Consider the following 57,671-nt stretch of genomic DNA (forward strand, 5'->3'; position numbering starts at 1 on the left):
AGCCCAGAGGTAAAGGCTACCTCGCCATGTCTTTCCTTTATCGTTGGAAGTAACATTTCATGGTAGAAGTCTTCCAGGTCTGAATCGGCGGATAATTCCCGGATTTGGTAATTTTTCGCTCGAATTGCTTTTACCTGCTGTTTGAAAGTCTGGCTACGAATCAAGTTTTCGGTAGTATCCGTTAAATCGAGAACACAACTGACATATAGGGGAATGATGTGCCATCCCATTTTGACAGAAATGGGCTCAGTTAAAGGGTTTACCGGAAATAGCGCCAGATCGTAATCGGGTATATTGCTCTTCCTGCGAACTGCGTCGATCCAGCGGAATTTTCCAACGTATGACGCATCGGTTCGCTCGGTAAAAAAATGGTGGCTCCACTGGTTGTATTGCGGCAAATCCCCGAAATAGAGCAAGGTTGCCCGGCCGCCATCGCCGCCCAATTCACCCTCTACCCGATACCCTGGGAGCCACCAATTTTCCAGTGTATTACTTAAACTTGCCCCCATAATTTCGACTTTGCGCCTTAGCTTATCTGGCAAGACCGCGAGAGCCGTCTTTAATATAGGCTTAATCAAATTTGCGTCCTCGCAGCCCGCCCGACATGACTCGCCGTAGAAGAGAGGCACCCAAATTCCCGGGTTCAAATGTTGCTGACTCGAGCTCGATTTCGGTCACCGATCCAAAGCCGGTCTTGAATTTCCTCAAACCGGATTCTGGATCAGGATCATCGGTTCCGCCCAGGTTGAATACTTCTTTTCCTTCATCGCGAAGCGCACAGGCGATTTCATGAATGAGAAAATGGGCGGCCCCATAACCCATCCCTTCCGGACTGGTACCCTGAGTATGATTGTAACCGGCCTTTTCTGCTATCAATATGACATTGGAAGAAATAACCTGCCCTGTCAGAACGGCTTGAAAAATCTCTCCTGCGCCTGATTCAATCAATCGTAACAGGTTATTTGTCTCTACTGACGTTGTCACGTTCTCCCCCCGATCTTTTCTCCGCTGCATGGAAACGCCGATCAATCGGGCGTGGGTCTCAACAGCCTCAAGATCACGCGTTCGCCGCATTTCTATCCCGATCTTTCGCGCGCGCTTGATACTATAAGAATGCCCTTTACGCATTTTCGTCAAGGTATCGGGATGCTTTAGATCCAGTACATACTCCCATCGAGGCTTGCGGCTTTTTTCATAATTCAATTGTGGAATCCCACCCCCTGGTGAGCAAAAACTGTTTACCGAGAGATCGGAGATGCCGTTCTGGTGACAGAAGTCCATCAACGCTTGCCAGAAGGGTTCATTTACCGAAACATCGGGCACGGAGGGTATCTCCAGTGAGCATCTCAGCCGCCCGGTTTTCATGAAGGCAGGACAGCATACTTTTGAGTGGGCGTTATCGCCGATCAGGATCCATGGCGTAAATCCTTGCCCATTGCGAAAGTCAGCATATTGGAGCGTATAAAACGGATTCCTTGGATTCAAGGCCGCGAGCTCGCTGGCTAGTAATGTTGTGCCTGGTTCTACCAAGAATGTTCCAGTCATTTCGCTTTGAAAACCGGAAAGAACCGATCAGGATTCTTTTAGGTTGGGGGATTTGAAATTTTTTAGGAATTGACCGGATTGCAGAATATGAAATATCAGAACACCAAACCAGTTCACAGTATAACGCGAGCGGTATAGTGTCAATGCGACTAAAGTACGGGGCGCATTGCGAAGAAGCCGTGCTATGATTTTACCTAGACACCTAGAAATGGGAAAGACAGGGTGAAATTTACTTCACTTGCGCGCATTGCGCGCGACAAATATTCCGGCGTGGGATTGCGTCAAAAGTACTGGGATGCCAGCGTTGTGGCGGGGGAGATTGCGCGGCTGCTCCAACCGGACAATCGAGTGTTCCGGCAGCACGTGCTGCGGGACTACTGGCGCTACCTGACGCTGACGACATGCCCGGAGCAAGGTGAAACAGCGCTCCGAGCTCGTGCGGCGATAAAATGGTTATTGCACGCGCAGCAGGCAGCGCGGGACGGAGGAGTGTCTCTCGGCTACTTTCCATGCCGCGGCGAGTCAGTTGCATGGATGCCATCCTATCCCGAAACGACAGGCTACATCATTACCTCGCTACTCGCGTATGCCGAATGTTTCGATGACCTCGTCGCGCGGGATGCGGCGTTGACGATGGCCCGCTGGGAGATCGCAATTCAAATGCCATCGGGGGCGGTTCAGGGCGGGCCGGTTTGCCCCCCGGCTCAGCAGACCGCCGCGACGTTCAATACCGGCATGGTGCTCGATGGCTGGTGTTCCGCATTTCGTGCGACGGGTGCTGGAGAGTTCCTGGAAGCGGGGCGGCGCGCTGCCGATTTCCTCGTAGGAGACTTGGACGAGAATAATTATTTTCGCACCAACGGCGCTTATGTCAGCGCTGGCGAGATTAAGACATATACCTGTTTGTGTGCCTGGTCGATGTATCGGTTCGGAGAAATCGTGGGAGAGCGTCTTTACCAGGACGCCGCGATCAAGGTGATCGAGGCGGCATTGCGCCAGCAGCGATCCAACGGCTGGTTTGCGCACAACTGTCTGACGCAGTCAGTTGCACCGCTCACCCACACAATAGGCTATACGCTGCAGGGCGTGCTGGAGGTGGGGGTATTAGCCCAACGTCCGGACTTCGTGGCTGCTGCAAGGATAGGCGTCGACCCGCTGGTTGCTCGCGTCGACCGGCATGGACTGCTGGCGGGACGCTACTATGCGGATTGGGAGCCAGGAGCATTATCGTCGTGCCTTACCGGTAATGCCCAAATTGCGATTGTCTGTTACCGGCTTTATGAGCTAACGCGTGCTCCTGAGTACAAACGAGCAGCGGATGCACTGGTCGCTGCATTGAAAGCCTTGCAGGCGTTGGACTCACCGGACCCTGCTCTCAATGGTGCAATCGCCGGTTCATTTCCGTTGTTTGGTGGATATATGCGGGGAGGCTTCCCGAACTGGGCAACCAAGTACTTTTTCGATGCGCTATTACTACAATATTGTCTTGAGATGCCTTCGACTAAGATCGAATGATGTAGCTCATCCGCATTCTGACGTTATAATTTTTGCTGATGAGAAAGTGATTTTACCGATGCTGCACCAATCGGATTTTAGGCCCTTTTTCTGGGAGTCTTCATCTTTTCTGTTTGTTTTTCTCTCTGTTAACGAATTATGTTTTAGATGAGAGCTCATTAGATTATCCATGAGAGATATCCTCGTTACCCTGATTATCTTGGGCTCCTTACCCTATATTTTCAAGAGGCCATACATAGGCGTATTGATGTGGGTGTGGGTCAGCGTCATGAATCCCCATACGCAAGGCTGGGGTTTCGCTAGCACTTTTCCCTTTGCCGCGATTGTGGCGGGAGTAACGATGGTTAGTCTTCTTTTCACTCGGGAGCCGAAAAACTTGCCTTACACTTCCGTTACTGGAGTTTTTCTTGCGTTCGTGCTCTGGATGAATGTAACGACGGTCTTTGCCTTTCATCCCGAAATTGTGTATGACCAGTGGAACAAAGTGATGAAAATAATGCTGATGACGGTTGTAACCCTCATGCTCATAAAATCAAAGCGCCACATACAGCTTCTTGTTGCGGTAGTGGTTATTTCTCTTAGTTACTATGGAATCAAGGGTGGGATCTTTACAATAAGTGGCGGAGGGGAGCATCGAGTGTGGGGACCCGAGGGTACTTTCATTGGAGGAAACAATGAGATCGCCTTGGCGCTCATTATGACTATTCCCCTTCTACACTATCTGCAAATGATTGTCCGGAACAAATGGGTACACTATGGGCTCATCGCGACCATGCTCCTTTGCGCGATTGCTGCGCTCGGGAGTCATTCACGTGGGGCGCTGCTGGCGATTACTGCCATGGGCGCATTTCTATGGCTTAAAAGCCGGCGAAAAGTCTCCCTTGGATTGCTAATGATGCTCGTCATTCCGCCGTTGTTAGCCTTTATGCCTGAGCACTGGACTGAAAGAATGGATACTATCAATAACTATGAGGAAGATGCTTCTGTCCAGGGACGTTTCAATGCTTGGTGGATGGCCTTCAATCTGGCCAAGGACCGGCCGTTGATTGGCGGTGGCTTCGAGGTCGCTACGCGCGAACTTTTTAATCTCTATGCCCCTAATGTTATGGATTTGCCGCGTGCTGCTCACAGCATCTATTTTCAGGCATTGGGTGAACACGGTTTTGTTGGCGCGGGTTTATATCTTTTACTTGGTTTACTGACTTGGAGAACTGGTACGTGGATTATTCGCAATACGAAAAACCTCGAAGAATATAAGTGGGCTTCTAACCTAGCTACCATGATCCAGGTATGCCTGATTGGTTTTGCCACGGGTGGTGCATTCCTCAGTCTACTCTATTTCGATGTGCCTTATTATCTGATGGCGGCTATGGTAGCAACCCGCATGCTGATAGAAAAGGAGCTTAAAGAAAAAGCCTCGTCAGTCATTATTGAAAAAAGCAAAGGCGCTCAACCTCAATTTGGAAACTTGAGCCCATCGCAATCGCAACGAATTGCCAGGGACTCGGGCTAGCGTATGCATATCGAATTGGGTTATTTCATGGTATGCCTGACAGTTGCGCGTCTGGATAGTGCGCATGCCGCCGCGTGAATCCGGTTACGTGGAAATGCGGGGTAAACCCATGCCGTCCTGGACTTTATTGCCGAGCCGAGCACTCCTGAACCTGTGTTCTCCCGGCGGATCGCGCGGCCGGTTGACAATACTTATCTATCACCGGGTACTGCCTCAACCCGATGCATTGTTTCCGGGAGAGAGCCACGCGGAAAATTTCGACCATCAGATGGGGCAGCTTGCAGGCTGCTTCAAAATAATACCCCTTCTTGATGCGGTGCGAGGCCTCCGTCAGGGGAAACTGCCGCCGCGCGCAGCTTGTATCACTTTCGATGACGGGTATGCGGATAATGCGGAAATCGCCCTGCCCATCCTGCAAAAACACGGTATTCCTGCCACATTCTTTGTGTCGACCGGTTTTCTTGACGGTGGGCGGATGTGGAACGACACGGTAATTGAATTAATCCGCCGCGCTCCCGGGGATGCGCTCGACCTCACCCCAATAGGCTTGGGACAACTCGAGATCGGAATGCTCCCGCAACGCCGGCGAGCCATCGATAACGTGCTGGATGCATTCAAGTACTTGCCGCTTGAATCAAGGCGATTGCGTGTAGAGGAGATGTGCGCCCTTATCCCCGTCATCCCCTCCAGGAATCTCATGATGACTTCTGATCAGGTCAGACTCCTGCATAACGCGGGAATGGAGATTGGCGGACATACCGTCAATCACCCTATCCTGGCGCGCATGGAAAACAATGCGGCTGCTTATGCGGAAATCGCTAATGGCAAGGACATACTGGAGAGTATAATTCATGCTCCCGTACGGCTTTTTGCATACCCGAACGGGAAGCCGGGACGGGACTATATGGCGGACCATGCAAGAATGGTCAGGGAAATTGGTTTTGACGCGGCGGTTTCCACGGCTCATGGTGCAGCCAGGGCAGGTAGCGACTTATATCAGTTGCCGCGATTTACGCCATGGGATCGGGGGGCGGCGCGCTTCATGCTTCGCATGGCTCAAAATATGCTCAAGCCCATCGATACGGTTTAATTCAGCCATCTATACGTCACAATGGATTTCTTCAACGATCTATTATTCTACCTATGGAACGAGCGATTACAGGATTTGACGTTGATGGTGAAGGCGATCCAATAGCCATTCTGAGTTGCGGCCATCCGCAGCATGTGCGGCATAACCCACCATTTATCAATCGTCCCTGGGTAGCCGATGAGCAAGGCCGCAATAGTATGTTGGGGCAGATTCTCAGCTGCGTTCGGTGCGAAAAATTCGAACTGCCGAACGATTTTATTGCTTACAAACGTACCCCTGAATTTACCGAAGAATCGGTCCCGGCCGCATTAAGGAAGGATCACTCGACAAAAGCCGGTGTATGGGCAAAAATAAATGTGATGGAAGGCAAGTTACGTTACCGTGTACCGGCCTTTGGGGTGGAAATGGAACTCTCTCAGGATAAGATTGGAATTGTTGTGCCGGAGGTCCTGCATAATGTGGAGCCTTTGGGCTCCGTTCGTTTCTTCGTCGAATTCTACAGGGCGCCGGATAAAGAGGAGTAACGATACGAGTCAGCGGGGCGGGTCAGGCGCCAGATAGTTTTCTGCGACGGGTTATCGCTCCTATCAGGGCAAGGCCCGCCAGCATCATGGCGTAGGTTTCGGATTCCGGGACAACGGATGTGGCAATAGCAACCGCGGAACCCGGCCTTAGGCTTGAGTCGACAATTGGTGTGTAGCCATCGATTGGCAGAAAAGTCGCGTGAAATGAATTATCCCAATCCGAAAGTCCTTGGGAAGTCAGTCCGGAATTGAAGGGATAACCGGCCTGTAAGGGATTAATGACCGGATTTTGGTCCGAGCCAGCATAATCTACATGTCCGGCAAGTTCATCACGCAGGAAGGAGTTTGCATTTGTCCACCAAAAAGAGCCTGGATGCTCGCCATCCAGGAATGAAACAATTCCAAGACCATTACCGCTTCCCGCCCAGTTGATCGCATTCACCGAATGCCCGGTAGCGCCATCCCAACAACTGGACGCGGTTAATGCGGGTGCGCATTTTCCGCCGCCGTCGGGAGCACTCGGGTCATCAGGAATATTGCCGGTATCGCCGCGTAGTGCATGAAAGTCGGAATCAGCGCCAGTGATGAAGGTTCGATCACCCCGGGCAGCTTCTATTGCCACTTTATTATCCAGGATGCCGCTGTAATTGGGTATTGCCAGTGGCCCGCCAGGCGTCGCTCCGGTCCGGAAGGACTCCCCGCTTTCGACTACCAGTACGTTATAGGCGGAAAAATCGGGTGCCGCGCTGGTGGCATCCCAGTACGTCAGATTCCAGCTTGAACCATCACTTTGAGGAAGCGTATGCACGACATTGGCCAATTGCGAGAATTTCTGGCGGTATTCCGAGGCAGGATCAGCATAGGTGTACCACAATACATTGATTGTGTTTGCTTGCGCCAGTGACGACAAGCTCAGGCCTGCGATCAGCGCTGCCGATAAAAGCGAGGGATACATTTTCATCGCTACCTCCGTCAAAACAGTCTGAGCACAATAACCGTAAAATTAAACTGAAGCAACAATTGTACCTCAATATAATACACATCATAATTAATAAGTTATAAATGGTGCCGGGTGATAATACCTATAAGTTGTAAAGATTTCCGACATTCTCGCTATGGTTTTTGACGTGCTTTTCTGACAGTGAAAAGGAAGATGAAAGGCCCATGAGATCCTCTGTTCACAAGCCGTAATCGGATGGTGTGGGAGCAATCATTCAGTCGGAATTTCATCATTTATCCATACCGCCTCAATTCCTGGACGTAACAATTTTTTTCCGATCTTTCGCGGTTCCCATCGTTAAACGCTATAAAAACGGCTGTTTTCAAAGATGGGTTGCCGTGGAATGGCCCCTGCCTGATACCTGTGGCAACCGTATCAATTTCGCGCGTAATGTGATGCTTTTAATAACTTTCGTAGTGACTCACGGATATACCGGGAAGACTTCCCATTGACTGGCGGGCGCAAGCAGATTAAAATCCGCGTGTTTTGAAATTCAGTCAGTGCCGGATCGTGGAGTTTTACCGTTTCGGCTGGCCCAAAGATGAACCCCGAGAGGGGCACCGGCTGGGGGAAATGAAAATTCAGATCTTGTGAAAAAAATTTCAACCCGCCCAGTGTCACGCCAAGCCGCTGTTTTCTGACAGACACCAACAATATGCCTTGGATACGAAACAAGCCGGTGCGCATTGTCATGCGTTGGCAAATGATCGTCACCGTGGCGATGGTGCTGATCCTTGGCCTGCTGTGGGGATTTCATGGCGCGGCTTCCGCGTTATTGGGAGGGGTGATCAGCATTATTTCCGCCGCCGCCTTTGCGACGGTGATCTCGCACTACCAGGGCGCCACTGCGGGGGGCGTGCTGATAACGGCACTGAAAGCGGAGGCGATAAAGATCATCACCATGATCATATTACTCTGGCTTGTTTTGACGCTTTATGAGGATGTGGTCGCGGTCGGTTTTATAGGAACGTTCGCGGTGACGGTACTGATTTTTGGCATGGCGCTGTTTGTAACGGATGAAACAAACGCTGCCGGGATTAAATAGTTTGAATAGACAATAAAAATGGCATCAGGCACAGAACTTACTCCAACTTCTTACATGTCGCATCACCTTACCAATCTGACGAGTTCATTGGGTGAGGGCGCATTCTGGACATTGCATGTGGATACGCTGGCGATGGCAGTACTGCTAGGCGTCATCAGCTTTGGTTTTCTGTGGTGGGTCGTGCGTGGTGCGACATCCGGTGTTCCCAGCAAGCGCCAGGCATTTGTCGAGCTATCCATTGAATTCATCGATGATCAAGTCAAAAGCACTTTCCACGGCGACCGTCACAAGTTTGTTGCACCCGCGGCCCTTACGGTATTTGTATGGGTGCTCATGATGAATGCGATGGATCTCCTGCCCATCGATATCATGGCCGCGGTTTATGAACTGCTGGGTCTGCACAACTGGCGCAGCGTGCCGACCACCGACATCAATACCACGTTTGCGCTGGCGCTATCGGTATGGTTACTGATGATTTTTTTCAACATAAAAGTAAAGGGACTGGGCGGCTGGATTCATGAACTGGTATGTACTCCATTTGGCAAGAATCCAATTCTGTGGCCGGTCAATATCTTATTCAATCTGGTCGAATACGTTTCCAAGCCGCTTTCCCACTCCTTGCGCCTTTACGGAAACATCTACGCCGGGGAAATTATTTTTCTGCTGATCGGTATGTGGGCCGCCACCGGCTTGGCCGGTACCGTGTTTGGCACCCTGCTGGGGGCGGGATGGGCCATTTTCCATATTTTAATCATTACACTGCAAGCGTTTATTTTCATGATGCTGACGGTGGTTTATCTTTCCATGGCGCACGAGTCGCACTGATTTAACTCCTATCTGCCACTACAAACTATTATTTATCACCACGACGAGAGGAAAACGAGATGGACAATTTGCAATACTTGGCGATGATTCAGGCCTACACAGGCATTGGTATCGGCCTGATGATCGGTCTCGGTGCCGCGGGCGCCTGTATCGGTATCGGTATCATGTGCAGCAGCTTCCTTGAGGGCGCCGCCCGCCAGCCGGAAATGATCCCGACGCTACAAGGCAAAGTGTTCCTGTTACTCGGATTGATCGACGCATCCTTCATTATCGGTGTGGGTCTGGCGATGCTCTTTGCATTCGGAAATCCATTGCTGGCTGTCATCAAGTAATAATGCCTGCCCCCGGTATCATAATCAGAGACTAGCCATGAATATCAATTTCACGCTTTTTTCTCAAGCGATGGCGTTCGCCATATTTATCTGGTTCACGGTCAAGTTTGTGTGGCCGCCGTTGATGCGCGCAATCGAAACCCGGCAGAAAACCATTGCCGACGGTCTGGCGGCGGGCGAGCGGGGCAAACAGGAATTGGAGCTGGCAAGCCACCGTTCCGCCGATGTGGTGAGAGAGGCCAAGCATCGGGCGGCCGATATCATCGCTCAGGCCGAAAAACGCGCGTCCGAGATTGTCGAGGAAGCGAAGAACGTCGCAAAGGATGAAGGTAGTCGTATCCTCGTCGGTGCCAAGGCAGAGATCGAACAGGAAGTCTTCCGTGCCAGGGAAGCATTACGGCAACACGTGGCCGACCTGGCTTTGGCAGGCGCTGCGAAGATCCTGCACCGTGAAGTCGATGCCAAAACGCACGCTGATCTGCTCGCCTCCATTAAAGCGGAGCTCTAGGCAATGGCTGAAGCCCGCACGATCGCACGACCTTACGCGGAAGCCGTCTTCAGGCTGGCCAAAGCGGCTGATACACTCCCTGCCTGGTCCGAGATGCTGCAACTGGCGGCCACCATCGCCGCAGACGGCAATATACGTGCGCTCATTGGTAATCCAAAAGTGCCGGCCAGGCGATTGGGCGAGTTGCTTCTCAGTATAGGCGGCGACAGCTTCAATGAAGCGGGCCGCAATTTCATCGTTCTACTGGCGGAAAATGGCCGGATCGCGATATTGCCCGAGGTGAGCGAGTTGTTTGAACAGCTGAAGACACAGCACGAAGGTGTGCTGGGCGCGAAGATCGCTTCCGCATTTGCCATGAGTGATGAGCAATTGAAAGAACTGGTGGTTAACCTTGAAGCCAAGTTCAAGCGCAAAATAGAGGCCAAGGTAAGTATTGATCCGGAATTGATAGGCGGGGTGAAGGTTGAAATCGGCGACGAAGTACTGGATACCTCCGTGCGCGGTAAACTGGAAGCCATGGCTGTTGCACTTAAAAGCTAGGAGTTATTTGAAATGCAGTTAAATCCATCCGAAATCAGTGAGCTGATTAGAAGCAGAATCGAGGGGCTGGCCGTCTCCGCGGAAGTCCGTACACAGGGCACGATTGTTTCAGTAACTGACGGTATCGTGCGTATTCATGGTCTCTCCGACGTGATGCAAGGTGAGATGCTGGAGTTCCCCGGCAATACGTTTGGTCTCGCACTCAATCTCGAGCGTGACTCCGTGGGTGCGGTAATCATGGGCTCATACGAGCATATTACCGAAGGCGATATCGTCAAGTGTACCGGCCGTATCCTGGAGGTGCCGGTAGGCGAGGAGTTGATGGGCCGCGTAGTCAATGCGCTTGGGCAACCGATCGACGGTAAAGGTCCGATAGCCACGAAGCACTCCGAGCCGATTGAAAAAATTGCACCGGGTGTGATATGGCGTCAATCGGTGAATCAACCGGTTCAGACCGGACTCAAGTCCATCGATGCCATGGTTCCCATCGGGCGTGGTCAGCGCGAATTGATTATCGGCGACCGTCAGACGGGCAAGACTGCCGTGGCGGTGGACGCGATCATCAATCAGAAGGGCGAAAAGATGGTCTGCATCTACGTCGCGATCGGACAGAAAGCATCATCCATCGCCAACGTCGTACGCAAACTGGAAGAGCATGGCGCGATGGAGTACACGATTGTGGTGGCTGCCACTGCATCCGAATCCGCGGCAATGCAGTTCATCGCACCTTATTCCGGCTGCACCATGGGCGAATACTTTCGCGATAAGGGTGAAGACGCTCTCATCATTTATGACGATCTAACCAAGCAGGCATGGGCTTACCGGCAGATCTCACTGCTGCTGCGGCGTCCACCCGGACGGGAAGCCTATCCCGGTGACGTATTTTATCTGCATTCGCGTTTGCTGGAACGCGCCGCGCGGGTGAGTGCGGCATACGTTGAAAAAGCCACCAATGGCGCGGTGAAAGGTAAAACGGGTTCGCTCACCGCACTTCCAGTGATTGAGACTCAGGCGGGTGACGTAACCGCTTTCGTTCCCACCAATGTCATCTCGATTACCGATGGCCAGATATTTCTGGAAACCGATTTATTCAACGCCGGTATCCGTCCCGCGATCAATGCGGGGGTTTCGGTGTCGCGCGTGGGTGGCGCGGCTCAGACTAAGGTTATCAAGAAATTGGGTGGCGGTGTACGTCTCGCATTGGCGCAATATCGCGAACTTGCGGCGTTTGCGCAGTTTGCATCGGATCTTGATGAAGCGACTCGCAAGCAATTGGAACGCGGAAAAATGGTGACTGAACTGATGAAGCAGCCGCAGTATGCCACCTTGAGCGTATCCGAAATGGCCATTACCTTGTTCGCTGTCAACAAGGGATATCTGGACGATGTGGAAGTCAAGCGCGGACTAGCATTCGAATCGGCACTCAAGGGCCATATCCGGAGACTATATAGCGCTATTATTGATAAAATCGAGAGCACCAAGGACCTCGATGCAGCAACCGAGAAAGAGCTCGATGCCGCAATTCAGGACTTCAAGAAGAACGGAACCTATTAAACGATGGCTGGCAGCAGAGAAATACGCAATAAGATCAAAAGCGTAAAAAATACGCAGAAGATCACGCGCGCCATGGAAATGGTGGCCGCCTCCAAAATGCGCAAAGCACAGGAGCGCATGAAAAAAGCGCGTCCCTACGGCGATAAGATTCGTAACGTTGCCGCGCATATGAGCCGTGCTTACACTGAATACCATCATCCATTTCTGGTGGAGCGCGACACCGTAAAACGGATCGGTATTGTTGTGGTTACGTCCGATAAAGGTTTGTGCGGTGGGCTCAACACGAACGTGTTGCGTATGGCTGTGAGCAAAATGAAGGCATGGGAAGCGGAAGGTGAGCAGATCGAGGCGTGCTGTATCGGTAACAAGGGTCTCGGTTTTATGAACCGGCTTGGTGCCAACGTCATTTCGTACGTTGTAAGCTTGGGAGATACGCCGGATCTGGAAAAGCTGATTGGCGCGGTAAGAGTTATCCTGGATGGCTACACTCAGGATCGCTTCGATCGTGTTTATATTTTTTACACGCGTTTCATCAATACGATGAAACAGGAGCCGGTAATGGAGCAATTGCTCCCGCTTTCCGACGAACGTCTCAAGTCCGGGGACGGTCCTACCGGGCAACGCGGCGTATGGGATTATATCTACGAGCCCGAAGCCAAGCCGGTCATTGACGATATCATGGTGCGATACGTCGAGGCGCTGATTTACCAGGCGTTGACCGAAAACATGGCATCCGAGCAATCGGCGCGCATGGTGGCGATGAAGGCCGCGTCGGATAATGCCAGTAATGTGATCGATGAATTGACGCTGATTTACAATAAATCACGTCAGGCTGCCATTACCAAGGAATTGTCCGAAATCGTCGGTGGCGCGGCAGCCGTTTAAATATTTTGATTTGCATTTAGGGAACAACATGAACCAGGGAAAAATTGTTCAGTGTATCGGTGCGGTGGTTGACGTCGAATTTTCACGGGAAGAAATGCCAAAAGTGTATGACGCACTGGTGCTGGAAGGCACGGAGTTAACACTCGAAGTGCAGCAGCAGTTAGGCGACGGTATTGTGCGTACGATCGCACTCGGGTCTTCAGACGGGCTGCGCCGTGGCATGATGGTAACGAATACCGGTGACCAGATTCAGGTGCCGGTGGGCACGAAGACTTTAGGCCGGATCATGGACGTTCTGGGAAAGCCGATTGACGAAATGGGACCCATCGGTGCGGAAAAGGCCATGTCGATACACCGGAAAGCACCGGCGTTTGACGAGCTTGCCGCATCCACCGAATTACTCGAAACGGGTATCAAGGTTATCGATCTGGTCTGCCCCTTCGCCAAAGGCGGCAAGGTTGGCCTGTTTGGTGGCGCGGGCGTGGGCAAGACCGTTAACATGATGGAATTGATTCGCAATATCGCCATCGAGCACAGTGGTTTTTCGGTATTTGCAGGTGTGGGCGAACGGACCCGCGAAGGCAACGATTTTTACCACGAAATGAAAGACTCCAACGTGCTGGACAAGGTGGCGCTGGTGTACGGGCAAATGAATGAGCCACCCGGCAACCGGTTGCGCGTGGCGCTGACAGGCTTGACCATGGCTGAATTTTTCCGTGACGAAGGCCGTGACGTGCTGCTGTTCGTCGATAATATCTACCGCTTTACCCTGGCGGGCACCGAAGTATCGGCGTTGCTGGGCCGGATGCCATCCGCAGTGGGCTACCAACCGACCCTGGCCGAGGAAATGGGCCGTCTGCAGGAGCGCATCACCTCCACCAAGTCGGGTTCCATTACGTCGATTCAGGCTGTCTATGTGCCTGCGGACGATTTGACCGACCCATCGCCTGCCACGACCTTCGGCCACCTGGATGCAACCGTGGTGTTATCCCGCGATATTGCTTCGCTGGGAATATATCCGGCGGTGGATCCGCTCGATTCCACTTCACGCCAGCTTGATCCGCTGGTGGTTGGCGAAGAGCATTACAATACCGCGCGTGACGTGCAGCAGACGCTGCAGCGCTACAAGGAGTTGCGTGACATCATTGCCATTCTGGGGATGGATGAATTATCCCCCGAAGATAAGCTGGCTGTGGCAAGAGCGCGCAAGATTCAGCGCTTCCTATCGCAACCTTTTAATGTGGCGGAAGTATTCACCGGCTCTCCGGGCAAATATGTATCGCTGAAGGAAACTATTAAAGGTTTCAAAGGCATCGTTGCCGGAGATTATGACCATTTGCCGGAACAGGCATTCTATATGGTCGGGGGCATAGACGAAGCGGTCGAGAAAGCCAAGACCCTGCAATAGAAAGGAAAAGGGTTATTCATGAAGCTGGCTTCATGAATATATATGTCTCTATACGATTTCGGCAGGATGGGTGAAGCGAAGCGTAACCCATCATCGGATTGCATTTTCACGCTGAAAATGGTTTACCGGCATACAATGTAAGCCAGCCGATCAAATGATGAACAGAAGGTAAAATGGGCATTTTTCACGTTGATATTGTCAGTGCCGAGGAATCCATTTATTCCGGTCCCGCAGAGTTCCTGGTGGCTCCGGCGGAGGCGGGAGAAGTGGGTATTTATCCGCAACACACCCCGATGCTGACCCGGATCAAGCCCGGGGCAGTACGCATCAAAGCGCCGTTGAAGGAAGAAGAGCTTGTCTATGTCTCGGGCGGCTTGCTGGAAATCCAGCCGGACGTGGTGACCATCCTGGCCGACACTGCTATACGTGGGGCAAATCTCGACGAGACAAAAGCAATCGAAGCCAAGAAACGGGCGGAAGAGGCCATGCAGGACCGTATCTCCGCAATGGATTATGCACAGGCGCAGGCTGAACTAGGCGAAGCGGTAGCGCAATTGGCGGCGATCCAGAAGCTGAGAAAACGTAAGCACTGATCCAGCAGCATGTGCGAGTTCCGGCAAAGGCGGCGATAGCCGCCTTTTTTATTCCTGGGAATAAGCCCCAACGTTTGGAAAAGTTGGGGTTATTGACACGGTAGTGAAATAGAACCGACGTATATTAAAATCCCATCAAAGCGGTTGCGGTAAGGTCACGCCAATTTATGCAAAAAGATGCAGCACTTGGATTTTGAGCGCGCAATGTGATAAATTAGCGTCATCCTTTCCAGGACCGAAACGTTTATAGTTATTTGTTCGCCGGGAAAATACCATGGTTTCGTCATTCCGGCCTGATCTGGAATCCAGCCAAAACCGGTAACGGTGTACTTTGCATCTCGTTGGATGCCGGCTTTCGCTGACATGACGCTTATACTGTTTGCTCGCTGGATCAATAGTATTTCCCTGAACTGTTTACCGTCTGCGACCAATACACAAAATAGTCATGCCTGCTGCTTGCAGCCGGGATTCCTTACTATTCTTAATGTCTAATTTAAATATCGTCATTCTCGCTGCCGGACTCGGCAAGCGCATGCATTCCGCACTGCCCAAGGTTTTACATCCGCTGGCCGGGAAACCCTTGCTCGGACATGTGCTCGATACGGCCCGCTCATTGTCGCCACAGGGCATTTGTGTGGTCTACGGACATGGCGGCGAGGCCGTGCCTCAAGCGATTGGCGACGAGGGCCTTACCTGGGTGCAACAGACGCCGCAACTGGGCACCGGCCATGCGCTGATGCAAGCGCTGCCGCACCTGGACAACACCGGCATGACACTCGTGTTGTACGGCGATGTGCCGCTGACCAGCATCGAAACCCTGAGGAGGTTGATCGCAACGGCGGAGTCGAAAAGTTTCGCCCTGCTGACGGTAGAGCTGGCTGATCCCGCCGGCTATGGGAGAATTGTTCGGGATGATGAAACGGGTGGAATCGTTGCCATCGTCGAAGAGAAGGACGCCAGCAAAGCCCAGCGGCAAATCCGCGAGATCAATACCGGCATCATGGTGATTCCAAATCTATATCTCCACGGCTGGCTGCATAAGCTGGAAAACAAGAATGCGCAAAAGGAGTATTACCTGACCGATATTGTGGCGATGGCGGTCAAGGATGGCGTCAAGGTGCAAGCAGCCCAGCCCGCGTACGATTGGGAAACGACCGGCGTTAATAGCAAGACGCACCTGACCGCGCTTGAGCGTATTTACCAGAGTGAGTACGCAAAAAAACTGCTGGATCAAGGAGTGACACTGGCCGATATGTCTCGCATCGATATTCGCGGTCAACTCGACTGCGGCAGGGATGTGGAGATCGACATCAATTGCATTTTTGAGGGCCATGTACAGCTGGCCGACGGCGTGAAAGTCGGCGCTCACACTATCCTGAAAAATGTCAAAGTTGCGGCGGGCTCGGCGATCGCCCCCTTCAGCCTGATCGAGTCCGCCGAAATCGGAAAGGATTGCCGCATTGGTCCTTACGCCCGCATCCGTCCTGGAACAAGGCTTGCCAACGAAGTGCATATCGGTAATTTCGTCGAGGTCAAAAATAGCACCATCGCCGCCGGCAGCAAGGCGAATCATCTGAGTTACATCGGCGACTCCATAGTGGGCAAGAATGTCAACATCGGTGCCGGGACGATTACCTGCAACTACGATGGCGCCAACAAATACCAGACCATCATCGAGGACGACGTTTTCGTCGGCTCCGATACGCAACTGGTCGCGCCGGTGAGAGTGGCGCAAGGCTCGACCATTGGCGCAGGTTCGACCATCACCAAAGATACACCGCCGGAGACACTGACGTTGTCACGCGCCAAACAGATGAGTGTCGATGGATGGAAGCGGCCCGTAAAAAAACCGAAGGGCGACAAATGAAATGTGGAACAGCAAAACTTTCTCAATCTTGTAACTCCCCGGAACGAAACAGAGAGGAAATTGATCAATGTGCGGAATAGTCGGTGCGGTAGCCAGAAATAACATTGTTCCGGCCCTGCTGGAAGGTTTGCGGCGTCTCGAATACCGGGGTTACGATTCCGCCGGGCTCGCGCTGATGAATGGCGGATTGCACCGATTGCGCACCACCGGGCGGGTCGCCGAACTCAGCAAGCTGGCGGACGAGCAGGATTTTCACGGCGAGATCGGCATCGCCCACACCCGTTGGGCGACTCACGGCGCACCTTCCGAGCGCAACGCCCACCCTCATTTTTCCGGTGAAATCTCGAAAGTGGCGGTCGTGCACAACGGCATCATCGAAAATCATGAACTCCTGCGGCAACGGTTACAGAGCTTGGGATTTCAATTCACTTCTGACACCGACACCGAAGTTATCGCTCATCTCATTACATTTAATCTGAGGGAAACCTCCGATCTTTTCGAGGCGGTGTGCCGTTCCGTAGACGAATTGCAAGGTGCCTATGCCATCGCCGTGATGGAAGAAGCGCATCCAGAGCGTATCGTTGTTTCTCGCAACGGCGCACCGCTGTTATTGGGATTAAGCGAATCCGGCAACTATGCGGCCTCCGACGCCTCCGCCTTGTTGCAGGTGACGAAGCAGATGATCTACCTGGAAGAAGGCGATGTGGCCGAGCTGCGCCGCGACAGCTACCGGATTGTCAGCCTCCACAATGGTACGCGCAAGGAAGTGATTCGCCCCGTCCATGAAAGCGAGCTGACCAACGAGGCGGTGGATATGGGACCTTATGCCCATTTCATGCAGAAGGAAATATTCGAACAGCCGGGTGTCGTGGCGAATACGCTGGAAATGGTGCTCAATGCACACTCTATCTCTCCCCGCCTGTTTGGCAGCGAAGCGGAGGATATCTTCAAAACCACCGACAGCATTCTGATACTCGCCTGCGGTACCAGCTACCACGCGGGCTTGGTTGCGCGCTACTGGCTGGAAACGCTGGCAGGGTTGACCTGCAATGTCGAGATTGCCAGCGAATACCGCTACCGTGACCCGGTTGCCAGCCCCAACGCGCTGGTGGTGGGGATTTCCCAATCGGGGGAGACAGCGGATACGCTGGCCGCGCTCAGCTACGCCCGATCCCTCGGGCATCGCCACAGCCTTGCCATCTGCAATGTGGCGGAAAGCGCCCTGGTGCGGCAGACCGATCTGCGCTTTCTCACCCGCGCCGGCCCGGAGATTGGCGTCGCCTCCACCAAGGCATTCACCACCCAGTTGGCGGCGCTGATGCTGCTTGCCATGACGTTGGCAAAACTGCGCGGCAAGTTATCCGATGAGGGCGAACGCGAGATCATTGCCGCGCTGCGGCACCTGCCCGTCGCGCTGCAACATGCGCTGCAAGTGGAACCGCAGGTCAAGATCTGGGCAGAAGGATTTGCCCAAAAACGTCATGCCTTGTTTCTCGGACGCGGCGTACACTACCCCATCGCCATGGAAGGCGCGCTCAAGCTCAAGGAAATTTCCTACATCCACGCCGAAGCCTACGCCGCCGGGGAATTGAAGCATGGTCCGCTCGCACTGGTGGACAAGGATATGCCGGTGGTCGCCATTGCGCCCAATGACGCGCTGTTGGAAAAACTCAAATCCAATCTGCAGGAAGTCCGTGCGCGCGGTGGTGAACTCTACGTTTTCGCCGATGCCGATTCCCACATTCAGGAAAGCGAAGGCGTGCATATCATCCGCCTGGCGGAACATGCCGGGTCGCTCAGCCCCATCCTTCATACCATCCCCCTGCAATTGCTGGCTTATCATGTTGCGCTACAAAAGGGTACCGACGTGGATAAACCACGTAATCTGGCTAAATCCGTAACGGTGGAATAACAGATGAAAGTTTGAATCACGCCCGTTGCGCGCTTGATATCGTTTGGGTGGGGCATTAAAGTGTCGCGGGCCTCGTCGAGTTAGATCCAACGCTGCTGACGATACCAGTTCACAGCATCCCGTGTCGATTCTTCCACGGGCCGTGGCTTCAAACCCAGTTCGGCAAAGGTTTCTGAAGCATCGAAGTGCATGGAACGTTTTGTAAGTCGCACGCCCGTGACAGTCGTCATAGGCATCCGATGCGAGATGTGGTCGGCCCACAATTCACTAAACCAGCCAACGGCCAGTGCCACCGGATAGGGAATAATCCATTGTGGTGCCGAACGATTCACGATATCTCCAAGAACTTGAAGCCACTCGATCAATCGATAGTTGTGTCCGCCGAGCAAATACCGAATACCCGGTCGACCCCGTTGCATCGCACGCACCAATCCGTCAGCAGCGTCGCGAACATCAATCAGATTTAATTTGCAATCAAGATATGCTGGAATCTTTCCCTGACAGAATGCAACTGCCAGGCGAGTTGGAGGCGTTTGCTTTCGATCTCCAGGTCCGATGGGTAATGTGGGACTGCATACGATTATCGGGGCACCGGCATCGGCAAGCTTGAACATCGCTTGTTCAGCACGGAATTTGCTCAAGCAGTAGGGTCCGATCATGTCTTCTTCGCGAAAGCGCACAGACTCGACGGCTTCGCCACAGGATTGATCAGAGGTGAGAATGCTTTCGGTACTTACATATAACGCTCGACTTACTCCGCTGTCGAGGGCGGCATGCATGACATTGAGCGTACCAACATGATTGATTTGGTCAAATTCATAGCGATTGCGACGCCAAAGATTGGGATCAGCAGCCAAGTGATAGACACGGTCGCAGCCGCGCATGATATTGCGCATCGCACCTGAGTCACGAATATCTGCTCGAACAAGTTCAATGCGCTCAAGGGGCAAGTGCCCTACCATCGTAGAGGGATGCTCAAGCACCCGCACGAGTTCATTGTTGTTGAGTAATTGTTGGACGAGATGTGACCCGATAAACCCCGCCCCCCCTGTCACCAAATTCAATTCAATTCAACACTCCATTCGGAAGTGACATCACGAGGTGGTGAAGATGCGCTCGTGTCTGAACGAGCCGTTCGCGAGAGATTCGATCAACCAGATTGATAACGGCGTTATTGATTGGACAAGGAAAGTAGCCTGCAAGCCGAATAAGGTGCCCGTTGTAAGCATCAATTTCCGTGTAACCGCTTCCCATATCCGGACTCATGGAGCAATATGTTCCACGCAACGAAGGGCGGAAAAACAGTCCCATGAGTCTGGGCAGGAGCGGGGTTTGCAATATGCGCATGACCGTGTCGGGATGGAACGGGCCGATCTTTTCCAGCTTGAGGCCGGCGTGACGCAGGATAGAATAATTTTCCCGCAACAAGGCGAAGAACAGTTTTTGCGTGAGAGGATCGATGAGCAATTCCGCATTGTCAACGCCCGCGCTTGCCGCCAGCGGCGAAATAGCGGCGTTGTACATCAGTTTTGTCGATTTAAATGGCCCAATATCCGCGACGCACTCGACTGGAAATAGTTTGCCTTTGGCAAAGACGGAGACGAGCGCGTTGATGCATTCACGTTCGCCGCTGCTTACTTTGCGCCGTGGTCCAATGTGTAGTGCCCCGGCGCGTGTGATGCGAGCACTGAGGCGATTGTTAGGGCATTCGGAAACGAATGAAGCAATGGCTTCCGCAGGGTGACTACATTGTTCAAGTGTTCTGTCGTAGCCATTTTGAATGGGGAAAACCAGTGTTTGAGTATTCGCAAGGCGCTGCAGGATGGCAGCGTTGTCGAATGTTTTTGTGCATAGCAATACCACCTTGTCCATGGGAGGCACCCACTCATCAAAGTGGACAAAGTGCACGCCTTGAATGGGCTGACCATCAAGCGTCATTTCCTTGCGGCATCCAGCGGCAACCTTTTCAGGGTTTGACTCAATCATCGTCACATCCCAGCCAGCCCGCACAAGACATGCCGCTGCGGCAATGCCAATGCCTCCGGCGCCAATAATATGAGCTGATGATTTCATAGTTGAGAGTGTCGCCTCATTGAGGTGGATAGTCCAGTATTTTCCACCATTTCAATTTTGAGTTTATATCCAGCATCACTGAGATCAATAACTGCGCATGAGGTACTGGAGCACGGTAGCACCCGGGATGAGAGTACCCGGGACAGATCACAGTTATTGATCTTGCCTATTTTCGCAAGATTTATGCATTTTGTGGCGTGTGCTTCATTCATACCGCAGCGCTTCCACCGGTTTCAACGCCGCCGCCTTTCTCGCCGGATAAAACCCGAAAAATATCCCCACCGCTGAGGCGAAAGCAAATGCCAGTGCGACCATCCCGAACGTGATCACCACCACCATATCCGTCGCCTGACTCACGGCCCAGGCACCGCCGATGCCAATGGCAACGCCTATGAGTCCACCCATGATGCAGATGACCAGCGCCTCCAGCAGAAATTGAGTGAGAATGGCGCGGCGGTTGGCGCCGATGGCCATGCGGATGCCGATTTCGCGGGTACGCTCGGTTACCGACACCAGCATGATATTCATGATGCCGATGCCGCCTACCAGCAATGATATGGATGCGATGGAGCCCAGCATGATGGACATGACTTTGGCTGCACCCGTTGCCACGGCGGCGAGCGCGGCCATGTTACGTACGGTGAAATCGTTTTCCGTTCCCTCGGCAAGACGATGGCGCTGGCGCAACAACTGGTTAATTTCGGTTTCGGCTTCATCCATCACTTCGTCCGATCGGCCTTGCACCATTAGAAAACGTATCGTTCCGGGAAACTGGTTGCCAAAAATCTGACTTTGTCCGGTGGCGATGGGAATAAACACGGCGTCATCCTGGTCGCGTCCGTCCAGGCTTTGTCCTTTAGGGGCGAGGACGCCCGCGACCAGAAAAGGACTGTTTTTGATACGAATAGTCTTTCCCGTTGGGTCTTCATCGCCGAAGAGGTTTTTCGCGGTCAATTGCCCTAGCACTACGACGCGCGCGGCGGAACGCAAATCGGCCTCGGTAAATAATGCACCGCTTTCCGCAGGCCAGTCACGCACCTTGAAATAATCCGGCGTGACGCCCGTGACAGAGGTACTCCAGTTATTTGCGCCATAATTAAGTTGCGCCGTACCGGTGATGAGCGGCGCCGTTGCCTTGATCGAAGGCAGATGAGCGATGGCTTGCGCATCGCCCATCGTCAGGGTTTGCACGCTGCCGGCGCCGGAACGCAGCGCGCCTGAAGAGGTGGCGCCGGGTACGACGATGAAAAGATTGCTGCCCATCGAGCTGATAGCCTGATTCACCGTGGTTTGCGCACCCTGGCCCACAGCGAGCATCAATACCACCGCTGCCACGCCGATGATCATGCCGAGCATGGTCAGGCCGGTGCGCAGGCGATTGAGCCGCAGCGCCCGCAGTGCTTCGCCGATGATTGCGAGAAGACTCATGCGGGCACCGCGCCATCATGCACGATGCGCCCGTCCTGCAACCGAACCAACCGCCGGGTGCAGGCGGCTATGTCGTCTTCGTGAGTGACAAGCACAATCGTAATACCCTGCTCGCGATTGAGCTGCTCGAAAATCGCCATGATTTCACGGCTGGTCTGGGTGTCGAGATTGCCGGTGGGCTCATCCGCAAGGATCAGTTGCGGATTGTTGACCAGCGCGCGGCTGATCGCCACGCGTTGCTGCTGTCCGCCGGATAGCTGATTGGGTTGATACGCGGCAAAATTCCCCAGGCCGGTCTGACGCAAGAGTTCCAGCGCGCGCTTGCGGCTTTCCGAGCGGGTCGCCCCGGCATAGAGTAGCGGAGTGGCGACGTTATCCAGCGCCGTCATGCGTTTAAGCAGGTTGAAACCCTGAAACACGAAACCGATGTTGTGATTACGCACGCGCGCGAGTTCATCGTCCGAAAGCGATGCGATATCGCGTCCATCGAGCCAATAGTGCCCGCTGGTAGGCGTGTCCAGGCAGCCAAGTATATTCATGAGCGTGGATTTGCCGGAACCGGAATGCCCCATGATGGCGACGAATTCTCCTCGTTCAATAGTCAGGTTCACATCGAACAGCACTTGGCTATTGATCGTTCCGCCTCCTTTAACCCCGCTATCCAGGCTGTAAATCTTGCAAAGATTCTCCACCTTGAGCAGCGTTTCACCGGCAACGTGGTGTTCGAGGAGGGACATCAGAACATTCTGAACCTGAGTTTACTGCCGGACTTGTCCTTGTCGGCGACCTCACGAATGATCAGTTTATCGCCGGGCTTGATTGCGTCTCCCAGGATTTCGGTGAAACTGTTATCGGCAATGCCGGTTTTGATACTGACGGGGACGGCTTTGCCTTCTTCCAGCCGATAAACCATTTGCCTGCCTGGCTGCCTGGCGGCTGGCGTCACGGCATCCGAGTCGTTCTCGGCTGGCTTATAGCGCAATGCCGCATTGGGAATCCGCAGTACGTCTTTTTTCTGATTGACGGTAAAGCGTACATTGGCGGTCATGCCGGGGAGCAGTACCCCTTCGTCATTTTCCACCGCTACGACCACATTGTATGACACCACATTCTGCTGGATAGTGGGATTGAGACGCACCTGTTTTACCGTACCGGTGAATTCACGCTCCTGAAAAGCATCGACGGTAAAGTTGACCACTTGGCCGAGATGCAGCTGGCCGATGTCCGCTTCCGCCACACTGGTGTCAATCTGCATCTGGCGCAGATCCTTGGCAATCTGGAACAAGACGGGCGTCTGGAAGCTTGCTGCCACCGTCTGGCCGATATCCACATTGCGCGCAATGACTACGCCGGAAATGGGTGAACGGATCACACTGTAATTGAGATTGGTACGATCGCGCGCAAGCTGTGCTTCACTGACCGCAAGCTGGGCGCGAGCGCCCTCGAGTATTTGTTCGACTGCGTCCAGGGCATCGGGGGAAATAAAGCCCTGTTCCACCAGGGCACGGTTACGGGTCATCTTGTTATTGGCCAGCTTCAACGCCGTTCGGGCGTTTATTACATTAGCTTCCGACTGCCGCAATTGGGCCTGAAACAGCGATGGATCGAGTTCTACCAGTATTTGCCCCTCTTCGACCGTGTCGTTGAAATCCGCGTAAAGCTTGTATACCGTCCCTGATACCTGGGTGCCGACATTAACCAGCACAACGGGGTTGAGGGTACCGTTGGCGGAGATATTCTGTACAATATCGCCGCGGTCCACTGTCTGGGTTTTGTAGCGTTCCTGATTGGAGCCGGGTTTCGTTTGCCAGTACCAAAAACCAATCAAGGCTGATAGCAGTGCCACGATGAGGACAAGCAGCCTGGCGCGGGGGAAAGATGTCATACGTAACTCAGGAGTATCCGGTGCCAGGGTGGGGAAAAATGAAAGCCGAATGTTACCTGAGTGCGCGGTGTTTAGAAATCATCCTGTAAGCGAGAATGGCCTGTCGAGCCTCATTTCTCTTTCTTTTGCGCCTCGGCCAGGACGCGCAATTCTTTGAGGCGCGCCTCCGCGCTGGATTTCTGGTAGAAGTCGCCATCGTCACCTTTCAACGCGATCTGCAGCTGTTCGATAGCGGCATGGACGTTGCCTTGACGCGTATAGACCTCCGCTTGCGCGCGGTGCTGCATCATCATGTCCCCGAGCGCACCGTAGCTTTGTGCCTGCAGCTGGTAAAGACGTATGTCGTTGGGCATATACTGCAATTGCTGGTTAACAAACTTGAGCGCAGCATCGGCGCTATTGGCGCGCAGCAGCGCGTCGGTGTAGTCGTAGATTAATGCCCGGTGCTGTGGATAGGTTCGTAGCGCGGCTTCATAAATATCGAGCGCTTCCGCGGTTTGTCCCATGGCGAGTTTAACTCGTGCCGCAAGGGTTTCGATCATGGCGCTTGGCTGTAATGATTTACGTGTAATCTGGATCGTGGTACCGAGGCGGTGATTTTCCGGCGTTTTGTCCATACTGGTGTAATGATTCGATGCGCGGTGCGGCCGATATATTCGTGGGTCGGTTTTGTAAATATCGAGCGCTTCCGCGGGTTGCCCCACGGCGAGCCGGGCACGCTCCGCAAGTGTCTCGATCATGTCGCTCGACAGCGGTGTTTTATAGGTATTCTGGGGAGCCACGGTCAAATGGTGATTCTCCAAGGCCTCATCGGCGTCGGACTGCAAGTTTTCATACAGTTGCATTAATTCTTTGTCCGCGCGCAAGAATTTTCTGTCTCGCAACAAAGCACTGATCAGTCCATAGCGCTCGACAGCTTCAGTGCTATAACGCTTCTCCCGCAAAGCGGAGTCAAAGAATTCAACCGCCTCGCCGGGAGTACCCATAGTGGCTCGCAGCTTGGCTCGTACCAGCTGGAAATCGAGACTGTCGGGAACCTGGCGGTAAGGCAAACTATGCGTGCGGTTATCAATATCCGCGATTCGCTCATAAGTAATGGGGTGGGTGCGCAGGTATGAAGGTGCGCCATTCTCACGGAATCTTCCAGCCGTCTGTAAACGTTCGAAAAATTCTGACATCCCGCGTGGGTCAAGACCGGCGCTAATCAGTATATTCAGGCCGATACGATCGGCCTCTTTTTCGTGGTCACGGGTGAAATCCAGCTGTGACTGAATTTGGCGGGCCTGCGAGCCAATCAGAACGGCTTGCGCCGCCTGCGGGTTTGTGCGCGAAGCCAGAACCGCCAATGCGACTGCCGCCAGAGAGGTTAGAATGCTGTATCGCTGTCCGGCAATCATGCGCGCGAGGTGTTTCTGGGTCACGTGCGCGATTTCATGCGCCATTACGCCAGCCAGCTCCGATTCACTTTGCGCGGTCAGAATAAGGCCGGTATTGAAGCCCATAAAGCCGCCGGGCAGTGCAAACGCATTGATCATCGGATCTTTTATCGCAAAGAACTCGAACTCCTGGTCGGGACGCGACTCACGTGAGTTCAGAAGCAAACGGTTCCCGAGATGGGTGAGATAACCGGCGACTTCGGCATCGTCAAGATAACTGGGGTCTGCGCGAATTTCGCGCATGATCCGCAGTCCGAGTTCACGCTCTTCCTGTGGCGAAAAAGTCGCCTGGGATGCATCGCCGAGATCAGGTAGCCCCGCGGCAAAAATATTGACCGGGAACAGTAGCGGTAAAGCCACCATCAAATAGCGAAATTTCATGAGGATAAGATAACCGTATCCGGATGAAGTTCCAACGTGCGTCGGTACTTGGCAGGGAACACGAGGGGACTGTGCGTGGGTGCAAAGCTACAACATAATCAGAGAAGGACGTTAATGCCGAAACCAGGCGATCCGTATTCCTTCCATAATCTCGCTGACGCCAGCATTCGTACAAGGTATGGGGTTTTAAATTGCTGTCTCGCCTATCTCGCCGGTACGGATTCTCACCACCTGTTCTATGCTTGTGACGAAAATCTTGCCATCCCCAATCTTGCCGGTGCGCGCAACGTTAACGATGGTATCGATAACGCCGTCCACCAGTGCTTCAGGCACCACTATTTCAATTTTTATCTTCGGCAGAAAATCCACCACATATTCCGCGCCTCGATAGAGTTCGGTGTGGCCTTTTTGCCTGCCGAATCCCTTGATTTCAGTGATGGTTAATCCACTCACGCCGGCTTCATTGAGCGCTTCGCATACTTCGTCGAGCTTGAAAGGTTTGATAATAGCCTCGATTTTCTTCATGTTGCGTTTCTCATGATACGTTACCCTGGTTGTCCTGAGTTAACTTAGGTTAACTTAGTCGGATGTGTTTTTTATAACGAATTACCGTCGTGTTTATAGCAGCGGTGTGTGGTAGCCCTCCGCCGTATTTGGAAGCTGATTATACGGGGTTCTGGAATTTTAAATCCCGCTTGATTGCCGATTGTCCATAGGTGATTAAAACTCATCCTGATATTTTGACGTAATCGGATAACGCCAATCCTTGCCGAAACCGCGCTGGGTGATTCGGATACCGGGCGGGCTCTGGCGGCGTTTATATTCATTCAGGCGGATCAGGTGCACCACGCGCCGCACGTCCGCTTCGGCATAGTTCATTTCCAGGATTTCCCGCAACGACAAATTGTGCTCCATATACGCTTCAACGATGCCGTCGAGTACGTCGTAAGGCGGCAGGCTGTCCTGATCGGTCTGGTCCGGACGCAACTCGGCCGAAGGCGCGCGGCTGATGACGCGTTCGGGGATCACGTGGCCCAGCGTATTGCGGTAGTGGCAAAGCCGGTACACCAGGGTTTTGGTGATATCCTTCAGCACCGCGAAGCCGCCCGCCATATCGCCATAAAGCGTACAGTAGCCTACGGCTATTTCGGATTTGTTGCCGGTCGTGAGCACAATGGAACCGTATTTGTTGGATAACGCCATCAGTAAATTGCCGCGTATACGTGCTTGTAGATTTTCCTCCGTGGTATCGGGGCAATTATGACTAGGCGGCTCCGGGAACCCCTTTGCCAGCGTATCAAGGAATTCGTTAAACACCGGCTGGATGGAAAGTTCGCTGTAGCGCACACTTAATGTCCTGGCCATCGTGCGCGCATCCAGTAAGCTGATATCGGCGGTAAAGGGTGATGGCATCATGACCGCTTCCACCCTGTCGGCACCCAGCGCATCCACCGCGACCGCCAGCGTGAGCGCCGAATCCACGCCGCCGGAAAGCCCCAGCAGCACGCCCGGTATGCCATTCTTTCCCACATAATCCTTGAGGCCAAGACACAATGCCTGATAAACGGTTGCTTCCAGCGTTTGCGACGCTGTGATTTCCCCGTGCACGGGAGCACCGTCTTGCAATTCGATCAAGCCAAGGGTTTCCGTGAGCGTATTGAATTGATGCGTCAGCTCACCTCTGCCATTCATTGCAAAGGAAGCGCCATCGAATATCAGTTCATCCTGTGCGCCTACCAGATTGGCATAAATCATGGACATTCCCGTTTCGCTGGTGCGCTGACGCACAATCTGGTGGCGCAAGGCTTGTTTGTGCATGTGATAAGGAGAAGCATTGAGCACTATCAGCACGTCGGCTCCTGCCTTTCTGGCGCGGGTGGCTGTATTTCCGTGCCAGATATCCTGACAGATGTTGACGCCGAATCTTATCCCTTCCAGTTCAAACAGACAGGAATCGGAACCTGGTTCGAAATAACGCCGCTCGTCGAACACAGAGTCATTGGGAAGCAGATTCTTGTGATAGGTGGCGATAATTTTGCCGTCGCGTATCACCGAGGCTGCATTATAGAGTTTGTTATCCGCGAGATGCGGATGCCCTACCAGTAGCGTTACACTACTTATTTCTTTGGCCAGGTCTGCAAGCGCTTGTTCACATGCGAGCTGGAATCCGTGGCGCAGGAGAAGATCTTCCGGTGGGTAGCCCGACAGTGCCAGCTCGGGTGTGACAACTAACCCGGCTCCGGCACTTTTAGCCAGATTGGCGTAATCGAGTATTTTGCGGATATTGCCGCCAAGGTCGCCGACTGTACAATTAATCTGGGCAATGGCGAGCTTCATGATAAGGCAGGGTTAATGGGCACTATCTCTGCGTTGCTGGCAGGAGGTTGTCAGGTTAGCTGTGCTAACCTGACCTGGAACCTGGGATAATACCAGAATGAATCCTCCTTCGCGGACCGCAAGACTGCTCCCGGCATGGCTGGTATGCTGGCGGGGACCATGAAAATGTGCTTGAATGTGAAAATCGACATTCAGCGCGATGCGCTTTGCTTATTGGCACTCTACCACTCTGCGGTGATCCCGGCACGTGCGTGAAAATTCTTCATGATTCCAGGATTTGAAGTAAAAGTAATCAATTCGCTCGACGGTATTTCTGTGAAGGCATGGAACATGCTGGCCGGGGACGATCCGTTCCTGCAGCATGAATTCTTTTCCGCCATGCATGATACCGGCTGCGTCTCAGGGAAAACTGGCTGGCTGCCGCAATTTATTACCCTGTGGGAAGGAAGCACCCTGCGGGGTGCGTTGCCGCTTTATCTGAAAAACCATTCTTATGGGGAGTATGTATTCGACTGGGCCTGGGCGGATGCTTATCGACGCTGCGGCTATGCGTATTACCCCAAGCTGCTGAGCGCGGTACCTTTCAGCCCTATTACCGGACAGCGGTTGCTGGCGGGAACCGCGGAGCATCGCGCCTTGCTGGTTTCGGCTGCATTGAGAATGGCAAAAGACAAAAACGTGGAAACAAGCGTGTCATCGTTCCACTGCCTGTTCCCCCGCGAGGATGAGGCGCTGGAAATGGAGATGGCGGGAATGACGTTACGGCACGGTATCCAGTTTCACTGGAAGAATCGGGAGGCTGGCGGTTATGAAGATTTCGAAGCGTTTCTGGCGGAGTTGAGCCATGGCAAACGCAAGAAAATCCGGCAGGAACGGCGCAAGGTTCATGCGGAAGGTATCCGCTTTCAGTGGCTGTCCGGATATGACGCAAGTCATGATCACTGGCGTTTCTTCGTCAACTGCTACAATAAAACTTACCGCGATCACCATTCCATGCCTTATCTCAATCTGGAATTCTTTTTGCGGCTCGGCAAAAGCATGCCGGAAAATCTATTGCTGATTCTGGCGTTGCGCGATGATCAACCCGTTGCCGCTGCGCTAAATTTGCATAACTCCCGCACGTTATATGGGCGTTATTGGGGTACGATGGAATTTGTCCCTGGACTGCATTTCGAGACCTGCTACTATCAAGCCATCGAATTCTGTATTGCCCATCGTATCGCGTTGTTTGAAGGCGGCGCACAGGGAGAGCATAAGCTTGCGCGCGGCTTTCTTCCCGTACGTGTCTGGTCGGCGCACTGGCTTGCACACCCGGAATTCGCCGCTGCTATCGGGAATTATCTGAAGCACGAAGCACAGGATATCAATCATTATCTGGATGAGCTGAATGAGAGCTCGCCATTCAGGAAAGACAAAGAGAGATGAAATTCTGTAGTAATTGCGGCACGCCGGTTGAATTGCGCGTTCCCGAAGGCGATAACTTGCCGCGTTATGTTTGCCCCGCGTGCAGCATTGTTCATTATCAGAATCCGAAGATAGTGGTGGGCTGCATACCTGAGTGGGAGGACAGGATATTGCTATGCCGGCGCGCCATCGAGCCGCGTCACGGTTTATGGACCGTACCTTCGGGTTTCATGGAAAATGCCGAAACCCTGGTCCAGGGTGCCGCCCGCGAAACGCTGGAGGAAGCCAATGCACGGGTCGAAATGGGGAACCTGTACGCCATTTATAATATTCCCCATATCAATCAGGTGCACGTTCTGTTTCGTGCGCGATTGCTGGATCTGGATTTTAAACCCGGTATCGAGAGCCTGGACGTCCAGCTTTTTGAAGAAGCGGAGATTCCCTGGGATACGTTGGCGTTTCGGGTTATCCATGAGCCACTGAAACGTTACTTTGAGGAACGCCAACAAGGAAAATTAGGTTTTCACATGGGTACCATAGAAGAGCTTCGCAAGTAATTCACCGCGCCGCAGGAATGCGCAGGGTATGCAGATCGACCTGATTGGCAGCATTACGCCGCCCGTAGCGAGTCCACGATATTCAGGCGCGCAGCGCGTGCGGCGGGAAGAAAGCCGCCGGCAATTCCCATGATTAGCGCAAATGTAAATGACTTGATGATAATCGCGCCATTCAGGGTAAAACTGAACGCGAGTTCGGAAAATGATTGCCAGTTCATGGTGGAAATAGTGAAGAATTGCATGAATGATGCCAATATTAGTCCGACCACGCCTCCCGCCGCGCCAAGCATCAGTGCTTCCACGAGAAAAGCGGTCAGAATATTTTTTCGGCGGAATCCCAATGCGCGCAGAGTGCCGATTTCCGTCGCACGGTTGGCGACAGAGGCATACATGGTGATCATCGCGCCGATAATCGCGCCGACGGAGAAAATAATCGACAGTATCATTCCCAGATAGCGAATGAAATTTGCCAGCAGTTGCGACTGTTCGGCATAGAAGACACTTTCCTGCTTGACTTCCAGAGTCAGGCGCGGATCATTTTCAATGCGGGTTTTGAGCTGAGAAAGCATCGCGGGATCGTTCAGCTTCAATATCACCGAAGAATAGACTGGCCTGCGAAATGCCTGCATCAACTGGTCCACATCGCCCCATATTTCAGAATCGAAACCGGTTTTACCCGCGTCCATAATGCCGACCACCGTCCATTCACGCTGCCCGAAGCGCAGTGTTTCGCCGACACCGGCGCCCTGATAGCGCTCGGCGACACTCTTGCCTGCAATTATTTCCGTTGAACCAGGGCGAAACATGCGTCCCTCGGTGATCTCCACTTGCGGGCGCAGTTCGATTCCTTTTTGCCCCACGCCGCGGATCAATACATTGGAAGCCTTTTCGGAACTACGCTTGGCGAGGGAAATCAATACTATCGTTTCTTTTGATGCCAGCCGCAAACCGTTCGCACTGTAGGCAACTTCCGGCTGGTTTTCCACAATGGCGGCCTGCTCGCGATCAATGACGCTTTGTACCTCAGTCCCGGCGGAACGGCGGGTGATAACCACATTGTCGGGTGAGCCGGTTTCCACCAGTGTTTTCCTCAGACCCTCCTCCAGCATGAGTACCGTTGCAAATACAAACACCACCAGTGCCATGCCCCCTGCGGTAAGCAGGGTAGTCAGCTTGCGGGCGGCGAGGTTACGCCATATATAGGAAAGAGGAACGGACATGAATTAACCGATGCTCCTCAATCCTTCCACGATGGGTACCCGCGCGGCACGAAAAGCGGGCAGAATTGCCGCAGTAATGCCGACCGCGATTGCGGCGGCGGCTTGCATGTAAATCGTTTCCAGGGAAACTCCGAATACTGGAAACAGCGTGCCGACCTGTTCGCTGAACCTGTCGGCAACAGGGAAGGTGAGCAGAATGCCAATCACCGCGCCAGCCAGCGCAATTGCAAGGGATTCTCCATAAATTAATCCGGCGAGGAAGTACGGACCAAAACCCAGTGCCTTGAGGGTGGCATATTCGGCGATGCGTTCGCGCGCCGTCATTGCCATGGTATTGGCCATTACCGCAAGGATAATGAAAATCACCAGGAACGAAACGATGCGTATCGCCACCACAATGGCCTCGGTCATGGAGACAAATCCTAGTTGAAAAGCCTTTTCTGTTTCGGTGAGAGTCTCGGCAAGAGAGTTTCTGAACATCGTGTCCACTTCAGTCGATATCTCCGCGGCTCTGTCGGGATCGGAAATTTCGATCACGTAGACACCGATCCAGTCGATCCTGCGGGCAACCGCTTTTTTCATGGTTTCATTGAGATAGTCCCAGTGAAAGAAAAACTGCGATGTGTCGGTTCCCGCCTCCGCACCATCATAAATAGCCCGTACCGTAAAGCTCCATGCGCCAGGATAAATCGTGCCGCGCAGAGGGATGGTGTCGCCGATTTTGAACCCATACGTGTTTGCCAGCTTGCGACCGATCACGCAGCCCTTGCGGTCGGTGAGGAATGCTTTCATATCAGCGGGTGGAATGAGGTACTCGGGATAAAGATTAAAATAGGTTTTTGCATCGACGGCGAATTGTGGAAAAAAGTTCTTTGGCGTGATATATACTCCACCAAACCAGCTCGCATGGGAGATGGCCGTAACACCTTGAATTCTGCGAATTCGTTCCTGGTAATTGATGGGTAGCGGAAAGACCAGCGAGATTGCGTTCCGTGTCACCAGGCGCGCCGATGAGGCGCCTTCCGCACCCGCATACCAGGCATCAACGACTGTGCGCAGCAGCCCGAAAGCGAGTATTGCCACCACCAGGCCCAGCACGGTCAGGCCAGTGCGCAGTTTGTGCCGCAACGTATTTCTCAGGATAAGCTTCAGGAAATGCATTTTTGAAAAATTCCGCAGATACGCCGATAATGAAAAAAGTCTGAAGAGAACAGGTTGGGTAAGATATCTCCTGTTTTATCAGCTTGTTACATCCAGTTCGCCTTTCTCCAAATGTCGAATTAAATGGGCCGATTTAGCTGCATGCGGGTCGTGCGTCACCATAATGATGGTTTTGCCCATCTCGCTGTTAAGGCGCTCAAGCATGGCGAGAATATCGTTTGCCGATGCGCGATCGAGATCTCCGGTGGGCTCGTCCGCCACCAGTATCACGGGGTCGGTGATGAATGCGCGGGCAATCGCCACGCGTTGCTGCTGACCGCCGGACAGCTCCGAAGGATAATGTTCCATCCGGTCAGTCAATCCCACCATTGACAATGCCAACTCCACGCGTTCTCGCCTCTCGCCGCGCGAAAGCCGCGTTAATAGCAGCGGCAATTCAACATTCTCAAACGCGGTCAGTACCGGCATCAAATTGTAAAACTGGAAAATGAAACCAACATTGGCCGCACGCCAGTCGGCCAGATCCGCTTCGGAAAGCGTGGCGATGTCTACCCCGTTAACTTTTAGCGAACCGCTGTCCGGCTTGTCAATCCCGGCAATCAGATTGAGCAGGGTGCTTTTACCGGAACCGGAAGGTCCCATTAAGGCGATGAAGTCGCCGGAAATAATATCGAAGGAGATATTCGTCAGGACCGGCACCCGCTGCTCGCCGCGATGGTAGCTTTTGGTGACCTGCCTGATCTGGACAATGGGCTCCGGAGGATTTTCCATGCGTCTTTATTTCGCCGCTGTTTTGACTTTGTCTCCATCGTCGAGTCCATCGCCGGGGCGTAGTATGACTTTATCACCCGCCTTGGGACCTTTCAGAACTTCAATCATATCGCCAATTTTGTCGCCGGTTTCGATAGGTGTTTCAACTGCTTTCTCGTCTTTCATGATGAATACCACGTTCTTCCTGTTGCGCTGAACAATGGCATCCGGCTGAACCACTGTGCGGGCAGTGCGCTGCTCTACGGCCATTTCCTTCTCCAGAAAAGCGATTTTTGCGCTCATTTCCGGCAGAATGTTCGGGTCGCGATCAATAAAACGGATTTTTACCAGCACCGTGGCTTTGGCCCTGTCCACTGTCGGCACGATGCGTTGAACCACGCCACGCAATCGTACGTCAGGCATCGCATCCAGCTGAATTTCACAGGGCTGCTCGAGCTTCACTTTGGGTAAATTGGACTCGGATACGTCGGCTTCGACTTCCAGCGTATCCATGTCGGCCATCGTCACTACCGCGCCTTTGGCATCGAGTGCGGATGAGAAGGGCGTTATTACGTCACCGACATTGGCACTTTTGGTCAGCACTACCCCATCAAACGGTGCGCGGATCAGTGTTTGTTCCACCGCTATCCGGGCAGCCCGAAAATTTGCCTCGGCCGCGCCAACAGATGCCTGGTAACCCAGGACAGCCGCCTGGGCTTTGCGAAAGCGGGCGGTTGCGATGTCGTGGGCGAATTGCGAAATAAAGCCCTTGGCAAGCAGTTCACCATTGCGGTTGAATGCCGCCTCGGCATCAACCAATTCCGCTTGGCCGTGCTGTAAATTTGCCTTGGCTACCCTAACGTTGGCCGCGGCTTGCTCCATCGTGGCACTGACATCCGTGTTTTCCAGTCGGGCGATAATCTCGCCCTCTGTTACGCGGCTGCCTTCCGTCACACCCAGCCATTCGACTCGTCCCGTAGCCTTCGACGCGACTGCCGCTTTACGCTGTGCAACGACATAGCCGGTGGCATTGAGCAGCGTGAAAGACTGGGACGGATAGGCGGTGGTGACTGTGCCGGACTCCACCTCCATCGCAGTGCCGGTACGAAAGTAGAAGATGATGACCAGACTCAGCGCCGCGATGATCGCCAGTGTGGGAATGAGGCGGGGAGATTTCCTATGGCCGGTTATATTGGCGCTACCGCTTCGGTCAATCTTTAATCGGGATAGATCTTCGTTGGCCACAACAACATCCTGAATGATTCAATCGCATGATTATGGCGTAGAAGCAATGCTACGGCTAGGCAAAGCCCAGTTGGCAAACTCAGTTGGCAAAAAAGGCCACGGAGCCTTATATAGAGGTCCACCAAACTTTGTCAGGAAGTACCCATAGTGGTGGATGAGAAGAGAGTGCTATTCCAGAAACACCATCCTTGAACGCGCAAGTGGCGGATTGTTGGCGAAATAGCGTTTGATACCGGCAAGCATTGCGTCGGCCAGTTTGTCCTGGTAGGCAACGTCTTTCAGTTTCTTTTCCTCGTCCGGATTACTGATGAAAGCGGTTTCCACCAGGATAGACGGAATATCGGGAGACTTGAGTACAGCGAAGCCCGCCTGTTCCACCTCGTTTTTATGCAGATGGTTTATATCGCCGATTTCCGAGAGCACCTCCCGGGCGAGCCTGAGGCTGTCATTGATAGTGGCTGTTTGTGACAGATCCAGCAGGGTCTGCTTGAGATAGGGGTCCTTGATATCCAGATTGACTCCCCCTATCAAGTCCGCCTCATTTTCTTTTTTTGCTAGCCAGCGGGCGGCCGCGGAAGTTGCCCCCCGCTCGGACAGCGCAAAAACAGACGAGCCGCGCGCATGCGGTTTGATGAAAGCATCCGCATGCACCGATACGAACAGATCGGCATTCAATTGGCGCGCTTTTACCAGACGCATCGGCAGCGATATAAAGTAATCGCCTTCGCGTGTCAGGGCTGCGCGCATGTTGGGCTCTTTATCAATCTTCGCTTTAAGCTTTTTGGCAATCGCCAGTGTGATGTCTTTCTCATGGGTGCCGCTGCGGCTCACCGCTCCGGGATCCTCGCCACCGTGCCCAGGGTCGATGGCGACCGTTATAAGCCGTATCGTTTCCGATTTGTTCCTTTTTGCGGTCGCGGTATTCCTTATGGCTTTGCTATTTGCCTTTGCGTTCATTCCGCTATCGGCATTGAGGTCTGGCTGTAACATTGCTGTGGCATTCTCATTGAGTAACGCCATAAGTGGATCGGGCGGAATAGCGGGGTAAATGTCCAATACCAGCCGATAACCGTAATTGCCTACCGGCTTGAGGACAAATGCCTGGGGTATGGCCTCGGTTTTGAGGTCCAGCACCAGCCGCAGTACGGTCGGCTTGAAACGGCCGATGCGCACCGCGCGTATGTAAGGATCAGTGGCGTCAATTTTTCCCGGCAGGTTCTCAAGTTCCGGACTGAGCCTGACATGCTCCAGGTCAACCACCACGCGATCCGGATCTTTTACCGTGCTGAGCGAGTACTGGATGGGTAAAGCCGACTCTAGCGTGAGACGCGTATATTCGGACGCAGGCCAAACCCGGGCGGAGCTGACCAGGGTATTCGCAAAAACACCATTGCTGAGTGACAAAAGCGGGAGTATTGCTATCAACAAAAACAGGGTGAATGCCGATGGAGCAGAAAGATTGTGGCAACCGGCTATTGCCCGGGATTTCTTAGGGTTTGCCATTGCTTTAAACACCGTCTCCCTGTCTCCGTATGCGCCCGAATTTCGACGCGGCGATGATCTGTTCCGGTGATATGGATAAAAAACTGCAAATCCGCTCGGGGCAACAATCCGCCCGCTTTTTCGGGCCATTCCACCAGACAGATGGATTCTGCGTTGAAATATTCACGAAAACCTGCTTCCTCCCATTCCATCGGATCATTGAAACGATAGAAATCAAAGTGATAGAAGTATAACCTAGAAATTTTATAAAGTTCAACTAAATTATAGGTGGGGCTTTTTACTTTTCCTTGATAATCCAGACCGCGCAAGATGCCTCGCGCCAGCGTGGTTTTGCCCGCGCCCAGATTGCCGCTCAGGAAAACAACAAAACCAGGATGCAATATTGTTGCGATTTCCGCGCCGAGCGCCAGCGTTGCGATTTCTCCGTCAAGACTGAGCGTGAAGTGATGCAGAGCGGAAGAATTGGTATGATGAGAACTATACAAAAGAAAAAAATATCCAAAGATCCGTCAGGAATTCGTGGAGTCTACCCGGATGCGGTCGTCGATTTATCCCGGCTCGCCGATGCGATCAAAGCATGGGGAAAGGGCTGGGGCTTTCAGGAGATTTTCATCGCGGATGCACAAATGCCGAAATGACAGAAGCGGAATCCGGACCACTTGAGTGGCTTGGTAAGGCCTATCACGGTGAGAGGGATTATATGGCAAAACATGGGATATGGCGTACTATCCGTCTGAACTCGTTCCCAGGACGTTGCGAATGATCTCGCGAATCTTGAGAAGATCGTACTAAAGTCCTATTTGCTCATGCCGTTGAACTTGATACGATGCGGACCTGTAACTGGAACAAGTCGTTCAACTTGGCTGATTTGCTTATACGGTGTGTTTTATCTTGAGGATAATCTTTTCCGATTCCAAAGCGGGTTGATATAAAAATGCTATTATGACGCACATTAAAGATCCTAGATTCCGTGACATACGTGGAAAACACTATCTACTCATTGCATCTTTAATTATCGTTGGCGGCCTGCATGACCCGGCGCATCTTCAATAAACAGAAAAAAGGAAATTCAGTGAACACTCCCCATATCAGTACCAAGAAATGGCTGACCTGTTTTGCTATCGTGTTTCCTATGCTCGTCCTGGGCGGTTGCAAAACATATCCGCCTCTTTCTCCCGACGACAAGCATATTGCGCACGATTATTTGATAGGGCCGGGTGACAACGTGGATATCATTGTCTGGCGCAATCCGGAAGTCTCCATGTCGGTGCCGGTTCGTCCCGATGGAAAAATCACTACGCCCCTGGTGGAAGATCTCCCGGCCAGCGGAAAAACATCCACACAGTTGGCCCGAGACATTGAAGAAGCGCTGTCCAAGTATATTCAGCAGCCTGTTGTAACAGTTATTGTGACACAGTTTATTGGACCATACACCGAGCAAATCCGCGTCATCGGCGAGGCAGCCAGACCCCAGGCGCTTCCTTATCGCGAAGAAATGACGCTAATGGATGTTTTGATCGCAGTGGGCGGCATAACGGATTTTGCTGCCGGCAACAAGGCCAGAATCATTCGTAGCGTGGATGGGAAACAGCAACAGTTTAGCGTTCGGCTGGATGACCTGATCAGAGACGGTGACATCTCGGCTAACGTCCCCATGCGTCAAGGTGACGTTTTAGTTATACCGGAGAGCTTCTTCTGAGTTTCGGCATGCTTGATTTAGCCTTTGGATATCCATTCCCTATATAAAGTGATCTGGCAGCTCGCTTCACCTCGGGATCGAGGATAGCTGGGTAAAAAAATGACAATGAATATGAAAATAGTCTTTTTGGATTTCCATCCGATGGCGGCGCAAACAGGCCGCCAGAAATTCCATCGCCGTAAAAGCCGACAATAGTATTTCCAAGGAACGCCTGACAAAATGGAGGAACTGACTACCCAGCTGCTTGTTTATTTGAAGGGGATATGGAAGTATCGCTGGATCTCGGTACTTGCTGCCTGGGTTGTGGCTATTGCGGGATGGGTTATCGTCTACAAGATGCCTGATGATTATCAGGCATCAGCCAGAATTTATGTGGACACACAAAATGTCCTGAAACCGCTCATGGCGGGTATGACGATTTCCCCCGATCTGCAACAGCAGGTTTCTATCATGAGCCGTACGCTGATCAGCCGCCCCAATGTGGAGAGGGTCGTTCGCATGGTCGATCTGGATATCAAGGTCAAGGATGCGAAAGATCATGAAGCGCTCGTCAAGGAACTCATGGAGAAAATCAAGCTTGGGACAACCGGTCGCGATAATCTGTTTACGATTCATTATAATAATAAAAATCCAAAGCTTGCTAAGGATGTTGTTCAATCGTTGCTCACCATTTTTGTTGAAGGGGGGCTGGGAGACAAGAGACAGGATTCTTCCGCCGCGCTCCGTTTTATTGATGAGCAGATCCAGAGTTATGAAGAAAAGTTGATAGCAGGGGAAAATAACCTTAAGGCATTCAAGCAAAAGAACATTGGAATGATGCCCCAGCAAGGTAGCGATTATTATTCACAGTTATCCGCGGCGACCGAAGATCTCAACAAAACAAGGCTGGAATTACGGGAAGCCGAGCATGCGCGCGATGCGATCAAGAGGCAAATTACTGGCGATGAGCCCGTAATGATGGTGGATCAGAGCGATGCGATTTCACCTATAGTGAATGTGGAGATTGATTCCCGAATCAGCGCATTGAACAAGAACCTGGATGCGCTCAGACTAAATTTTACGGAATTGCATCCTGATATCATTTCCACGAAGCGCCTGATCGCTCAACTTGAAGAGCGCAAGAAAGAAGAGGCCAAGCTCGTGGTAAGAGATACCACCGATCCCGGAAAAAACTATAGCCCCATGCTGCAACAGCTTAACGTGGCCCTGGCGGAAGCTGAAGCCGATGTGGCATCCATGAGGGCTCGCGTGGAAGAATATACCGCCCGTTTCAATCGTTTGAAGTCGCTGAGTAACGCGGTACCTCAGGTGGAGGCGGAACTTGCTCAACTCAATCGCGATTATCAGGTGAATAAATCCAATTATGAGAAGCTTCTTGAACGCCGTGAATCCGCAAAGATATCAGGTGAATTGGGTTCCGCCACTGATCTGATGTCATTCAGGATCATCGATCCGCCGACGGTCTCCGACCGGCCGGTGGGACCGGACCGCGGCAAGCTGTTTTCTCTGGTGTTTCTGGGATCTCTGTTAGCCGGAATCGGGATAGCGTTTGTCATCAGCCAAGTCCGGCCTACATTCCACAGTCAGGCGAGCTTGCGTGAAATTACCGGCAGACCAATCCTGGGCTCGGTTCCCATGATCTGGACGGATCAAGAGAAAGTAAAGAGCAGGAAGCGGCTCTATGCCTTTGGTCTATCTTTGCTATCTTTGTTGGGTTTATATGGCACCTTAATGGTAAAGATGATTTGACCCGAGTTTTTGCAACTTGACGTTCTTCGCCAATTTTTGAGACGCATGCAGATTTATTACCCTAAGAAGCACCTATACTAAGTCCCTGCTGCTGCGACGCTGATCAAGACAGGATGGCTAGGTATGTGGCCAACGATATTGGTTCGTCGCAACAGTCTCTGTCAGGCAGGTGAGGTATTCCGGAATCCCGCGATTTATTCCGGTTTAAAAAAACCGGTGCGATCGTCTGCTTCCATTGGGGGGTTCGGAATCAATATTATGTCGATTTGATTCAGATTCAGATATTTTGTTCGGGAGACATCATGGATAACCGTATCCTGGCAAGTTCCAATCCAACACTATTGGAGAAAGCGTGAGCATTATTGAAAGAGCCGCAGGTAAGCTTGAAAAAGAAGGGAAGAGTGGTGCCAAACAAATGCCACCGCAAATGCCGCCCAGTAGTTTGGTAAACTCGGGCCAGAAGCATTCGAGTGCAAATGATACGCCCGAGAAAGAGATCAGCCAAAATTTTTCACCAAGCCCTGTCTCGCCTTCCGCCTCGACATCCAAGCACATTACACTCAACCTCGCCAAGATGCGTCAGTATGGCATTGTCACGCCCGACGAAGGAAGAACACAAGTTGCCGAGCAATTCCGCGTGATCAAACGGCCATTGCTCACCAATGCGTTCAGTCAGGGCGCGGGCATGATCAAGAATGGCAATTTGATTATGGTTACCAGCGCGCTGGCAGGGGAAGGTAAAAGCTTTTGTACTGTCAACCTGGCGATGAGCATCGCAATGGAAATGGACCGTAGGGTTCTTCTGGTCGATGCGGATGTAGCCCGTCCCACCGTACCAAAAATTCTGGGATTAGGGACAGAAAGAGGTTTGATGGACATTCTTCTCGATGACAAACTCAAGTTGGCAGATGTCTTGATGAAAACCAACGTGGAGAAACTCACGCTTCTTACGGCGGGGACGCGGCATTCGCATTCTACCGAGCTACTGGCAAGCCAAAGTATGGCAGCGCTCCTAAAGGAGCTGGCACAACGTTATGCTGATCGCGTTGTTATCTTTGATTCCCCGCCGCTGCTTTTAACCAGCGAAGCGCGCGTGCTGGCAAGCCAAATGGGTCAGATTGTTGTGGTGGTAGAGGCTGAAACGACTTCACAGCAGGCGGTGAAGGAAATGCTCAGGCAGATCGAGTCGTGTGACGTGGTGAATTTGATCTACAACAAGGCCAGATCGTTCTCCGGCGGAGAATATTATGGTTATTATTACCATGAAAGTGCCTGAGAATCAGAAATGCAATAGAGATATATTCACGGTCGTTTGCTGGGCCGCCATGGCAATGCTGTCATTGTCATCCTATTCTTATGGGCAAGCCCAACCAGGCCGGCTGGGTCCAGCCGAACAGGGCCTAGACCAGCGACTGGGGCTGGGACAAAATGCGGCACCCATCCCCGCTGACGCTGGATGGAGAATCCAGCCCCGGCTGAATGTGAGAGAGACGTATTCCGACAATATTAGATTGGGGGCCGGCGGGGCGGATGGCGGTGACTTAGTGACCCAGATCAATCCCGGCATATTGGTGACTGGTTTAGGCCGCCGTTTTAATCTCACTGCCAATTACACCATGAATAATCTGATCTACGCGGAGAATAGTAATCTTACCAGAATGAGGCATCAATTCACTGGCTTAACCACAACTGAACTGATTGAGAATCTTTTTTTCGTGGACGGAAGAGCCGCAATATTCCAGCAAAATGCCTCCCTGTTTGGTCCGCAGGGGCTCGACAACGTTAATGTCACCGGTAATCGGGCTGATGTAAAAACTTACTCCATCAGTCCTTATCTGCGTCACCGTTTCCAGGATCTTGCTTCAACCGAGCTGCGTTACACCTACGGCGCCGTTGAGTCCAGTGTGAATGCGCTTCGCAACAGCCACAGGAATGCCTTCCAGGCTGGCCTCAACAGCGGCGATGCCTTTAGAATACTCAGTTGGGGTCTGAACTATAGCAATCAGATGATCGAGTTTGACAATACCAACCGGTCAGCCGAAATGGAACGGTCCACTGGCAATCTCCGCTATATGGTTACGTCCCGATTCGGCTTGACAGCAACCGGAGGCTACGAACGCAATACTTTTATTTCAATCCGGGGAAGCCCCACAAGCCCTTTCTGGACCGTGGGTTTCTCATGGATACCAGACGAGAGAACAAGTATTATTGCGAGTGGCGGTCAACGATTTTTTGGCGATACCTATTCGCTTCTGGCCAATCATCGTACCCGTCTTACCGTATGGAATGCGAGTTATGATCAAAACATCACGACTTTCAACCAACAGGCTGGCGGTGGTACAGGTGGCATAGGTGGTGTAGGTGGCATAGGCGGTGTAGGTGGTGGAGGTGGTTTCGATCCTTCCGGATCAGGTTCTTTTCTTAATCCCACCAATTTCTTTTCCAACCGGCTTTATCTGCAGAAGCGTTTCCAGGCAACTGTTGCTATGAATGGTGTAACCAATACGCTGTTGCTCAGAGTGTTTGATATGACACGCAAGGCATTCTCACCGGAGTCGGACGATGCCGACCTCCTTGGAGCAAACGCAGCCCTGCTCAACCATACCAGGCAAAGTGGAATTAACGGAACATGGAGTTACAGGATTTCTGCGCTCACCAGGGCCAATCTCATTTTGGGATACACAAGATTTAACTATCTTACTACCGACAGGAAAGACGATTTCAAGATAGGCATGCTTAGCCTGACAAGGCAATTTCAGGTCCAGCCTGCTGTGAATGGCATGATTCAATTTCGGCATGTTGAGCGGGACTCCAACCAAGCGGCTCATTATACCGAGAATGCTGTTATCGCCTCCCTGAACATGACCTACTAAAGGTAAGAGACGAATGTATGCATCATACTATGGTTTCAGAGTCAAACCATTTCAACTGAGACCCGACCCAAGTTTTTTCTTTGGCAGCAGAGGCCATAAACGGGCCATGGCTTATCTTGAGTATGGACTTTCGCAGGGAGAGGGTTTTATCGTCATAACCGGAGAAGTGGGTGCAGGCAAAACTACACTGGTACGCAATCTTTTCCGCACGCTGGAATCCGAGAATATCCTTGCCGCGCAAATAGTCAATACTCATCTGGACTCGGACGATACACTGAGGATGGTAGCCGCTGCTTTTGGGTTGCCTTACGAAAACTCCGGCAAGGCTTCGCTGCTGATCGGACTCGAAGAATTTTTTCGTAAATGTGATCAGCAAGGGAAGCGCGCTCTTCTGGTGGTGGACGAGGCGCAGAATCTTTCTCCTCGAACCGTGGAAGAGTTGAGAATGCTTTCCAATTTTCAAACAGACGACAAGCCGCTGCTGCAAACATTTCTGCTCGGCCAGCCGGAGTTCAGGAGAACGCTGCTTAGCGGGGATATGCAGCAATTGCGGCAAAGAGTGACCGCTACCTATCACCTTGGGCCCATGGATTTATCGGAAACACAATCCTATATCGAGCACAGGCTCAGTACCGCGGGCTGGAGCGGAGATCCATCGTTCGATGAGAGTGCGTTTGCCGCTATTTATGATTATACCGGTGGCATTCCTCGCAAGATCAACACATTGTGTGATCGCCTTTTGCTGATGGGTTGCCTGGAAAAATTGCACGGGTTCGGCGGGTCGGAAGTCGATGAGGTTATTCGCGATATCCAGCAGGAGTTTGATATGCCGACAGACGTCATCCAGGTTGAGGCCGATATCGCATCCGGACTGAACAGAGCGGAGGTGCTAGCCAGTGTGGAGAATATGGACAAACGGGTTGCCGAGCTGGAGGGGTCTGTTGTTTCTTTACTGGAACTGCTCAAGCAGGTACTGTCTCTCGCCGGCGTAAACAAGAATCTTCGGAAAGACAAGGTTTGAATGCATCTTTACATTGGACACCGGCTCCCGGATGAGCGTTATTGCCACTCAGCGGCAAGAATCGCGGAGGTGATTTGTTGGTGCGTGAAGAATGGCTTGCGGAGCTAAGTGCGGAATTGATTGTTTGCGGCGCTATGCGAGGGTAGTCAAATGAACACAACACCAATACGCAACGCGATGACCGTCGATGTGGAAGACTACTTCCAGGTTTCGGCGTTTACTCCCCATATTTCAAGGGAATCATGGACTTCCATATTTTGCCGGGTGGAGTCCAATATCGATCGTATACTCTCCTTGCTGGATGAGGAAGGTGCAAAGGCAACTTTTTTTACCTTGGGATGGATTGCCGACCGCCACCCTGACATGGTCAGGCGCATTGTCGCAAACGGTCACGAACTTGCCAGTCACGGGTGGGCTCATCATCGAGTCTCCGATCAGGAGCCTCATGAATTTCGTGATGATGTCATGCGCAGCAAAGCCATTCTTGAAGACATCGGCGGTCAGGCCATATTAGGTTATCGCGCGCCGAGTTTTTCCATTGGTCGCAATAATCTATGGGCGCTGGATATACTTGAAGAAGCCGGCTACCGTTATAGTTCCAGTATTTATCCCATTCAGCATGATCATTACGGCATGCCGGAAGCCCCTCGCTTCGCCCATCATCCGCGCACGCATCATGGGTTGCTGGAACTACCCATTACTACCATGCGTTTATTCAAGCGGAATTTTCCCGCCGGCGGCGGCGGCTATTTCCGGCTTTGGCCCTACCCGGTTTCGCGATGGTTCCTGCAAAGATTGAATCATCTCGAGCACCGTTCCGCGATCTTTTATTTCCACCCCTGGGAAATAGATCATAAGCAGCCGCGTCAGCAGGGTATCAGCATGAAAACACGCTTCCGCCACTATTACAATCTTCATCGTATGGAAGAGCGAATCAAGGCATTGACTCGGGATTTTGTGTGGGATCGCGTGGATCGGATTTTTCTAGAACAAGATGCATGAGCAGCATCATTGACGCATTCCAGGAGGATCATCAGGCTTCCCTCCACAAAATCGACACGCCGGTGGTCCATGCCTTTCAGCCACAGGATGCAGCAAGATGGGACGAATTCGTCTCAGGCTGTCCGGAAGCCACTTTCTTTCATCGCGCTGGTTGGAAGACGGTCATTGAACGTGCTTTGGGCCATAGAACCTGGTATCTCTACGCCGAATCCGGAGGGAAAATTCAAGCAGTGCTGCCATTGGCGGAAATCAACAGCAGGCTTTTTGGCCATTGCTTGAGTTCGCTCCCATTTTGTGTCTATGGTGGCATTGCCGCAATTTCGGAATCTGGCCGCACCGCGCTCGACCGCGCCGCCCAGGCGCTCGCTGCACGCCTGAAAACCGACTATCTCGAATACCGGAATTTGAGAATACAACACCCGGACTGGCCAACCAAGGATCTCTATGTCACTTTCCGTAAAGACATAGATCCGGAAGTGGAGCAGAACATGCAGGCCATCCCGCGCAAGCAGCGTGCAATGGTGCGCAAGGGTATCAAGGCTGGACTGGAAAGCGTCATAGATGAGGATACCGAGCGTTTTTTTTTAGCCTATTCCGCAAGCGTGCACCGTTTGGGTACTCCGGTCTTTTCGAGGAGATACTTCCAGCTTCTCAAGGAAACTTTCGCTAAAGATTGCGAGCTTATGGTCGTTCTAAAAGGAGGGTGCACCGTCAGTGGCGTAATGAGCTTTTATTTCCGTGACGAGGTGTTGCCTTATTATGGGGGCGGCACCGGCGAAGCAAGGGAGGTGGCGGGTAACGACTTCATGTACTGGGAACTGATGCGCCGCGCCTGTGAAAGAGGGGTTAGAACGTTTGACTTCGGGCGCAGCAAGCGTAATACGGGCTCTTACGATTTCAAGAAGAATTGGGGATTTGAGCCGCAACCGCTGCATTACGAATATCAGTTGCATCGTGCAGGAGCGGTGCCCGATCATAACCCTCTTAATCCCAAATATCAGATTTTCATCAAGGCTTGGCGGAAACTGCCGCTACCGGTTGCCAATTTTATTGGTCCTTACATCGTGAAGAATCTGGGCTAGATTCATGCAGGAGCTTCTTTATCTCGTTCATCGTATTCCCTATCCGCCGGATAAGGGGGACAAAATACGCTCCTATCACTTGCTCAAGCACCTGAGTCAACACTACCGCATCCATCTCGGTACTTTTATCGATGACGAGAAAGACTGGAGCTATGTGGATAAAGTCAAAGATTTCTGCGATGAGACCTGCTTTATCAAGCTCTCCCCTCAGGCTGCGCGCTTACGCAGCCTTGGCGGCCTATTTTTCCGGCAACCTCTTACCTTACCCTACTATCGGGATGAGGGTTTGCAAGCGTGGGTGAATAGCGTGCTCGAAACAAGATCCGTCAGAAATATTCTGATTTTCTCCTCAGGCATGGCGCAATACGTAAGCCATGCCGGGCTTGCACGCCGGATAATCGATTTTGTGGATATCGATTCGGACAAATGGATGCAATACGCAGCCACCAAAAGTTGGCCGATGAACTGGATATACCGGCGCGAATCAAGATTGCTGCTCAGCTATGAAAAGCAGGTCACCAGAGAATTTGACGGTGCAACCTTCGTTTCCGAGGCAGAAGCCAATTTATTCAAGCAGCTTGCGCCTGAGGTCGCGACAAAAGTCACTTACTTTAACAACGGCGTCGATGCGGACTATTTTTCGCCAAAAAATATCTACCCTAATCCCTACACCGCCGGTACCGATACCCTGGTTTTCACCGGGGCTATGGATTACTGGGCTAATGTTGATGCCGTGGACTGGTTTGCGCGCGGCGTCCTTTCCGCAATTCGGGCGCACTTGCCCGATGTCGAATTCCATATCGTCGGCGCACGGCCAACAGCACGAGTAATGGCGCTGGCTGCCCTCCCCGGAGTTGCGGTAACGGGTTCGGTGCCGGACATACGGCCCTATCTCGCCCATGCATCGTTGGCGGTGGCACCGTTGCGCATCGCCCGCGGTATACAGAACAAGGTGTTGGAAGCGATGGCCATGGAAAAGATTGTGATCGCTTCTCCACAGGCAATGGAAGGACTATGCGCGCTTCCTGGTAAGGAACTATTGATCGCAAACGATGAGGACGATTTTGTTCATCAAATAGTTACACTACTTCAGAGCAAATCGCATCGGACCATGGGTCATGCGGCGAGAGCCCGTGTTCTGGAGGATTACAGCTGGGAAAAAGGTCTGACGCGTGTTGATGCGCTACTTTCCCAGCCGCAAATTATTTCAACTGACGAAGCGTGTCCGCATGCCCTGCAAAACCATTTTAAATCCGCGAGAGATGTGGCATGAGCGTACAGACACCGCAAAAAATCGCGCATGGTTCAGCCACAACGCTGGATCAGCAAAGTTTGAAAGGAGCCGCGCTCCTCACCCTTGTCATTATTGCTGCAATATTGGCGGGTTACCATGAAACCACCTGGTCCATGGTTTCCATCTGGGAGCGATCCGATACATTTGCCCATGGTTTTCTTATTTTTCCCTTCAGTGCCTATTTGATCTGGGAGCAACGCAAATATCTGAGCACATTTCACCCCGAGCCCAACCCTCTGGCTCTGGCGGTACTCGGTGCCTTGGGCTTTGGCTGGTTGCTGGCAACGCTCGCCAGCGTTCAGGTGTTTGAACAATATTTTCTGATAACAATGATTTCCGCCGCGGTTTGGGCAATTTTGGGAACCCGGATGGCTTGGGCGCTCGCTTTTCCGTTGGCCTATCTCTTGCTCGCGGTACCCTTTGGCGATGCGCTTATTCCTCCCCTCATAGACTTTACCGCTGACTTTACCGTACGGGCGCTGCAGTTGACTGGTATACCGGTTTACCGCGAGGGGAGTTTCTTTACCATTCCCAGCGGGAATTGGTCCGTGGTGGAGGCCTGTAGTGGTTTGCGCTACCTGATTGCATCCTTCACGCTGGGTACGCTTTATGCCTATCTGACATACCGAAGCCTGAAACGCCGTCTGGCGTTTATCGCGCTTTCGGTGATTGTACCTATCATCGCCAATGGGATTCGTGCCTACATGATCGTGATGACCGGCCATCTGAGCGACATGCGTCTGGCTGTGGGAGTCGATCATCTTATTTATGGCTGGATATTCTTTGGTTTTGTGATGCTGTTGTTATTCTGGATTGGGTCATTCTGGCGCGAGGATGATCGCGAAAATGACAATACCGAGGCTGACCCCCATCCTGGATCCAGGTTTAATCAGGGCAGTAAAGGCTCACTCAAGAGCATGGTTCTCACTGCCAGCGCAGTTCTTGCCATTGCTTTTATCTGGCCGGTGTCTGCCGCTTATCTTGAAAACAGATTTTCCCGCAGCACGGAACCCGAAATTGAAATTCCAGGCGTTTCAGGAAAGTGGGAGACCGGTAGCACCCAAATTTCCGACTGGAGGCCCAAGTACATCGGTGCCGCCGCCCGGTTCCTGCAAAATTACCGGGGCAGCGGCGGGTCGGTGGATCTTTACGCTACTTACTACCGTAACCAGCAGCAAGGAACAGAGTTGATCAACTCCGAGAATCTGCTCGTACCGGAAACACAACCCCATTGGCGGACCATCGGGGAAAGTACACGCGACATACTGCTCAGTTCTCAGCCAGTGACCATCAGGCAGAACCAGTTGCATTCGCCTGCCACAAATCTGCTCATCTGGAGGTGGTATTGGATTGGCGCGGAGAAGACGGCGAGTCCTTACATGGCTAAATTTATTCTGGCGCGGAATAAACTCCTGGGCAGAGGGGATGATGGGGCGGAAATCATTATCGCCGCGCGTTACGAGGAGACACCGGATGAAGCTGTTCCAGTGCTTCAGGCTTTTGTGGATGACATGATGCCGACGATGACAAAAGGGCTTGAGAATGCATGGGAGCGCTAGTACCCGGCACGGCCCGGTGAAATCTTCGAGGGCCATTACCACGCAGCCTCCACTCATTGTTCATGTCATTCATCACTTGGGTGTGGGGGGGCTGGAAAATGGTCTTGTAAACCTGATCAATCATATTCCGCCTGAACGTTACCGGCACGCTATCGTATGCCTCAAGGGCTACTCCGATTTTCGCCACCGGATCCTGAGGGAGAATGTGGAAATCGTGGCGTTGAACAAGCGCGAAGGACATGATTTCGGTCTTTATCTCAACTTGTTCCGAACACTCCGGCGTTTGAAGCCGGATATCGTGCACACCCGCAATCTCGGGACGATGGAGGGGCAAGTTATTGCCGCGGTTGCCGGGGCGCGCGCACGAATCCACGGAGAACATGGCCGGGACATTTTCGATTTGCATGGGAAAAATCGAAAATACAATCTGCTGCGTAAGGCAATTCGTCCTTTCGTCGATCATTTCATTGCTGTCAGCAGAGATCTGGAAAGTTGGCTTGTCGACACCGTGGGAGCAACGCCACAGCGCATTGACCAGATTTACAATGGTGTCGATAGCCTGCGTTTTCATCCACGCGACGGCACGCCCTTTGGAGCGGGTCCGCAGGGATTTTTTACAGAAAATACTTTTGTAGTGGGTAGCGTCGGAAGAATGGCGGATGTGAAAAATTATCCCAGCCTGATCCAGGCTTTTTTGAGGATGCTGAAGGAAGAACCTGCGGCCCGCGAACATTTCAGGCTCCTGATCGTTGGCGAGGGAACTTCGCGGCGGGAATGCATCGAGATGTTGCGTGAAGCCGGGGCGGAAGCACTTGCCTGGTTTCCTGGCGAACGTGCCGATATTCCGGAACTGATGCGCACCATGGATCTTTTTGTTCTCCCCTCGCTCGGCGAAGGCATTTCGAATACCATTCTGGAAGCCATGTCCACCGGTTTGCCAGTCGTCGCTACCAGCGTCGGGGGAAATGTGGAACTTGTAAAGGAAGGATATACGGGAATGCTGGTTCCGCCGGGAGAGCCGTCAGCATTGACGGAAGCGATGCTGAGATACTACAGAAACCCCGATCTGATCATTCAACACGGCAGGGCGGCGCGGCGGCAGATTGAGGCAAGCTTCAGCATGGAGACCATGACCCAAGGCTATCTTCAAGTCTACGACAAAGCCCTGCATCGATAATGAATGGAATAAAAGGAAACTGGCATGTGTGGAATTGTTGGTCTGTTTGACACGCGCGGCAAAAGTGAAATCGACCGGCGAATACTCTGGCGCATGAATCAGCTCCAGATTCACCGCGGGCCTGATGAAGGAGAGCTATATACCGAGCCCGGTGTGGGCTTCGGCCATCGTCGTCTTTCGATCATGGATGTCTCCAGCGGGCAGCAACCGCTTTTCAATGAAGACGGTAGCGTAGTCGTGGTTTTCAACGGCGAAATCTACAATTTTCAGGAACTCGCAAAAGAGCTTATAGCCCTCGGTCACACCTTTCGCACGCATTGTGATACCGAAGTCATTGTCCACGCCTGGGAAGAATGGGGTGAGTATTGCGTGGATCGCTTTCGCGGCATGTTTGCCTTCGGCTTGTGGGATCGTAACCAGGATACCCTGTTTCTTGCCCGCGATCGGCTTGGTATCAAACCGCTTTACTACGGCATGCTCGGAGACGGTACATTTATTTTCGCCTCCGAGCTCAAGGCACTGCTTGCCCATCCGGATTTCATCCGAGAGATGGATGCCCATGCTATCGAAGACTACTTTGCTTATGGCTATGTTCCTGAGCCAAAAACGATATTCCGGCAGGCACTCAAACTTTCCCCGGCTCATACGCTGAAACTTTCAACCGGTCAAAGTATGCCGCGACTGCGTCAGTACTGGGACATACCATTTACTCCGCATGCTTCCATCAGCATGCAAGAAGCACAGGAAGAGCTGATTGTCCGGTTGCGTGAATCGGTAAAGATTCATCTGATGACCGAAGTGCCGCTGGGAGCCTTCCTTTCCGGCGGGGTGGATTCCAGCGCAGTGGTGGCGATGATGGCCAACCTGATGGGAGAGCCGGTCAACACGTGCTCCATTTCTTTTGGGGACCCTGCCTTCAACGAATCCCAGTACGCGCAAAAAGTGGCCGATCGCTATCACACCCAGCATGATGTCGAACAGGTAAATCAGGACGATTTCGAGCTGATAGACAAACTGGCCTCCTTATATGACGAACCCTTTGCCGACAGTTCGGCCATGCCTACCTACCGGGTCTGTGAGCTGGCCAGAAAACGTGTGACTGTCGCGTTGTCGGGAGATGGTGGCGACGAGAACCTCGCCGGATATCGCCGCTATCGCTGGCATCTTTATGAAGATCGAATGAGATCCATGTTGCCACTTGGGTTTCGAAAGCCTTTGTTCGGTTTGCTAGGCAGCCTATACCCGAAGGCTGACTGGGCACCAAAGGTTTTGCGTGCAAAATCCACCTTCGAGGCGCTGGCACGTGATTCCGTGGAGGGATATTTTCACAGTGTTTCCATTATGAAGGACAAAATGCGACAGCGTCTCTTCAGCCCTTCTTTCAGCCGCAGTCTCCAGGGGTACCAGGCGGTGGAAGTATTGCGCATGCATGCCGACAAATGTCCTGTCGATGACGCCCTGTCCCGCGTGCAATACCTGGATATGAAAACCTACCTTGTCGGCGACATTCTTACCAAGGTGGATCGCGCCAGCATGGCTCACGCTCTGGAAGTGCGTGTACCATTGCTGGACCATAAGCTGGTCGAGTGGATATCCGGCCTCCCGGTTTCCTTCAAACTGCATGGCCATGAAGGCAAGTATGTATTCAAAAAGGCGCTGGAGCCTTATCTTCCCAATGACATCCTTTACCGCGACAAGATGGGATTTTCGGTACCACTGGCAAGTTGGTTTCGCGGCCCGCTGCGCCAAAAACTTAACGACGCTTTAATGGGCCCGGTTCTGGCCGATACCGGGATCTTCAACCAGGCCTTTCTAAGGGAGATGCTTGATCAGCATCAGTCGGGAAGGCGTGACTATAGTGCGCCGCTGTGGACGCTGCTGATGTTCGAATCGTTTCTCCGTAACGTGCTGCCCATGGAGCATTCGGGCTCGCGCAAGAACGATCTCAAGGTGGCATGAGCATGTTGTTGCGTAATCCAGAAAAACGCTTGCATATCATCAATATGATACGTAATGGAAATGCGAGTACATGACAGACTCAAATTGATGAACCAGGAATTTGCCACAGGATGATGGACGTATTCATTACCGTTGACGTGGAGATCTGGTGTGATGGCTGGGACAACATTGACGCCAAGTTTCCGAGTGCATTTCAACGCTACATCTACGGCCCCACATCAAGAGGCAATTATGGCTTGCCATACCAGCTCGATCAATTGCGGGAGCACGGCCTGACGGGCGTTTTTTTTGTGGAACCCCTCTTTTCGACCCGGTTTGGGTTGGATCCTTTGTCGGAAATCGTGGGTCTCGTTCGAGAATGGGGCCATGAATTGCAGCTTCATCTGCATACCGAATGGGTGGATGAATCCAAGGAACCCCTGCTCGACGATATCACTGGAAAGAAGCAACTCTTGCGTTACTTTTCATTGGAGGATCAAACAATCCTGATCCAGGCGGGCGCAAAGCTGATTGAACTGGCCGGTGGTCAAAGCGTAAATGCCTTTCGCGCAGGAAATTTTGGTTTCAATAGGGATACGCTGCGGGCACTCGCCAGGAATCACATTGTTTTCGACAGCAGCTACAACGCCAGTATGCTTGGACGGGACAGTGGGGTAAGTCCGGATGTCCCACTTATGGAACCGATCGAGTGTGAAGGCGTATACGAGTATCCCATGACAGTTTTTCAGGACGGAGCTTCTTCATTGCGCCATGCGCAAGTGACCGCATGCTCGTACCGGGAGATGGAAGGGTTGCTGTGGCAAGCGCTGGAATCCGGTCGTAAGGCCTTTGTTATTCTTTCACACAACTTCGAGTTGCTTAACGGCGGTATGAATCGGCCGGACGATATCGTGGTAGCCCGCTTCCGCAAACTCTGCACCTTTCTTGATCGTCACCGGGATTGCTTCCGTGTTCGCGGTTTTCACGGTTTGGCCCCGGATCTCGCGGATTCACAGCCTGCTCCGCTCACCTCGCCGATCTGGAAAACGGGACTCAGGATGTTGGAACAAGGACTACGGCGGGGGTTCCGGTGAAGCAAGTATGGCATTACCGTCAAGTCCCCATAAAGCTTCAACTGGGTGACAAAACGTTGTTTGCATCCCGATTATGGTTGCAAGTGCGGGAAGTGGGGCTTGACGATGAGACTCCGCCAGTGACAGAGCCGGCGCCACCAGATGACGTTCTGCAACTCAATAGTCAAGGTTTCCTGGTGCGATCGCTGCGCGTCAACGGCAAGCAGCCTGTACTTCGGAAGCGGGACAATTATCTCTGCTATGTATCTTCCCAGCACCAGCGGTATTACATCGATATGCGTCTGTCGTTCGAAGAGTACAAGAGCAAATTTTCCTCCAAGACGCGTTCGACTCTCAATCGTAAAATCAAGAAATACGCCGAATATTGCGGTGGCGACATTTCCTGGAAGGTTTACAAGTCAGCTGGAGAAATGCCGGAGTTCTTTCGACTTGCCCGTGTTGTTTCCAGGATAACCTATCAGGAAAAACTGCTTGACGCAGGCTTGCCCGATTCGGAGGAGTTTCTTGGCGAAATGGAGCAGCTTGCTGAACAGGGGCTTGTTCGTGGGTTCATCCTTTTTCATCAGAATCAGCCCGTCTCGTATCTCTATTGCCCAATCTCCAATGAAATCCTGATCTATGCTTATCTCGGATACGATCCCGGCTACATGAATTTTTCTGTGGGCACAATTTTGCAGTGGCTTGCCTTGGAGCACCTGTTCGAGGAACATTCTTTTCGTTTTTTTGATTTTACTGAAGGACAATCAGAGCATAAGAAGCTGTTTGCCACCCATAGTGTCCAATGCGCAAATGTTTTTTTCCTGCGCAGCAATCTGCGCAATAGGTTCCTGCTGCATAGTCAAAGCGCCGTGAATCATCTCAGCAGGCTGGCTGGCGATAAGCTGGATCAGCTTGGGCTTAAGTCGAAAGTAAAAAAAATGATGCGCTTCGGAATCTGATCTGAACAATCTTCTGGATGGCGGAAAGTCATGTTAATCAAACGAATCGCAAAGCAGATAATGGATGCCGAGTGGGTGGCCCGCGTAGTTGAAGTATTGGATCGTCGCTCGGACAATCGCATGACCGAACTCGGGATGCTGAGCCAGGCCTTCGAGTTCGCAAAGATTAACGAAGTGCCTGGGGATTATTTCGAGTTTGGCCTGTGGCGAGGCAAGACCTTCGGCTACGCGCATCGAATGAAGCGGCGCTATGGCCGGCGCGATATGAAGCTGTGGGGCTTTGATTCATTTCAGGGCTTACCGGCAACAGAGAAGCATCCCGACAACATATGGTATGAAGGGCAGTTTGCCTGCGCCCGCCCCGAATTCGAGGCAATTCTCGCATCCCGTGGAATCCGGACATCCGAGTACGAATTGATTGAGGGTTTTTACAGCGATAGTCTGAATGATGCTACCCATCGGCGATTATCCGGACGCAAGGCGGCGGTCATCTATATTGATTGCGACCTGTACGAGTCAACTATTCAGGTACTCAATTTCATCCAGCCATATATTGTAAATGGTTCCATTATCTGCTTCGATGACTTCTACAATTACAAAGGCGATCCTGAACAGGGCGAACAACGCGCGCTGGCAGACTTTATGCGGCAGGAAACGCACCTGGGCTTCATCCCCTATCTGGACTATGCTCCGCTTGGAAAATCATTTATCTGTCGTCTAAAATGAAAGTAGCGGGTTGTGAAAAGACAATAGCGGTGGGCGATGTTTGAATTCGATAAATACGAGATGCATTTGCATGTGGATCGGAATCTCGCTCCACTACAATCCTATACGCCTGTTCAGGACGTTGCGAAGATGTCCTTGCTCATGTGGGGGGAGCATTGCATAGAATGCGCCGCCCCCGGCTGTTTCGCAACCTGTGATCTCTACCAGAGCAGACCGGATCAACGTTGCAGGCGCCTAACCTATGGCATGTATCGCAACCAGCGCTTCCCGTCCGCTCGCGGCTATGGAGCGGAGGTTACATTCAAGCAATGGGGCAAGATCGAGGCCCGAGGCAATACCCTGATGCTGCCTGCGACGGCCGCCTTATTGGCCGAACGCATGATCGGTTTGGTTGCGCCGCTTACCAATGCGGCGGGCGCGATGATGTACCGGTTGACGCGTGACATGCGCTGGTCATATCTCGAGTATGCGCTTCTTGAGCGTTTTGCCCGCTGGATGCACCGGGTAAGCCGCACGGACTCCAAACCGGATTTTTTTCTGCTCGAAGTTTACAACCCGGCGGATGTGCCGATACGAATGCAGCTGAATATGGCGATTTCCAGCGGTATGATGAGTAAGCAAACGCAACTCACGAAGCTTCCCCTGCCATTTCGTACCTCGGTCGTATTTCCCCCGGGATACTCGCGGCATGAGTTCGGCTACCAACAATTTTCGATGATTACCGAGTGCGGTCTCCCGTTTGACATCGCCATTATTCCCGACGGGGAGACCGCATCACGTGTTGTTTTCCTTACCGCCGATTTTATCGTTCACCACAAGACTGAAAGCGTGCGGAGTTCAAGTACTCCAAAGATAAAGTGCGTAGTATGGGATCTCGACAATACGATGTGGGACGGAATTCTGCTTGAAAATGAGGCGGTATCATTGCGCCCCAAGGTACTTGACTTGCTGCGCTTTTTTTATGAACGTGGAATTTTGCTCAGTATCGCGAGCAAGAATGACGAGGCAAGCGCATGGCGGCGCCTCGAAGAACTCGGCATAGCGGACTATTTTTTGTATCCCCAGATCAATTGGCTTCCCAAGAGCGAAAATGTCAGGATCATAGCGGAACAGCTCAACATCGGCCTGGATACTTTCGCTTTCATTGACGATAATCCCTTTGAACTGGAGGAAGTTTCACGGGCATTGAAAGGAGTCGATTGCGTGAATGTGGCCGACATCGACCGCCTTTTTCTGGATCCTCGCTATCAGGGAACGAATAGCGAGGAAGCGAAGAAGCGTAGCCAGTTTTACAAAGAAGAATTCGTACGCAAGAAAAGTGCAGCCAGGTTTGGCTCGGATTATCTTGGATTTTTGGCTGCATGCGAGATCAAGCTTTCCATCGACGCCTATGCGGCCGATGATCTGGACCGTGTTTCCGAACTCGTCCAGCGTACCAATCAATTAAATTTTTCCGGGCGCAAATACGCCAGGGACGAGATACTGCCCATTCTCGCCGATGACGAGGTCAGGAAATATGTGCTTCGTTGTAGCGACAATTTCGGTTCCTACGGCGCGGTCGGATTCGCCATCGTTCGATTCGTAGAGCAAGAGATACGCATCGAGGACTTTATGCTCTCCTGCCGTGTGCAGGGAAGATTTATCGAACAGGCATTCTTCAACTACCTGGTGGTTTCAGAAAGCGACCAGAGGCCGCAGAGCTTATGGGTTAACTTCAAGCCCACGGGGCGCAATATCCCTGCCCAGCAAGTACTAGAAAGTCTGCATTTCGAGACATGTTCGCCGGAAAAGGGTCTGCGTGTCGATCTCAATGTCCACTCACTCGATTGCACGTTTATTTCCGTGGGATCCTTGTCCACAAGTGAATCGGGTTCAGGCAGGGTGGAAGCAAGTCATTAAACCGGATGTTTCATAGCATCCGGGTTAGACCGCTATTGGGCTGCCGCGATTCGAGACGGTCCACCGCCATAGCGGATATTGAACCATTACGATGGCCCCGATGAGAGCGCTCCACAGCGCAATGTATCGAACTGCCAACTCCCCCGGTCCGGCCAGATGTGAGCGATCGCTGCTCAGCAAGAACTGCAATGCGGAAAACACCTGGTTATATTTGACGATCACCTGTTCCGTCCCGAGATAAATCGCCAAATAGGCCAGAGCGCCGGAAGCCAACACCCATGCGACCGCACTGGTCCGCCCTGCTATCCCGGGAATCAATGCCAGCGTGGCTTTCGCCCCACCAAATGAAATTCCTGCCATAGCCAGGCCGATCAGCAAGAACGCGCCTACGCTGCCATTGCCGGCCATCAGTTCAACCAGGTTGTCTGTGGAGGCCACCATCACCACGATGTAATAGGATATCGGTAGAAACAGGCAGGCGCCGATCGCCCACCCCAACAGCGCGGATTGAGCCCCATTCGCACCGGGAAGGAGGCGTTTTGCGGCGATAACGGCGCCCGCCGTGGCAGCAACACTCCAGAGACTGAACAATGCCAGAAAACGGCCGATTATTTCCCATTCCCAAGGCCAGTGCAAGACAGGCGCCCCGACGATGTCGTGAATACTCTCGCTTGGCACCGCGGACCATAGCAGCAGCCACGCAATCGAACCATGCAGTAATACCAGGGGCGGAAAGCTGAGCAGATATAGCTCTCCCCGCGCCAGCCATTGCACAATCAGTATCGGAAAGCCCATAGCCCAATACAGCAGGGCTACAAGCAATAGCAGTGATCGAAAGGGATGCCCCTCGTATACCAGTTCACGCACATTGTAGGGTATCAAGGGTGACCGCGTAATCAACCAGCCGATCGCCACGCACATCCCGATCCCGATCGCCATCGAAGCAAGTGCGTGTTTCCCGCTCGTCCCTGTGGGAACCGCCACTAAAGGGCGTGGCTGCGATACCGGTGTGACTGTTTCCTGCCTTGCGGGGTCCCCATGTTTTTGCATCACCGACAATGCCCAGCCAACCAGCAATAACAAAATGGGTTCTGTTACATCTGCGGTGCGGCCCAGCAAACCCATCTGCGCCAGCTCGATCAAACACGACCACACCACCAGCCCTGCCGTCGCCTTGGCGATACCCATGCGGGTTCTTTGCAAAAGCCATAGCAAGGCCGTGTAAATAAACAATGACTGGACCAGTCCCCGAGCACCGGTTTCCATGGATCCCCGAAGCATGGTTGCAAAAGGGATCCCATTGAAGGTTCCACCCGAAGCGGGAGAAAAAGGCGTTAGTGCGATAATGCTCCAGGCGATTAACAGCAGCCAGAACGCCGCCTCGAAGAGTTTTGCGCGACCGAGGCGCGATAGCACCAGACAACCCGCATAGCCTGCCAGCGACCCAATGAGAAGCGATGCGTCCAATGTCAAATTGACGATCACAACCTTACCCGCCCACACGAGTGCGAGTGCGCCTCCCAGCCATGCGGCGGGCTGCCGTCCCAGCGCCACGAAAGCGCTACCTGCGACGAATGCGCCGGC

At 52.6% G+C, this 57,671-nt stretch carries 51 protein-coding genes (2 of these 51 cut by a window edge); 33 read left to right on the forward strand and 18 right to left on the reverse strand.

The genetic code is table 11. From position 1 onward, the window contains the following. Both BLO43_RS08890 and BLO43_RS08895 read right to left on the reverse strand, forming a co-directional pair. A protein-coding gene (locus BLO43_RS08890) for a hypothetical protein (protein WP_139149261.1) crosses the window boundary here: on the reverse strand, nucleotides 1–647 show its 5' portion. 574 nt of this gene lie to the left of the window's left edge; only the first 647 of its 1,221 coding nucleotides appear in the window; it begins with the start codon at nucleotides 645–647; the stop codon falls past the left edge of the window. Then, complete coding sequence (locus BLO43_RS08895; protein ID WP_090906774.1) at nucleotides 571–1,545, reverse strand: GNAT family N-acetyltransferase; 975 nt, start codon at nucleotides 1,543–1,545, stop codon at nucleotides 571–573. The genes BLO43_RS08890 and BLO43_RS08895 overlap by 77 nt, the downstream gene beginning before the upstream one ends. Before the next feature lie 222 nt (nucleotides 1,546–1,767). Here BLO43_RS08895 and BLO43_RS08900 point away from each other — a divergent pair, with 222 nt between their 5' ends. The 4 genes from BLO43_RS08900 to BLO43_RS08915 all read left to right on the forward strand — a co-directional run bounded on the left by BLO43_RS08900 (nucleotide 1,768) and on the right by BLO43_RS08915 (nucleotide 6,187). Next, the gene (locus tag BLO43_RS08900) at nucleotides 1,768–3,060 is read left to right on the forward strand and encodes a glycoside hydrolase family protein (RefSeq protein WP_090906775.1); all 1,293 of its coding nucleotides are present in this window, start codon (nucleotides 1,768–1,770) and stop codon (nucleotides 3,058–3,060) included. Nucleotides 3,061–3,229: 169 nt separating this feature from the next. After that, nucleotides 3,230–4,573 (forward strand): putative O-glycosylation ligase, exosortase A system-associated, encoded by a 1,344-nt coding sequence (locus BLO43_RS08905; protein ID WP_090906776.1) that lies wholly within the window; start codon nucleotides 3,230–3,232, stop codon nucleotides 4,571–4,573. A 64-nt stretch (nucleotides 4,574–4,637) separates the two neighbouring features. Then, a complete protein-coding gene (locus BLO43_RS08910; RefSeq protein ID WP_217628055.1) occupies nucleotides 4,638–5,663 on the forward strand; it encodes a polysaccharide deacetylase family protein in 1,026 nt (341 codons plus the stop codon). A gap of 53 nt (nucleotides 5,664–5,716) precedes the next feature. Continuing rightward, complete coding sequence (locus BLO43_RS08915; protein ID WP_090906777.1) at nucleotides 5,717–6,187, forward strand: DUF3565 domain-containing protein; 471 nt, start codon at nucleotides 5,717–5,719, stop codon at nucleotides 6,185–6,187. 22 nt (nucleotides 6,188–6,209) lie between these two features. Here the strand turns inward: BLO43_RS08915 and BLO43_RS08920 are convergent, their stop codons facing one another. After that, nucleotides 6,210–7,148 carry a PEP-CTERM sorting domain-containing protein gene (locus BLO43_RS08920; protein ID WP_090906778.1) on the reverse strand — a complete coding sequence of 313 codons (939 nt, stop codon included), beginning with the start codon at nucleotides 7,146–7,148 and terminating at the stop codon, nucleotides 6,210–6,212. A gap of 730 nt (nucleotides 7,149–7,878) precedes the next feature. On the opposite strand from BLO43_RS08920, the gene BLO43_RS08930 reads away from it, so the two are divergent. The 11 genes from BLO43_RS08930 to glmS all read left to right on the forward strand — a co-directional run bounded on the left by BLO43_RS08930 (nucleotide 7,879) and on the right by glmS (nucleotide 18,656). After that, nucleotides 7,879–8,232 (forward strand): ATP synthase subunit I, encoded by a 354-nt coding sequence (locus BLO43_RS08930; protein WP_254773403.1) that lies wholly within the window; start codon nucleotides 7,879–7,881, stop codon nucleotides 8,230–8,232. 18 nt (nucleotides 8,233–8,250) lie between these two features. Beyond that, on the forward strand, nucleotides 8,251–9,057 hold the full coding sequence (gene atpB, locus BLO43_RS08935; RefSeq protein WP_074630435.1) for a F0F1 ATP synthase subunit A: 807 nt from the start codon (nucleotides 8,251–8,253) through the stop codon (nucleotides 9,055–9,057). Nucleotides 9,058–9,116: 59 nt separating this feature from the next. Continuing rightward, nucleotides 9,117–9,389 carry a F0F1 ATP synthase subunit C gene (atpE, locus tag BLO43_RS08940; RefSeq protein WP_004180856.1) on the forward strand — a complete coding sequence of 91 codons (273 nt, stop codon included), beginning with the start codon at nucleotides 9,117–9,119 and terminating at the stop codon, nucleotides 9,387–9,389. 37 nt (nucleotides 9,390–9,426) lie between these two features. Further along, a complete protein-coding gene (locus tag BLO43_RS08945; RefSeq protein ID WP_074630434.1) occupies nucleotides 9,427–9,897 on the forward strand; it encodes a F0F1 ATP synthase subunit B in 471 nt (156 codons plus the stop codon). A 3-nt stretch (nucleotides 9,898–9,900) separates the two neighbouring features. Next, nucleotides 9,901–10,437 carry a F0F1 ATP synthase subunit delta gene (locus tag BLO43_RS08950; protein ID WP_074630433.1) on the forward strand — a complete coding sequence of 179 codons (537 nt, stop codon included), beginning with the start codon at nucleotides 9,901–9,903 and terminating at the stop codon, nucleotides 10,435–10,437. A gap of 12 nt (nucleotides 10,438–10,449) precedes the next feature. Beyond that, nucleotides 10,450–11,991, forward strand: coding sequence for a F0F1 ATP synthase subunit alpha (gene atpA / locus BLO43_RS08955; RefSeq protein ID WP_074630432.1), 1,542 nt, complete (start codon nucleotides 10,450–10,452; stop codon nucleotides 11,989–11,991). Nucleotides 11,992–11,994: 3 nt separating this feature from the next. Beyond that, nucleotides 11,995–12,876: a F0F1 ATP synthase subunit gamma gene (gene atpG / locus BLO43_RS08960; protein ID WP_074630431.1), complete on the forward strand. Its 882-nt coding sequence runs from the start codon at nucleotides 11,995–11,997 to the stop codon at nucleotides 12,874–12,876. A gap of 28 nt (nucleotides 12,877–12,904) precedes the next feature. Continuing rightward, a complete protein-coding gene (atpD, locus tag BLO43_RS08965; RefSeq protein ID WP_074634063.1) occupies nucleotides 12,905–14,284 on the forward strand; it encodes a F0F1 ATP synthase subunit beta in 1,380 nt (459 codons plus the stop codon). Between the two features lie 173 nt (nucleotides 14,285–14,457). Continuing rightward, nucleotides 14,458–14,877: a F0F1 ATP synthase subunit epsilon gene (locus BLO43_RS08970; RefSeq protein ID WP_090906780.1), complete on the forward strand. Its 420-nt coding sequence runs from the start codon at nucleotides 14,458–14,460 to the stop codon at nucleotides 14,875–14,877. Nucleotides 14,878–15,361: 484 nt separating this feature from the next. Beyond that, complete coding sequence (gene glmU, locus BLO43_RS08980) at nucleotides 15,362–16,744, forward strand: bifunctional UDP-N-acetylglucosamine diphosphorylase/glucosamine-1-phosphate N-acetyltransferase GlmU (RefSeq protein ID WP_090906782.1); 1,383 nt, start codon at nucleotides 15,362–15,364, stop codon at nucleotides 16,742–16,744. Between the two features lie 67 nt (nucleotides 16,745–16,811). Next, nucleotides 16,812–18,656, forward strand: a complete 1,845-nt coding sequence (gene glmS / locus BLO43_RS08985) for a glutamine--fructose-6-phosphate transaminase (isomerizing) (RefSeq protein ID WP_090906783.1) — start codon at nucleotides 16,812–16,814, stop codon at nucleotides 18,654–18,656. A gap of 80 nt (nucleotides 18,657–18,736) precedes the next feature. Here the strand turns inward: glmS and BLO43_RS08990 are convergent, their stop codons facing one another. The 8 genes from BLO43_RS08990 to BLO43_RS09025 form a co-directional block, all read right to left on the reverse strand. Further along, nucleotides 18,737–19,711: an NAD-dependent epimerase/dehydratase family protein gene (locus BLO43_RS08990; RefSeq protein WP_254773413.1), complete on the reverse strand. Its 975-nt coding sequence runs from the start codon at nucleotides 19,709–19,711 to the stop codon at nucleotides 18,737–18,739. Between the two features lie 10 nt (nucleotides 19,712–19,721). Then, nucleotides 19,722–20,729, reverse strand: a complete 1,008-nt coding sequence (locus BLO43_RS16770; RefSeq protein WP_090906784.1) for a ketopantoate reductase family protein — start codon at nucleotides 20,727–20,729, stop codon at nucleotides 19,722–19,724. Between the two features lie 204 nt (nucleotides 20,730–20,933). Further along, nucleotides 20,934–22,157, reverse strand: a complete 1,224-nt coding sequence (locus BLO43_RS09000) for an ABC transporter permease (RefSeq protein WP_074630420.1) — start codon at nucleotides 22,155–22,157, stop codon at nucleotides 20,934–20,936. After that, complete coding sequence (locus BLO43_RS09005; protein ID WP_090906785.1) at nucleotides 22,154–22,894, reverse strand: ABC transporter ATP-binding protein; 741 nt, start codon at nucleotides 22,892–22,894, stop codon at nucleotides 22,154–22,156. The genes BLO43_RS09000 and BLO43_RS09005 overlap by 4 nt, the downstream gene beginning before the upstream one ends. After that, nucleotides 22,894–24,042: an efflux RND transporter periplasmic adaptor subunit gene (locus tag BLO43_RS09010; RefSeq protein WP_090906786.1), complete on the reverse strand. Its 1,149-nt coding sequence runs from the start codon at nucleotides 24,040–24,042 to the stop codon at nucleotides 22,894–22,896. Before BLO43_RS09010 ends, BLO43_RS09005 begins: the two co-directional genes overlap by 1 nt. 110 nt (nucleotides 24,043–24,152) lie before the next feature. Then, nucleotides 24,153–25,859 carry a M48 family metalloprotease gene (locus BLO43_RS09015; RefSeq protein ID WP_090906787.1) on the reverse strand — a complete coding sequence of 569 codons (1,707 nt, stop codon included), beginning with the start codon at nucleotides 25,857–25,859 and terminating at the stop codon, nucleotides 24,153–24,155. A gap of 186 nt (nucleotides 25,860–26,045) precedes the next feature. Next, nucleotides 26,046–26,384: a P-II family nitrogen regulator gene (locus tag BLO43_RS09020; RefSeq protein WP_074630416.1), complete on the reverse strand. Its 339-nt coding sequence runs from the start codon at nucleotides 26,382–26,384 to the stop codon at nucleotides 26,046–26,048. Nucleotides 26,385–26,579: 195 nt separating this feature from the next. Beyond that, nucleotides 26,580–28,196, reverse strand: a complete 1,617-nt coding sequence (locus tag BLO43_RS09025) for an NAD+ synthase (RefSeq protein WP_090906788.1) — start codon at nucleotides 28,194–28,196, stop codon at nucleotides 26,580–26,582. Between the two features lie 264 nt (nucleotides 28,197–28,460). On the opposite strand from BLO43_RS09025, the gene BLO43_RS09030 reads away from it, so the two are divergent. Next, a complete protein-coding gene (locus BLO43_RS09030; protein ID WP_090906789.1) occupies nucleotides 28,461–29,621 on the forward strand; it encodes a GNAT family N-acetyltransferase in 1,161 nt (386 codons plus the stop codon). Then, a complete protein-coding gene (locus BLO43_RS09035) occupies nucleotides 29,618–30,157 on the forward strand; it encodes an NUDIX hydrolase (RefSeq protein ID WP_090906790.1) in 540 nt (179 codons plus the stop codon). The genes BLO43_RS09030 and BLO43_RS09035 overlap by 4 nt, the downstream gene beginning before the upstream one ends. Before the next feature lie 53 nt (nucleotides 30,158–30,210). Here BLO43_RS09035 and BLO43_RS09040 read toward each other — a convergent pair whose 3' ends face one another. The 6 genes from BLO43_RS09040 to tsaE form a co-directional block, all read right to left on the reverse strand. Next, nucleotides 30,211–31,377 carry an ABC transporter permease gene (locus BLO43_RS09040; RefSeq protein WP_090906791.1) on the reverse strand — a complete coding sequence of 389 codons (1,167 nt, stop codon included), beginning with the start codon at nucleotides 31,375–31,377 and terminating at the stop codon, nucleotides 30,211–30,213. A 3-nt stretch (nucleotides 31,378–31,380) separates the two neighbouring features. After that, nucleotides 31,381–32,538: an ABC transporter permease gene (locus BLO43_RS09045; protein WP_090906792.1), complete on the reverse strand. Its 1,158-nt coding sequence runs from the start codon at nucleotides 32,536–32,538 to the stop codon at nucleotides 31,381–31,383. A gap of 78 nt (nucleotides 32,539–32,616) precedes the next feature. Further along, a complete protein-coding gene (locus BLO43_RS09050; protein WP_090906793.1) occupies nucleotides 32,617–33,309 on the reverse strand; it encodes an ABC transporter ATP-binding protein in 693 nt (230 codons plus the stop codon). Between the two features lie 6 nt (nucleotides 33,310–33,315). Continuing rightward, a complete protein-coding gene (locus BLO43_RS09055; RefSeq protein ID WP_090906794.1) occupies nucleotides 33,316–34,533 on the reverse strand; it encodes an efflux RND transporter periplasmic adaptor subunit in 1,218 nt (405 codons plus the stop codon). Nucleotides 34,534–34,701: 168 nt separating this feature from the next. Then, a complete protein-coding gene (locus BLO43_RS09060) occupies nucleotides 34,702–36,036 on the reverse strand; it encodes an N-acetylmuramoyl-L-alanine amidase (RefSeq protein WP_254773404.1) in 1,335 nt (444 codons plus the stop codon). After that, nucleotides 36,006–36,419, reverse strand: coding sequence for a tRNA (adenosine(37)-N6)-threonylcarbamoyltransferase complex ATPase subunit type 1 TsaE (gene tsaE / locus BLO43_RS09065; RefSeq protein ID WP_368086139.1), 414 nt, complete (start codon nucleotides 36,417–36,419; stop codon nucleotides 36,006–36,008). Before tsaE ends, BLO43_RS09060 begins: the two co-directional genes overlap by 31 nt. Here tsaE and BLO43_RS16775 point away from each other — a divergent pair. The 16 genes from BLO43_RS16775 to BLO43_RS09145 all read left to right on the forward strand — a co-directional run bounded on the left by BLO43_RS16775 (nucleotide 36,411) and on the right by BLO43_RS09145 (nucleotide 56,087). Next, on the forward strand, nucleotides 36,411–36,674 hold the full coding sequence (locus tag BLO43_RS16775; protein ID WP_175443905.1) for a hypothetical protein: 264 nt from the start codon (nucleotides 36,411–36,413) through the stop codon (nucleotides 36,672–36,674). The two genes, tsaE and BLO43_RS16775, sit on opposite strands and share 9 nt — an antisense overlap. 434 nt (nucleotides 36,675–37,108) lie before the next feature. After that, entirely contained in the window at nucleotides 37,109–37,735 is a 627-nt protein-coding gene (locus tag BLO43_RS09075) for an XrtA/PEP-CTERM system exopolysaccharide export protein (protein WP_081346802.1), read from the forward strand. Nucleotides 37,736–37,954: 219 nt separating this feature from the next. Further along, nucleotides 37,955–39,484, forward strand: coding sequence for an XrtA system polysaccharide chain length determinant (locus tag BLO43_RS09080; protein WP_090906795.1), 1,530 nt, complete (start codon nucleotides 37,955–37,957; stop codon nucleotides 39,482–39,484). Nucleotides 39,485–39,836: 352 nt separating this feature from the next. Then, entirely contained in the window at nucleotides 39,837–40,760 is a 924-nt protein-coding gene (locus BLO43_RS09085; protein ID WP_090906796.1) for an XrtA-associated tyrosine autokinase, read from the forward strand. Next, nucleotides 40,732–42,357, forward strand: coding sequence for a TIGR03016 family PEP-CTERM system-associated outer membrane protein (locus tag BLO43_RS09090; protein WP_090906797.1), 1,626 nt, complete (start codon nucleotides 40,732–40,734; stop codon nucleotides 42,355–42,357). The genes BLO43_RS09085 and BLO43_RS09090 overlap by 29 nt, the downstream gene beginning before the upstream one ends. Nucleotides 42,358–42,370: 13 nt before the next feature. Then, the gene (locus BLO43_RS09095; RefSeq protein ID WP_090906798.1) at nucleotides 42,371–43,378 is read left to right on the forward strand and encodes an XrtA/PEP-CTERM system-associated ATPase; all 1,008 of its coding nucleotides are present in this window, start codon (nucleotides 42,371–42,373) and stop codon (nucleotides 43,376–43,378) included. A gap of 150 nt (nucleotides 43,379–43,528) precedes the next feature. Then, on the forward strand, nucleotides 43,529–44,380 hold the full coding sequence (locus BLO43_RS09100) for an XrtA system polysaccharide deacetylase (protein WP_175443912.1): 852 nt from the start codon (nucleotides 43,529–43,531) through the stop codon (nucleotides 44,378–44,380). After that, nucleotides 44,377–45,462 carry a FemAB family XrtA/PEP-CTERM system-associated protein gene (locus BLO43_RS09105; protein WP_090906800.1) on the forward strand — a complete coding sequence of 362 codons (1,086 nt, stop codon included), beginning with the start codon at nucleotides 44,377–44,379 and terminating at the stop codon, nucleotides 45,460–45,462. Before BLO43_RS09100 ends, BLO43_RS09105 begins: the two co-directional genes overlap by 4 nt. A gap of 4 nt (nucleotides 45,463–45,466) precedes the next feature. Next, nucleotides 45,467–46,735, forward strand: coding sequence for a TIGR03087 family PEP-CTERM/XrtA system glycosyltransferase (locus tag BLO43_RS09110; protein ID WP_090906801.1), 1,269 nt, complete (start codon nucleotides 45,467–45,469; stop codon nucleotides 46,733–46,735). Then, nucleotides 46,732–48,315 carry an exosortase A gene (gene xrtA / locus BLO43_RS09115; protein WP_090906802.1) on the forward strand — a complete coding sequence of 528 codons (1,584 nt, stop codon included), beginning with the start codon at nucleotides 46,732–46,734 and terminating at the stop codon, nucleotides 48,313–48,315. Before BLO43_RS09110 ends, xrtA begins: the two co-directional genes overlap by 4 nt. Before the next feature lie 16 nt (nucleotides 48,316–48,331). Further along, nucleotides 48,332–49,492 (forward strand): TIGR03088 family PEP-CTERM/XrtA system glycosyltransferase, encoded by a 1,161-nt coding sequence (locus BLO43_RS09120; RefSeq protein WP_090906803.1) that lies wholly within the window; start codon nucleotides 48,332–48,334, stop codon nucleotides 49,490–49,492. Nucleotides 49,493–49,516: 24 nt separating this feature from the next. Beyond that, nucleotides 49,517–51,451, forward strand: coding sequence for an XrtA/PEP-CTERM system amidotransferase (locus tag BLO43_RS09125; protein WP_090906804.1), 1,935 nt, complete (start codon nucleotides 49,517–49,519; stop codon nucleotides 51,449–51,451). 110 nt (nucleotides 51,452–51,561) lie between these two features. Further along, nucleotides 51,562–52,524 carry a polysaccharide deacetylase family protein gene (locus tag BLO43_RS09130; RefSeq protein ID WP_090906805.1) on the forward strand — a complete coding sequence of 321 codons (963 nt, stop codon included), beginning with the start codon at nucleotides 51,562–51,564 and terminating at the stop codon, nucleotides 52,522–52,524. After that, a complete protein-coding gene (locus BLO43_RS09135) occupies nucleotides 52,521–53,462 on the forward strand; it encodes a GNAT family N-acetyltransferase (RefSeq protein WP_090906806.1) in 942 nt (313 codons plus the stop codon). The genes BLO43_RS09130 and BLO43_RS09135 overlap by 4 nt, the downstream gene beginning before the upstream one ends. Nucleotides 53,463–53,492: 30 nt before the next feature. After that, nucleotides 53,493–54,188 carry a TylF/MycF/NovP-related O-methyltransferase gene (locus BLO43_RS09140; protein WP_090906807.1) on the forward strand — a complete coding sequence of 232 codons (696 nt, stop codon included), beginning with the start codon at nucleotides 53,493–53,495 and terminating at the stop codon, nucleotides 54,186–54,188. 36 nt (nucleotides 54,189–54,224) lie between these two features. Further along, nucleotides 54,225–56,087, forward strand: a complete 1,863-nt coding sequence (locus BLO43_RS09145; protein WP_090906808.1) for an HAD-IIIC family phosphatase — start codon at nucleotides 54,225–54,227, stop codon at nucleotides 56,085–56,087. Between the two features lie 24 nt (nucleotides 56,088–56,111). On the opposite strand, the gene BLO43_RS09150 is transcribed toward BLO43_RS09145, so the two are convergent. Further along, nucleotides 56,112–57,671 carry the 3' portion of a VanZ family protein gene (locus tag BLO43_RS09150; RefSeq protein ID WP_090906809.1) on the reverse strand. The gene runs 555 nt beyond the window's last position, so only the last 1,560 of its 2,115 coding nucleotides appear in the window; its start codon lies beyond the right edge, outside the window; it ends in the stop codon at nucleotides 56,112–56,114.

Origin of the sequence: Nitrosospira sp. Nsp13, from assembly GCF_900101945.1 — a bacterium.
Lineage (GTDB): Bacteria > Pseudomonadota > Gammaproteobacteria > Burkholderiales > Nitrosomonadaceae > Nitrosospira > Nitrosospira multiformis_D.

Bases quoted from the DNA above. Each gene is read 5' to 3' on its own strand.
- BLO43_RS08895 (WP_090906774.1), bottom strand. From the start codon at position 1,545: ATGACTGGAACATTCTTGGTAGAACCAGGCACAACATTACTAGCCAGC.
- BLO43_RS08905 (WP_090906776.1), top strand. From the start codon at position 3,230: ATGAGAGATATCCTCGTTACCCTGATTATCTTGGGCTCCTTACCCTAT.
- BLO43_RS08910 (WP_217628055.1), top strand. From the start codon at position 4,638: ATGCCGCCGCGTGAATCCGGTTACGTGGAAATGCGGGGTAAACCCATG.
- BLO43_RS08915 (WP_090906777.1), top strand. From the start codon at position 5,717: ATGGAACGAGCGATTACAGGATTTGACGTTGATGGTGAAGGCGATCCA.
- BLO43_RS08920 (WP_090906778.1), bottom strand. From the start codon at position 7,148: ATGAAAATGTATCCCTCGCTTTTATCGGCAGCGCTGATCGCAGGCCTG.
- BLO43_RS08930 (WP_254773403.1), top strand. From the start codon at position 7,879: ATGCGTTGGCAAATGATCGTCACCGTGGCGATGGTGCTGATCCTTGGC.
- atpB (WP_074630435.1), top strand. From the start codon at position 8,251: ATGGCATCAGGCACAGAACTTACTCCAACTTCTTACATGTCGCATCAC.
- atpE (WP_004180856.1), top strand. From the start codon at position 9,117: ATGGACAATTTGCAATACTTGGCGATGATTCAGGCCTACACAGGCATT.
- BLO43_RS08945 (WP_074630434.1), top strand. From the start codon at position 9,427: ATGAATATCAATTTCACGCTTTTTTCTCAAGCGATGGCGTTCGCCATA.
- BLO43_RS08950 (WP_074630433.1), top strand. From the start codon at position 9,901: ATGGCTGAAGCCCGCACGATCGCACGACCTTACGCGGAAGCCGTCTTC.
- atpA (WP_074630432.1), top strand. From the start codon at position 10,450: ATGCAGTTAAATCCATCCGAAATCAGTGAGCTGATTAGAAGCAGAATC.
- atpG (WP_074630431.1), top strand. From the start codon at position 11,995: ATGGCTGGCAGCAGAGAAATACGCAATAAGATCAAAAGCGTAAAAAAT.
- atpD (WP_074634063.1), top strand. From the start codon at position 12,905: ATGAACCAGGGAAAAATTGTTCAGTGTATCGGTGCGGTGGTTGACGTC.
- BLO43_RS08970 (WP_090906780.1), top strand. From the start codon at position 14,458: ATGGGCATTTTTCACGTTGATATTGTCAGTGCCGAGGAATCCATTTAT.
- glmU (WP_090906782.1), top strand. From the start codon at position 15,362: ATGTCTAATTTAAATATCGTCATTCTCGCTGCCGGACTCGGCAAGCGC.
- glmS (WP_090906783.1), top strand. From the start codon at position 16,812: ATGTGCGGAATAGTCGGTGCGGTAGCCAGAAATAACATTGTTCCGGCC.
- BLO43_RS16770 (WP_090906784.1), bottom strand. From the start codon at position 20,729: ATGAAATCATCAGCTCATATTATTGGCGCCGGAGGCATTGGCATTGCC.
- BLO43_RS09000 (WP_074630420.1), bottom strand. From the start codon at position 22,157: ATGAGTCTTCTCGCAATCATCGGCGAAGCACTGCGGGCGCTGCGGCTC.
- BLO43_RS09005 (WP_090906785.1), bottom strand. From the start codon at position 22,894: ATGTCCCTCCTCGAACACCACGTTGCCGGTGAAACGCTGCTCAAGGTG.
- BLO43_RS09010 (WP_090906786.1), bottom strand. From the start codon at position 24,042: ATGACATCTTTCCCCCGCGCCAGGCTGCTTGTCCTCATCGTGGCACTG.
- BLO43_RS09015 (WP_090906787.1), bottom strand. From the start codon at position 25,859: ATGAAATTTCGCTATTTGATGGTGGCTTTACCGCTACTGTTCCCGGTC.
- BLO43_RS09020 (WP_074630416.1), bottom strand. From the start codon at position 26,384: ATGAAGAAAATCGAGGCTATTATCAAACCTTTCAAGCTCGACGAAGTA.
- BLO43_RS09025 (WP_090906788.1), bottom strand. From the start codon at position 28,196: ATGAAGCTCGCCATTGCCCAGATTAATTGTACAGTCGGCGACCTTGGC.
- BLO43_RS09030 (WP_090906789.1), top strand. From the start codon at position 28,461: ATGATTCCAGGATTTGAAGTAAAAGTAATCAATTCGCTCGACGGTATT.
- BLO43_RS09035 (WP_090906790.1), top strand. From the start codon at position 29,618: ATGAAATTCTGTAGTAATTGCGGCACGCCGGTTGAATTGCGCGTTCCC.
- BLO43_RS09040 (WP_090906791.1), bottom strand. From the start codon at position 31,377: ATGTCCGTTCCTCTTTCCTATATATGGCGTAACCTCGCCGCCCGCAAG.
- BLO43_RS09045 (WP_090906792.1), bottom strand. From the start codon at position 32,538: ATGCATTTCCTGAAGCTTATCCTGAGAAATACGTTGCGGCACAAACTG.
- BLO43_RS09050 (WP_090906793.1), bottom strand. From the start codon at position 33,309: ATGGAAAATCCTCCGGAGCCCATTGTCCAGATCAGGCAGGTCACCAAA.
- BLO43_RS09060 (WP_254773404.1), bottom strand. From the start codon at position 36,036: ATGGCAAACCCTAAGAAATCCCGGGCAATAGCCGGTTGCCACAATCTT.
- BLO43_RS16775 (WP_175443905.1), top strand. From the start codon at position 36,411: ATGCAATATTGTTGCGATTTCCGCGCCGAGCGCCAGCGTTGCGATTTC.
- BLO43_RS09080 (WP_090906795.1), top strand. From the start codon at position 37,955: ATGGAGGAACTGACTACCCAGCTGCTTGTTTATTTGAAGGGGATATGG.
- BLO43_RS09090 (WP_090906797.1), top strand. From the start codon at position 40,732: ATGGTTATTATTACCATGAAAGTGCCTGAGAATCAGAAATGCAATAGA.
- BLO43_RS09095 (WP_090906798.1), top strand. From the start codon at position 42,371: ATGTATGCATCATACTATGGTTTCAGAGTCAAACCATTTCAACTGAGA.
- BLO43_RS09100 (WP_175443912.1), top strand. From the start codon at position 43,529: ATGAACACAACACCAATACGCAACGCGATGACCGTCGATGTGGAAGAC.
- BLO43_RS09105 (WP_090906800.1), top strand. From the start codon at position 44,377: ATGAGCAGCATCATTGACGCATTCCAGGAGGATCATCAGGCTTCCCTC.
- BLO43_RS09110 (WP_090906801.1), top strand. From the start codon at position 45,467: ATGCAGGAGCTTCTTTATCTCGTTCATCGTATTCCCTATCCGCCGGAT.
- xrtA (WP_090906802.1), top strand. From the start codon at position 46,732: ATGAGCGTACAGACACCGCAAAAAATCGCGCATGGTTCAGCCACAACG.
- BLO43_RS09125 (WP_090906804.1), top strand. From the start codon at position 49,517: ATGTGTGGAATTGTTGGTCTGTTTGACACGCGCGGCAAAAGTGAAATC.
- BLO43_RS09130 (WP_090906805.1), top strand. From the start codon at position 51,562: ATGATGGACGTATTCATTACCGTTGACGTGGAGATCTGGTGTGATGGC.
- BLO43_RS09140 (WP_090906807.1), top strand. From the start codon at position 53,493: ATGTTAATCAAACGAATCGCAAAGCAGATAATGGATGCCGAGTGGGTG.
- BLO43_RS09145 (WP_090906808.1), top strand. From the start codon at position 54,225: ATGTTTGAATTCGATAAATACGAGATGCATTTGCATGTGGATCGGAAT.